Here is a 57,671-nt window from a genome sequence, read left to right on the forward strand (position 1 = left end):
GACAACTGTAAAGATGAATCGGCATTACCGTCTTCGGATCCGCATGCTGTTAATGCAGAAAAAGCAAGGACACATGCCATGACAATAGCCGTTCTCTTTCCCTTTTTTCTTAAAAGCATTTTTAATCTAGTCTCCTTTATTTTTTCAATTAATTTTTCAATTAATTGTATCTATTCTACCAAATATGCCCTATTTTTTCCACATTGAAATTGTGTTATGCTTAAAAGAGTCTAAGAAAACTAATGGGGTGATTACATGAAACTGACTTTTATTGGTGCAGACCACGAGGTTACAGGCAGTTGTCATTTTATATCTGCCTGCGGTAAAAACATTCTTATCGACTACGGAATGGAACAGGGAAAAGACTATTTTGAAAATGTTCCTCTTCCCGTTTCGGCTCCCGAGATCGATTATGTTTTTCTGACACATGCCCACGTCGATCATTCGGGCAACCTTCCTCTTCTTTATGCAAAAGGATTCAGAGGAAAGATATTCACTACAGATGCAACGGCAGACCTGTGCAACATAATGCTCAGAGACTGCGCGCACATTCAGATGCAGGAAGCGGAATGGCGCAACAGAAAAGCTAAACGAAGCAAGGACATTCAGCAGATGGAACCTTCCTATACAATGGAAGATGCAGAGAAGACCATCAAGATGATCGTCCCTTGCAAATACGGTGATGAGATTGATGTTTGCGAAGGCGTTAAGATCAGATTTACCGATATAGGCCATCTCCTCGGTTCAGCCAGCATAGAAGTATGGCTCACCGAAAAAAACGTGACCAAAAAGATTGTTTTCTCCGGCGATATCGGAAACAAGGAGCAGCCTCTTATAAGAGATCCTCAGTTTACCGAAGAAGCCGATTACGTAGTCATGGAGTCCACCTACGGCGACAGGCTTCACACAGAAGAAAAGCCGGATTACATACACGATCTTGCCGAGATCCTCGACCGCACTTTTGCAAGAGGCGGAAATGTTGTCATTCCCTCTTTTGCCGTCGGTCGTACACAGGAAATGCTCTACTTTATACGTAAGATAAAAAAAGAAGGACTTGTAAAAACAAATCCCAATTTCCCCGTATACGTAGACAGTCCGCTTGCCGTTGAGGCAACCGAGATCTTCTCTCAGAATCAGCTTGAATGCTATGATGAAGAAGCAATGGATCTGGTAAAAAGACATATTAATCCGATCACTTTCAGAGAACTCATTCTTTCCATTACTACAGATGAGTCTCGTGCGATCAATGAAGATCCCGAACCCAAGGTTATCATCTCTGCTTCCGGCATGTGCGAAGCGGGAAGAATAAGACATCACTTAAAGCACAACTTGTGGCGTGAAGAGAGCACTATCCTCTTTGTCGGATACCAGTCAGTAGGAACCACGGGCAGAACAATAATTGACGGCGCGGATGAGATAAAACTCTTTGGCGAAACGATTGCAGTTAAGGCCGAGATCTGCAGACTTGAAGGATTATCGGGTCACGCGGACAAAGACGGACTTATAGAATGGATACAGGGCTTTAAGAAACAGCGCCCCAAGAAAGTTTTTATCGTTCACGGCGAAGACAGCGTATGTACTTCTTTTGCCAATTGCCTTAGAGACGAGTACGGATTTGATACCTACGCTCCCTACAGCGGCACGGAATACGATCTTATCTCGGGAACCTTCATAAAAGAAGGTGTTCCGATTCCTATCAAGAAAAAAGAGTCTACTCTTGTTTCGGATGTATACTCAAGGCTCAAGGCTGCAGGCGCAAGACTTATGGGTATCATCGCAAAGAGCGATGGCTTAACCAACAAAGACAAAGCCAAATTCGCAGATCAGATAAATTCACTCTGCGACAAGTGGAGCAAATAACAAATTTCTTTTTACGAGGAGGAGCTATAATGGGAAAAGCTGATGAAATCTTCATCTCCATGTGCAAAGACATCTTGGAGAACGGAACATCAACCGAGGGAGAAAAAGTAAGACCTCACTGGCCCGATGGTGCAAGCGCTTATACCATCAAGAAATTCGGTGTGGTAAACAGATATGATCTTTCAAAAGAATTCCCCATCATGACTCTCAGAAAGACAGCACTTAAGAGTGCAACGGATGAGATTCTTTGGATCTATCAGCAAAAGAGCAACAACATTCACGATCTTCATTCTCATATTTGGGATGAGTGGGCTGATGAAACAGGTTCTATCGGAAAAGCCTACGGCTATCAGATAGGTCAAAAAAGCATCTACAAGGAAGGTGAGTTCGATCAGATGGACAGAGTCATCTATGATCTTAAGAACAATCCTTTCAGCAGACGTATCATGACCAACACTTACGTATTCTCAGACCTTCATGAGATGAATCTTTATCCTTGCGCATACAGCGTAACTTATAACGTAACTCAGAAAAAAGGTGAGGATAAGCTTACTCTCAACGCTGTTCTTAATCAGCGTTCACAGGACGTTCTTGCGGCAAATAACTGGAACGTGGTTCAGTATGCGGTTCTTGTTCATATGCTTGCGCAGGTTTGCGATATGAACGTCGGAGAGCTTGTACACGTCATCGCAGATGCTCACATCTATGACAGACATGTTCCGCTTATAAAAGAGCTTATTCAAAGGAAACCTCTTCCGGCACCTAAGTTCCACTTAAATCCCGATGTTAAGGACTTCTATAAGTTCACAAGGGATGATGTTTCTCTTGAAGGTTATGAGGTTGCGGGAGAACAGCTTAAAGATATTCCGATCGCGATCTAAACAGGAGTTAAAAGATACATGAATTTAAAGGCAGAATTACCCGGGCTAAACGGCAACACACTTAAGATAATAGCGTGCATCTCTATGGTGATCGATCACATAGGTGCCATGCTTATTTATCCGCTCACAGCCGAGGGAATTCTGCCTGTTTCTATGTCATTTGAAAAACTTCAGCTCATTTATAAAATAACTCGCGCCGTGGGAAGAAGTGCTTTCCCCATATTCTGCTTTCTTTTGATAGAAGGCTTTTTGCACACTCACAGCAAGTTAAAATATGCCATAAGTCTTCTCGTATTCGGAATAATATCCGAGCTTCCTTATGACTACGCCAAGTCGGATGCCTTAGATTTTTCGGATAACAATGTCTTTTTCACTCTCTTCTTGGGTCTTCTTGTCATATGGGGAATTGAACAGGTTAATTCTTTTGCAGATAAAAAGAAGCTCCACTATCTTATACCGCCCATCCTTAGCGGATGCGTATTTGGAGCGGGAGCTCTTTTGGCACATTTTCTTCATACCGATTACAGCTACAGAGGAATTGTGCTTATAACAGTTCTTTATATTTTAAGATTCTTTATCCCGTTAAACCTGTTTGCGGGATATCTTACCATCTTTTACCGTAATAATGAGGTTTATTCCATCGTAGGATTTTTACTTCTGTATTTATACAACAGAAAGCGAGGTAAAAACCTAGGCAGATTAAAATATCTGTTCTACGCCTTTTACCCCGCGCATCTTCTTATCTTGTACTTTATCAAATTGTATCTGCGTCAAACTCTTGGTTAAACGCATGGCACGTAAGCTTATCCGAATTATGATTCTCCGATCATACCCGACATTGCCTTCTGAGCAGCGGGGATATCTGTAGTAGATATCGTATAGGTCTGAAGCTTGTCCGTGTTGAACTTCACAATATTACCCGAACCAACCGTTGCAACAGCATACTCGGTATATCCGGAATCCTGATTACCTGTAAGGATATAAACTTCCTCACCCTCGCTTATCTCCATCTGAACTTCGACAGAAGCTTCCTCAGGCAATAAAGCAGGTGTACTGAACTCTATCTCATATGTTCCGGGATAAAATGCATCCTGAAGTTTGGTCACAGTTCCGCTGTAAGGAAGAACCCCTTCCTTTGTCATAACTGTTACTCTCTGAGTCAGTCTACTGTTAGCAGTTGATTGCGAATTCTTGCCGCTTCCGGTGTCATCACCCATAAAACTAAGAAGCGCTTCCTCCGCAGAATGGTAGATTTCCTTTTTACCGTATGAATTGCTGTCATCAATTCTGCCGACGTACAAAAGGGATCCGATAAAACTTCCTATGGCTATCAGTGCTACGACCAGAACAGTAACAACTATTCCCTTCATTTTCATCATAGTCACCTCATATTCAATTTCAATTACAATCCAAGTTTATACTTTTTTTATAAATACTTCACAATTCAAACTGAAGTTTATCACACTTTGGACACATTTAACAATACATTTTTTTTACAAAAGATGTACTTTTTTTAGATTGTAATTTTTTTATCTCTTCCAGGTTTTAAGCTTAATTACTATGAAAATAGGCAAAAGCTCAAGTCTACCCGCCAACATATCAAACATTAGCACAAATTTTGACAAGACGGAAAACTGTGAATAATTTCCCATCGGTCCGACCATACCAAGTCCCGGTCCTATGTTGTTGAGAGTGGCCGCAACTGAAGTAACGGTCGTCTGAAAGTCAAAATTATCAAGTGAAACTACTATTGTTGAAAAAATAAATGTAAGTACATAGAGTCCGAGATACGCAGATACCGATTTAACCGTGGTACCTTCTACGGTGTGTCCGTCCATGTACACTCTCTTTATAGCCTTGGGATGAACAAGGAAATTCAGCTCATTCCTAACGTTTCTGACCGTAATGAGTGCTCGTGAAAACTTAAATCCACCTCCGGTAGAACCCGCGCAGGCTCCGACCAGCGACAAGATACAAAGTATCATCTTGGAGAACATCGGCCATTTATCAAAGTCCAGTGTTCCGAATCCGGTAGTCGTCATAACAGACGTAACCGCAAACAGCGCATGATGGAAAGACATGCGTCCGCTGTCCAAAACTCCTGCTCTGTAGATGTTGATCGAGATAAGTCCCGCTGCAACAAACATAACGATAAAGTAATACTTAACCTCTTCTATCGCAAAAGCTTCCTTGGGCTTCTTGTGAAGAAGGAAATAGTAAACCGTGAAGTTAACTCCGCAAAGCGCCATGAATAGAATAATAACGGATTGGCTGGCGGTAGAATAATCATTTATTCCGTTTGGAGTAACCGCAAAACCTCCGGTTCCTACAGTTGAAAAAGAAATCGTGATCGCATCATAAACAGGCATTCCCGTGAGAATAAGGAAAAGAATCTCGGATAGTGTGATTCCGAGATAGATAAGGTAAAGGATCTTCGCTGTATCTTTTACCTTGGGAACAATCTTACCGACAACGGGCCCCGGGCTCTCCGCACGCATAAGATGCATACTGTATCCGTCTGCAAGAGGTACGACAGCAAGAAGGAACACAAGCACTCCCATTCCGCCGATCCAGTGTGTAAATGTTCTCCAGAACTGCACACTGTATTCAATTCCGTCGAGCGAAGTAAGGATACTTCCTCCTGTTGTTGTAAGTCCCGAAACCGTCTCAAAAAGAGCGTCTACGTAGCTTGGAATTGTTCCCGTTATAACGAACGGAAGCGCGCCCATAAGGCTCATTACAAACCAAGCAACCGCTGTAATGGCAAAGCCTTCTTTTGCATAAATAACTCTGCTCTTAGGTTTTTTGTAAGATCCGATATATCCGAACAAAAGTGATACGGCGGAGAGAACCAAAAATACTCCCGCACTGTCATATTCCTTGTAAATAAGAGCTACCAAGAGAGGAAGCAAGAAAAGAAGTCCCACTATTCTAAGCAGTCTGAAAAGGATATATCTTATCATTGAATAGTTCATTATTATTTCTCCAATATATCGCTTATATCTTTAAGGCCTGTAAGTGTGGTAACAACAATTACGGAATCTCTGTCTCTTATAACGCTGTCACCCGTAGGGGATATGATCTCGCCGTAATGATTGATACATGCGATCAGAATTCCCTTCTTGAGATTGAGCTGCGCAAGAGGAACGCCGATAACCGGGCTTCCGCTTCTAACGATAAACTCAAGTGCCTCAACTCTCTCGTCGTTGAGCTTGTACAAAGTCTCGATGTTGCTGTCCTTGGATGCGTTCATTCCTCGAACGAACTGAACGATCCTATCCGCAGTGATGTTCTTGGGATAGATGATACTTCCTATTCCGAGCGAACCGATAATATCGCCGTAGTTAACTCTGTGAACCTTAGTGATAAGCTTGGCCTTGGGATTGATGCTCTTAACGTACATCGAGAGCATGATGTTCTCTTCGTCGAGATTGGTGAGCGCAACAAAAGAACCTACGCTCGTAACGCCCTCTTCCATAAGCATATCCTTATCGGTTCCGTCGCCGTTAATGATAAGTGCCTGCGGTAAAAGATCCGACAACTCCTTGCATCTTACGGCATCTCTTTCAAATATGGTAACCTTGACGCCAAAGCCTATAAGCTGCTTAGCAAGGTAATATCCAGTCTCACCGCCTCCGACAATAATTGATGAAGGAACCTTGGCGGTAGGAAGTCCTAATTTTTTAAAGAACGAAAGTGTATTTCTGCTTGACCCGAAAATAGTGATCTCATCACCTGCACGAAGAATAAAATTACCGTCGGGAATATAAACCTCTGTTCCTCTTGAAACAACGGATACGATAACGTGCTTCTTAAGATCCGAAGGTATATCCTTGAGCGCCTTGTCACATAGTCTGGAATTATCATCGACGATGAACTTAACAAGCTCCGCTCTTCCTCTTGCAAAAGTTTCTATCTTGGTAGCGGAAGGGAATTTCAAAAGTCGCTCCGCCTCGAAAGCCGCTGCCTCCTCAGGATTGATTACCATCGAAAGGCCAAGCTCCTCTTTGATGAAGTTGATCTCTTTCTTATATACAGGATTACGCACTCTGGCTATTGTATGACAGTTACCTGCCTTCTTCGCGATAAGACAGCACAACAGATTGAGCTCGTCGGAATCTGTGACCGCGATCATAAGATCGGCTGTCTCAATTCCCGCATCCTTCATTATGGAATAGCTGGCTCCGTTGCCTACTATGCCCATGACATCGTAGTTATTAACAACGTTCTGAACCACACTGCTCTTTTCTTCTATAACTGTTATATTGTGTCCTTCCTTGCTAAGCTGCTGTGTAAGTGTCTGTCCGACATTACCGCAACCAACAACGATAATATGCATAAGGACCTCCCCGGTGTTATCTCAAAAATATTTATTTCTTTGCATTAATCCGAATCAAAAAATCAAAGAAACGGCTTATATCATTATATTTATTTCAGCACTAATAATCAACCGACAAGAACTTTGCAATAATTGCTCATATTAAAAACGACCGTTTTTGCAACATAAGTGTTTATGCTATTTTACAGTTTTTTAATACTAATTTCCCCTTATATTCATTGTATTTTGGCTTCTGCCAGCATAAAATCATTGTAACGGTGGAAGTTGGGCACCGTTTTTTCATTATATAGGCTGACTTCCACATAAAAAAATATAAAAGGAGACCAGGAAATGAGAAACTTTTTCTCTCGCTTTTTCCAAGGCCGCTACGGTTCATACGGAACGGATAAGCTCACTCGGTTTCTTTTGATATTGGCAGTTGTAAATCTTATTGTATCGATATGTACGCCGTTTGGATTTCTGTATTACATCGCGGTAGCCCTTCTGGCGTACAGCTGTTACAGACTCTTATCACACAATATCTCAGCTAGGTACAGAGAGAATGAACGCTTTGAAAGAGTATTAAAAAAGATAACGGGACTATTTAAGCGCACCGGTTCGGATTTCTTAATGCGCAGTAAATACCATATATACACATGTCCTAACTGCAGTCAGAAGATACGTATACCCCGAGGAAAAGGACAGATAATAATAAGATGCCCTAAATGTTTGACAGAATTTAAGAAGAAGTCGTGACTATGGAAAAATACTTGATCGTTTATGCCAGCGAAACGGGTAACACCAAACTACTGGCAGAAGAACTTTATAATGCACTACCGGTTTCCGGCTGTAAGAAAAAGATCGTTAACGTTCGCAGCTGGAACGGAAGACTTGATGCCGAAAATGTGTTTATCGGATTTTGGGCCAACAGAGGCTCATGCAGTCTTGAGATAATAGATATCATCTCATCGCTTCACAACAAAAACGTAGCCATCTTTGGAACGTGTGGTCTCGGAAACACAGACAGCTATTACAAGAATCTTGAACAGAACGCCCTGGTTTGGCTCCCAAGTGACAACAACTATATGGGATCGTTTTTCTGCCAGGGAAAAATGCCATATCAGATCAGAAACAAATATGAATCCTGCCGCGGAAAATGTGAGGACAGCATGATCGACTACATGCTAAGTCAATTCGATGATGCCGCATCACATCCCGACAGACAAGATCTGTTAAAGGCCCGCATCTTTGCGGAAGAAGTTCAAAAGAAAATAAAAGAACTGGAAGCAGCATACGCGTAATGCATAAGCTGCTTCTTTTTTTATGTCAGGATTTCCAAAAAAGTCCGCAATCTTTAACCATCAAATCGCACTTTATGACTGGATAAAAAAGTTTGTTGCAATATAAAATATATTCATGGTTACGACTAAAATTAAACGCAGCTAAGGAGAAGGTTATGCTTAGAAATACAACGGTAAAAAATGGGGAAATACAGGGTCTTCCGGGCACAGACCCAAGGATCACGGTTTACAAAGGAATCCCTTATGCTCTGCCCCCTGTAGGCGAGAACAGATTCAGAGCACCGCAGCCCGCCAAGAACTGGGACGGCGTGTTTAAAGCCTTTGAGTTCGCTCCCATTTCATATCAGGATCAGCCCGGAGTCGGTGATGACATAACATCACGCGAGTGGTTCGTCGATCCCGATGTTCCCATGAGCGAAGACAGCTTATATCTCAATATCTGGACACCTGCCAAAAGAGCCGGCGAAAAGCTTCCCGTACTTGTATGGATTCACGGCGGAGCATTCCAGTGGGGCTATTCATCAGAAATGGAATTTGACGGCGAGCAGCTTGCAAGCAGAGGTATTGTCGTTGTTTCTCTTAATTACAGACTCGCTGTTTTTGGTTTCCTTTCTCATCCCGAGATAACAGCGGATTCACCTGATGCTCCAAGTAACTTCGGTCTCCTCGATCAGAGACTTGCGATTAACTGGGTTCATGATAATATCGCAGCATTCGGAGGAGACCCCGACATGATCACGATCGCAGGCCAGTCCGCAGGTGGCGGAAGCGTGCTCAATCAGCTTGCCTGCACAGGAGATAATTCTTTTATAAAAAGAGCAGCGATCTTCAGCGGTGTTATCGAGCTTCCCGACAAAGACGCAGATATCTTCTCTCCTCTTTCTCTTTCGGAAGCGGAAAAGAAGGGTGAAGCATTCTTTAAATTCGCAGGTATCGCGGGGCTTGAAGAAGCAAAGAAGCTTTCCGCAAAAGATCTTTTGTCTAAATATAATGAATATGTCACATCCGAAAACGGAGATAATCTACTGGGAATCGGAAGATGCTTCCCCGTAAAAGACGACAAGTTCGTTAAGGGCAATCCCACTCAGGCTCTTAAAGAAGGAAAGAGCCTTAACGTTCCCATTCTTCTCGGAAACACTTCGGATGAATTTATCATAGGCGGCGTCAACACGGTTGAGCATTCGATAAAGAATGTGATCGCCGGCGCTCAGAAGCAAGGCAGCAAGCAGGATTTCTACTACTATCGCTTCGATCCCGATATTCCTTCGGACGGAGATAAAAAAGAGCCCTATCCCGGAACATTCCATTCATGCGACCTGTGGTTCTTCTTTAATTCGATCACAAAGTGCCGCCGCTTCTACAAAGGAAGACACTACGATCTTGCAAAGCAGATGTGCGACTATTTCGCAAACTTTGTAAAGACAGGAAATCCCAACGGCAAGGGCTGCGACAACGAACTCCTTCCCACTTGGGAACCTTATACACTTGAAAATAAAGCAGAAATGGAGTTCCTCGGTTGCGGTGCAACTCCTTGCATAGAAGGCGGTATCAGACAAAACTCAAGAAAGCAGGCGGTCAATCCGTACCTTCCTTCTTGGGAATATATTCCCGACGGAGAGCCTTACGTATTCGGTGATAGGATCTACATCTACGGTTCACATGATCTCTACGGCGGAGAGACTTTCTGCCTCGGCGATTACGTGTGCTGGTCCGCTCCCGTTAACGATCTCGGCAATTGGAAATACGAGGGCGTCATATACGAAAAGACAAGCGACCCTCTTAATAAAGACGGACACATGTGCCTATATGCTCCCGATGTAACGGTTGGTCCCGACGGAAGATATTATCTTTATTATGTGCTTGATAAAGTATCCGTTGTCTCCGTTGCAGTCAGTGACACTCCTGCAGGCCACTATGAGTTTTACGGCTACGTACACTACGAAGACGGAACCAAACTCGGCGACAAAGAAACAGATGAGCCTCAGTTCGATCCCGGCGTAATGACAGAGGGTGACCTGACTTATCTTTTCACAGGTTTCTGCGGACAGGGAGATAGATCAAGACACGGCGCCATGCTCACCGTTCTTGGAAGAGACATGCTCACGATAATTAAGCCTCCCGTATTTGTAGCCCCCGGTAACTGCTACAGCGAGGGAACTCCCTATGAAGGCCACGCTTTCTTCGAAGCACCTTCTATCAGGAAAATAAAAGATACTTATTACTTCATCTACTCTTCCGAAGTGATGCACGAGCTTTGCTATGCTACTTCCAAATCTCCCGAAGGACCTTTCTCCTACGGCGGAGTTATTGTAAGTAACTGCGACATGCATATCGGAACATATAAAGAGGCCGAGCTTCCAAGCGCATACGGTGCCAACAATCACGGAAGCATTGAAAAGATCGGCGATGACTGGTACATCTTCTATCACAGACATACGAACGGAACATGGTACAGCAGACAGGGCTGCGCCGAGAAGCTAACAGTACAAGAAGACGGTTCAATTCCACAGGTCGAGATAACATCCTGCGGACTTAACGGCGGACCGCTCTCCGATATCGGCGAATATCCCGCTTACCTTGCCTGCAACATCTTTACGGATGAACACAAGATGTACGTCGAGGCATCCTGTACCAGAGTTATCCAGGAAGGCGGCGATGACTACTGCGCTCCCGGACACATCAAAGCTATTGTTGATACAACAACGATCGGCTTTAAATATTTCGACCTTAAAGATGTAACGGGACTTCGTATTAAGACAAGAGGCTACTTTAAAGGTGATTTCGAAGTAAGAACAGCTCTGACAGGCGAACCTCTCGGTAAAATCCCGGTAGACTTCACCAACATCTGGGCATCCGGCGAGTGCCGCTTCTCCGGTAAACTAAGCGGAACCCACGCCCTCTACCTCATATTTAAAGGTACCGGCGAAGGCAGTCTTAAATCAATTGAATTTTCACACTGATTTACTTAGGAATTTTCCCAAAAACGGTGTCTATATAAGTAGAGGTATTAATATACCTCTACTTATTTACATTAATCGGGTTATAGCGGGGTAAAAATGATGAAAAGAAAAATGGGAAAAATTGCACTAAGTACAACTTTGTCAACACTTATGATGCTGACCATGCCCATCACTGCACTCGCAGGTGAATGGGATATAGCCGTTGGTGATATCGCTGTTAACAGAACAAGCGAAACAGAACAGAATGTATCGCAGGGTGACCGAAGTGAGAATGATACCAATCCTACGATCACCGGTTCATCTACGGAGCATACAGTCACAATCACTGCAGCCACCGGCACAACTGCGACCGTTACACTTGAAGATGTGCATATAGAATCAAGCTCAGATAACGCTCCGGTAAGCACACACGGAGGCGGTAATGTGACAATAGAACTTGACGGAAACAGCACAATTACTTCATACAGTAACAATTACGCCGGTATTCAAAAAGAAAATTCCGAAAACCTTACGATAACAGACTCGGATGGAACTCCTTCCGGAAGTATCGCTGCCACCGGTGGACGAAAAGCTGCAGGCATTGGCAGTGGAAACGAAGAAGATGCGTCTAGTATTACTATAACCGGAAATGCAAATGTCACTGCTTCTAGTTTTATTGGCGCCGGCATTGGTGGTGGATATAAGGGAAGTGGGTCTTATATCACAATATCCGAAAATGCCACGGTTACTGCCTCAAGCGATAGTGGTGCTGGCATAGGTGGCGGTTATGCTGGCAATGGATCTAATATTACCATAACCGGAGACGCCAATGTAACTGCCTCAAGCGTTATTTACGGCGCTGGCATTGGCGGCGGCGATTCCGGCAATGGGTCTAATATTACTATAAGCGGAAATGCCACTATAATTGCCTCAAGCATTGAAGGCGGTGCAGGCATTGGCAGCGGAGAGTCAGGAGCATGGTCTAACATTACGATATCCGAAAATGCAACCGTTCATGTGGCAGGAGGGTTAAGTAGTGATGAGTATTTTTTCAACGGAGCAGCTATTGGAAACGGTGCATACGGTAGGTCTAACGGATCGGAAGTAGTTGACACATCAAATCTCACCACAGGAAGCATAACAATATATGATCCCGGAACCACGGTAGATGAGATTATAGCCTATATTGAACAGTCACAAAGTCAATACGATGGTCAGCAAGATCCGGACAGCGGACAGCAGCCCCCGGATGATTCTCAGCAGAGCCAAGCCGGCAGTCAACAGAATCCTCCAATTGTTCCTCCTGTCGTAAATATTACTGAGGACAACGAAAACGCTGCTCCCGAAGCAATTCCTACTCGTACTCGCAGCGGAGGCTCGCATTCATCAAATAATAATGGTGCAACGGTAAATACACCGGCTCCTAATATCGACTACGCACTTTTCGTTGCTGCGCTGAACACACAGATCGAGGATTATATAAAACAGCTCTATGAAGCCATTAATTCAGGCGACTCCGATAAAGCAAACGCTATGATCAAGGAAGGTCTACAGCTTAACCTCGGTAACTTTGTGGGACTTAACAGTAAGACAATAGCACTGCTTGAAGAGGTATCAAAAGCAGGCATAGCTACAACAATTGATTTTACATACAAGAACATAGACTACAGAACTTTAATTCCTGCCAATGCGGAAATTGCTCCAACTTCTCTTTTAAACAAAGACGGTTACTGCGGAGCATTGAAACTTATGAAAGAATATGGCAGAATTGAAGAAAATAATTCCCCATCTGACATCGGATGATCACTAACCCCCACCCCCCCCCCACTGTGATCATTCGACATATAAAAAGCCCACGCTTTGTTAATCCATAGCGTGGGCTTTACATTTTTTCTATTACATAACATGAATCGTCTCAGCGCTCTTTTCAAAGCTTTCCGAGCACTCATCGTCCTCGGCGCGCTGATAAATTATGGTAAAGGTTCTGAATTTGGAACGTATCATGTAAACAGTCTGATATATCGGTTCCTCATCACCGACCTTGTAACTGGCTTCTATCTTGTAACCGGGGAAACCGTCGATCTCTATGGTGTCAAATGCAGAAACCTTGTATCCGACATCCGTTCCGTACTCTTTGTTGTAATTCGCGGAAAGAAGCTCCTCATATTCCTTCTTGGTCAGCTCTCCGGAACTGTCTATCACCTTTTCTTCGGCCTTCTTCTCAGCCTCTTCTCTCTCCCTGTTGGTCATTACGATGTCCATGCCGTTATAATAAACGCTGTACTTGATCGAACCCGACTCCATGGGATAGCTATTATCGATAAAAAGATTCTTCTCACTGCTCGGCTTAAAACGCGACGGAATCACAAATGTGCACTGCTTGGCAGGCTTAAGCTCCTCCTCGGCATGCACCGAAACAGCGCTCGCATCACTTAAGAACACCGTCATAAATGTCATTGTCAAAATCGATACCAATAATCTTTTCTTTATTCTGAGCATATTTTTCTCCGAATCATCATTGTATTGCCAGTTCGAATACATCGAACCAATAGCGTTCCATCAGGTAACTTCCCTTGTTCTCGTAGGTTATACCGTAGTCGTTTTCCCACTCTTCAAGCAGCACTTCCCTGCTGTTAAAGCTTCCGAGGAAAAGGACTTTTTTACCCGCTTCCAGATAATTGTAGATGTCCGCGGAATCCTCGATAGAATAAAGGCCCGGAACATTCTCTTTTATCAGCGGTTCAGCTTCCGCCTTGTAAAGATAGATTGAATAAGGCGCGGGCGTATCACCCTTGTATGCACCGGCAATTCCGTTCTCATTAAGATAATAGGACAAAAGAGCCTGCACATGATCAAAGTTACTGATTATGATCGTATCCTCATCAAGTCCTTCAAAAAGTTCTGCGGTCTTGACCATATTTACTATACGATATTTTTCGTTACCAATGAAAGCCCTAAAATCAACAATTCCGACCACAAACATGGCTAATGCGAGTAATATCGCCGTAATTGCCGTTATTTTCTCTTTTACGCCCTTAAAAGAAATGGAGGCAAATATATATCCGATCGCTATCGAAACAGCGAGCCAAAAGGCTCCAAACGCAGGAACCATATATCTGTTTACGAACACGGGTCTGATGATAACTGAAGCAAGTAATCCAACAAATACCAGCATCGGAAGCACCCAGAAAGCAACATATGAATAAGCTGTGGGTCCCTTCTTAACCTTAAGAAGCTCAAGTACCACTGTCATAAATATGATCGCGATAAGTACCACAAGTATCACCGCACTTGCAGCAGCAATCTTGGGATTTACAAAATATCCGCTGAACATGTACTTGGCGCAGCTTCCGAGTGTATGTAGTCCGACGGGCTGAATCCAGTAGTTGTTGCTCACCGCATTAACCTGGGACAAAAGAGCCGACGCCCACGGAATATATGCCGCTATAACCAGATTCGCGGCGATCACAACGACCGCTAGCGGACGGAAGTTATATACGCCTCGCTTAGCACTGCTTGTGTCATCGGGCTTTGAATCCTCTTTAGAAGCTTTCCTACGCGCCTTCATATTCATCACAAACGCCTTCAGCATCCACACAAAGATCATGAAGTATATCGCGCCGATAGCTACCGCGGCATAGTAATGTGTGTATGAAGCACATACCGCGTAGAAAAACATTGCGGCGCCGTTTACAACATCCCACAATCTGCCACCGTTTCCGGCCTTGCCATCCTCTTCCGCAGAGGCAATCCCGCGCGCCATACTCCTTACCAGATTAAAGCCGTGAAGGAGCGTCGCCGTAACGAAGAATATCGCCCAGCTGTACATTCTGATCTCAGTCGTGTACTCGGGAAGCCCCGGCATAGTTACAATTGCAAAAGAAAACAATCCTGCCGTTATCCATCCGAAATTTTTTCTGATATTGGTAAGCGCATAAATAATGATCAGGATAAACGGTATGATCGAAACGATCTTGGCAACCGTTTCAACAGGCACGATACCGCCGCCTCCGAAGTTTGTAAGACCTAAGCCCTTAAATAACAAAGTCACGAATCTTACGATCATATAATAAAGCGGAGGGTGCACATCGCGCGCGGTGTAAGCCACAAGCTCTTTTACCGAACAAGAAGAAAACTCCATGGAAAAAAGCTCGTCGTACCATATATCAATGGACCACGACAAGATAAATGACCTGACCAAAAAATATATGGTCAGGCCAAAAAAAGCTATGCCTATAAATTTATCACGCTTCGTAGCTGTCGATAAGTTCAAGTGTATGCTCCTCATTCATCTTTTTGCACATCTCAACAAGCGCATCAAGAGGTACGTTCTGAACCTGCTTGTTGGATCCGCGAACGTTGATGGATACTGTGTTCTCCTGTGCTTCCTTGTCACCGACAACAATAATGTAGGGATCTTTGTAGTTCTTAAACTTCTTGATCTTCTCTTTCATGTTGTTGTCTGAGTAATCAGCCTCAACACGGATTCCGGCATTCATAAGAGCTTCTTCTACCTTCTTGGCATACTCATTGTGCTCCACACGGATAGGTACGATACCTACCTGATAAGGGCTGAGCCAGAAGGGGAATACACCCTTGAAGTTCTCGATAATGATACCGATGAATCTCTCAAGTGATCCGTAGATAGCTCTGTGGATTACGACGGGCATCTGCATTGTTCCGTCCTGAGCCTGGTATGTAAGTCCGAAGTTATGAGGAAGCTGGAAGTCGAGCTGTACGGTTCCGCACTGCCACTCTCTTCCGAGCGCATCCTTGATCTGAAGGTCGATCTTGGGTCCGTAGAAAGCGCCGTCACCTTCGTTGATCTCGTATCCGCCCTCGCCGTACTTCTCATCAAGGATTTCCTTAAGAGCAGCCTCGGCTCTGTTCCAAACTTCGATGTCACCCATGAAGTCCTCGGGTCTTGTTGAGAACTCTGCTCTGTATGTAACACCGAATGTGGAGTAGATTTCATCTGCAATAGCGATTACGTCTGCAATCTCCTCTTTTATCTGAGACTCCATTACGAATGTATGGTCATCATCCTGACGGAACTCCTGTACACGGAAAAGACCGTTCATCTGTCCGGACTTCTCCTTACGGTGAAGTACATCGTACTCACTGTAACGGATAGGAAGCTCCTTGTAGGAGTGATTGGTTCTCTTATATGTCATCATGGCATTGGGGCAGTTCATGGGCTTAGCAGCCATGGTGTCATCCTGTTCACGATTATAAAGAACAGAACCTGCCTGAATCTTGACGTTCTTGGGCTCTTCTGCGGGCTCGTTGATGTTCTCGAGGATTCCGGGAACTTCAGCGTCAGCCTTGAGCCATCCTGATACACCGGGTACCATGAACATGTTGTTTACATAGTGTGCCCAGTGACCGCTGATAAGCCAAAGCTTCTTGTTGTTTACAAGAGGAGCGGCGATCTCTGTGTAGCCGTGTCTCTCCTGCACTTCTCTGGAGTACTTAAGAAGCGCCTGATACATCTTCCATCCTCTGGGAAGCCAGTAAGGCATTCCGGGAGCTGTCTCATCAAACATGAAGAGATCAAGCTGTGCACCGATCTTTTTGTGGTCTCTCTCCATAGCTTCCTGGATCATCTTGATGTGCTTCTTGAGCTCATCCTTACTTGGGAAAGCATAGAGATATATTCTTGAGAGTTGGTCTCTCTTTTCATCACCTCTCCAGTATGCTCCGGATACAGCCTTGATCTGATAAGCTGCATTCATAAGCTCCTGAGAGTTACCTACGTGAGGTCCGCGGCAAAGATCTACATAATCATCGCCTGTATAATATACTGTCAAAGTTTCATCTTCGGGAAGATCCTGAATAAGCTCTGTCTTGAACTTCTGATCCTTGAACATTTCAAGTGCCTCGGCTCTTGAAACCTCTTTACGTGTGAAATCTTCTCTTCTCTTGATGATCTCGCGCATCTTATCTTCGATGGTCTTGAAATCATCCTGTGTTACTGCCTTGGGAAGTACAAAATCGTAATAGCAACCGTCGTCGATCTGAGGTCCTATAGCGTACTGTACTTCTTTTCCGTAAAGCTCGATAACAGCCTTAGCGAGAATGTGTGCCAGTGAGTGACGATAAACTTCCAAATACTCTTCTTTGTTCATAACGCTCCTTCTGCTATACCAACCGGGTACAGCCTGTTATTTTATAATGATGTTCCGCTAATTAAGCGTTCTTACCGCAGCACTTCTTATACTTCTTGCCGCTTCCGCAAGGGCAGGGATCGTTGGGATAAACCTTCTGCTCTTTTACTACTGTATGAGAAGCCTTCTCCTCTTTGTAAAGAGCTTTTCTCTTATCCTCATCAAAAATAGCCTCCCACTCGGGAAGATTGTAAAGCCAGTCTGCTCCGGCATTTACCATGTTCTTGTAAAGAAGCTCTTTCTCGAATCCGAGATTAACTTCTGTGTCTTCTTCCATGTCATCTATAGGATTCTGCTTCTTGAGGGAATCGTTGATACCGTCAAGGAATCCTGTCATAGTCATGATATCTACACCGAACTTGTCAGCGAGCTCTTTAACTGTTCCCTTTACAACGTCGTCGGGATTCTTAAGAAGCTCTGCGTAGATGTCACGTTCCTTCTGAAAATACTCAGTCCATAATTTCTGAAGGCTACCCTTGTCAGTAGTCTCAGAGTAGGCCATATCACGCCATTTTTTTAATAATGCCATATCTGTTACTCCTATTTTCTAATAAGTCTCTTCGTCAGGGCATAGTACGCCCTATACTCTTGATATACGTAAATTACATTCTAATACATTATGATATGAGTGTCAAAAGTAAGATACTACATGAACAAGTACATAAAAAAGTCGCCCAGATCTCTCAAGGCGACTTTTGCTTTATAAATTATTCCGATAATATCAGAGCTTCTTGATTCTCTCAAGAGCTTCTACGCTGTTCTCGTAGCTTCCGAAAGCAGTAAGTCTGAAGTAGTGCTCTCCGCTGGGACCAAAGCCCGATCCGGGAGTTCCGACAACATTGGCGTTCTCAAGAAGATAATCAAAGAATTCCCAGCTTGTCATGTTATTGGGAGTGCGAAGCCATACGTAAGGCGAGTTGACACCGCCTGATACGTCATAGCCTGCGTCCTTAAGCCCGTTAAGGATATATGTTGCGTTCTTCATGTAGCGAGCGACCATATCTTTGATCTGAGCCTTACCTGCATCAGAGTAGCAAGCCTCGCCGGCTCTCTGTACGATGTAAGGAGCTCCGTTGTACTTGGTTCCGTGTCTTCTTGCCCAGAGGCTGTGCATCTGAACCTTTTTGCCCTCAAAATCAACTGTAAGATCATGAGGAATAATTGTTGCTCCGAGACGAAGTCCCGTGAATCCTGCATTCTTGGAAAAAGATCTGAGCTCGATAGCGCAGGTCTTGGCGCCCTCGCACTCATAGATCGAATGAGGAACGTTGTCCTCTGAAATATATGCTTCATAAGCTGCGTCGTAAATGATAACCGCGCCGACTTTGTTTGCATAGTCAACCCAAACCTGAAGCTGATCCTTGGTGATCGCACTTCCTGTAGGATTGTTGGGGAAGCAAAGATAAATGAGATCGGGTGTCTCTGTAGGAAGCTCGGGTGCAAAGCCGTTCTCAGCCGTGCAAGGCATGTAGATAACGTTGCTCCAGATTCCTGTGCTCTCATCGTAATCGCCTGTTCTTCCGGCCATTACATTAGAATCAACATAAACGGGATATACGGGATCGCATACGGCTATCTTAGCGTCTTTTGAAAAGATCTCCTGAATGTTTCCGGAATCACTCTTGGCACCGTCTGAAATAAAGATCTCATCATCTGCGATATCGCAGCCTCTGCTTCTGAAATCATTCTCAGCCATCGCATGACGAAGGAAATCATATCCGAGATCGGGCGCATAGCCTCTGAAAGTCTCGGCAACCGCCTGCTCGTCAACAGCCTTGTGAAGTGCCTCGATAACTGCGGGGCAAAGGGGCTGTGTAACATCTCCGATTCCGAGTCTTATTATCTTTTTATCCGGATTGGCTGCCTGATAAGCGTTAACCTTCTTGGCAATAGTGCTGAAAAGGTAGCTTCCGGGAAGTTTCAAGTAATCACTGTTGGGTCTAAACATTGAATCGTCCTCACTTTCATGCCATTTTTAAAAAAATTCTACTACTTTTTTGTATAATTGTATACATTTTTCTTCAAGCAAGCTATTATAAAAAATAACAAAATTAACTCAAGCTATAGCACCATAATCCAACAACTTTCGTATATAATAGTATCAAATAATAATCACGAGGTAGTAGTTGTATGAAATTCACGAAAATGCAGGGCTGCGGCAATGATTACGTCTATGTCGACGGCTCAAAGGAGGTTGTTCCTCAGAACAAGAAGCCATCAATCGTTCGCTTCCTTTCCGACAGACATTTCGGAATAGGTTCTGACGGGGTTATTTTCATTAACCCGGTAGATGACGAAGAGATCGACTTTGAGATGGAAATGTTCAACGCGGACGGTACCCGCTCAGAGATGTGCGGCAACGGTATCAGATGCGTAGCCAAGTATGTCTATGACAAACAGCTCACGGACAAACAGCAGCTTACTATCGTAAGCGCAGGCAAAAACAAGTACATCGATCTTAAGATCGGTGAAGATGAGCTTGTTGAATCGGTAAAGGTCAATATGGGGGCTCCGATTCTCGATGCAGCAAGCGTTCCCGTAACATTAACAGATGAGCAGCTCAGCAAGAACAACGTGAGATACGAAAGCCTTTCCGGAACATACGGAAGACTCGCTGTAAACGTTCCTGTTGAGGTCGCCGGAAAGACATGGAATGTAACCTGTGTATCAATGGGAAATCCGCACTGCGTAGTGTTCCTTCCCGAGGATGCCGATCTTTCAACATTCGATATCAATACGATTGGTCCTTTGTTTGAAAATCATCCTATGTTCCCCAACCGCACAAACACCGAATTCGTATCAATTGATGATATGAACAACGTTCGTATGCGTGTATGGGAAAGAGGAACAGGCGAAACTCTTGCTTGCGGAACAGGATGCTGCGCAACAACAGTTGCATGTATCTTAAATCTTTATACCGCAACAACTGTAAACGTCCATGTTCTCGGAGGCGTGATCAAATGCTCTTGGGATAAACGTCCTGATTCACCCGTTATTATGGAAGGTCCCGCAACAACAGTATTTGACGGTGAGATTGATATCAGTAAGTTTTAATTATAAAATAATTAAGTAAGCTAAAGGGCTTTAAAGCGAATCACTTCGCTTTAAAGCCCTCTTCTATTGTTTCTCCTATGAGCTCTGTTCTGTTTATCATATCCATGTAGCATGAACTCGGACAATGGTAGTAGCTGTTTACTCCGTCATCTTCATGCGCGGAATTATATACTATCACTCCGTTCATCTCAACTTCATCTGTATCATCGTCTTCAAAAGGTATCGGCACTACGTAGTAATTATCTTTCAAATGATCCGTAAATCGAGCGGCGTCAACTTTAAGATAGTGCACCGTCCAATTTCCGAAACAAATGATCGCTATCAAAGCAAAACCAAATCTAAGAAAGGCTTTTCCCCTGAAAATATTCTCGGCCAGATTCATGCATGCGCACAGCGGAAGCAGCATGAGAAACGCAAGTCCGTATCTGATAAACGGCGCGGTAAAAAACCACATCGCTATATTTATAAGCACGGTAATATAAAATATCGAAACGTCGGCGCGAAACTTTTTCTTTTTTAATAAAACAACGATCAGATTGATAAATACAGCGCCCGCTCCCACGACCTGAAAGAGAATAAGAAGCTTTTCAAAAAACTGCTGCCTATCCCACCATATGGGTACCCATGTTGAAAGACCGTAGCTCAGCTTCTCAAACATATCTCCGGGCTCATCCTGAAGACACCTTCCCCAAACCTTGATCTGCGCGGAATCATGTCTCATATACTCAGCCGGAATTTTCCAAATAACCTTAAAGAAATCGATAGCTTCAACAGGGTAAAAGAGCCATCCCGAGATTATCACGTTTCTGATCAGATACGGGAGGAATGCAAAAAAACCTATCGTTATATAAGACCATATTTCTTTTGTCGCTTTCTTTTTTACCAAAAGAATAAACGGAACGACCGCAAGCACCACAATAGCTGCCGCCGAAAGCTTCATGCTGACGGTAAAGATTGAAAGAACCGAAAGGTATCCGTATACGGAAATATCATCGGAATCGTCCGCCTTCTCGACCGAATGAGTTATCCAAGCACACATGATATAGAGCACCATGTACATCGTTCCGTAATCCGTCGCGGGCGATTGTAAATATTCAAGCGAGGTTATGCTGTAAATAATAATAGAAAGTCTTGCCATGTCACCGATGTGACTGTCTTTCGATGTTTTTTTCATAAGCCCGCATCCGGCATAGCAAGTGAAAAGAGTCATAAAAAAGCCCGTCATCGTATGAAGCGCAAACGGCAAAACAAAGCTCAGCGTAAACAGTGCGCAGAGCGGAAGATATGAACTGTTGTATGCAAAATGTAACTGGAAATTGCCAAGGCCTTTCAAGACTCCGTACTCTTCAAGTATACGGATAGCCTGGGCGTGATAGATCTGTGTGTCCTTATGGAACTGTCCGCGCGACGCAAAGTATGCGGATAAAAGCACAATAATGAGGCACACGAAGCCTTCTTTTGAATAGAATCTCTTTCTGATCGATATAAGAATCTTGCCGATCTGTCTGCGGTACTTGTACGCACCGAGTGACAATATCATGAGCATGATGATGTGGCAGATTGCTCCGATCTTATAAAAGATACTGAAAAACTCAGCATACACGGTGAGAGCGACAAGTCCCGAAACTATAATACCGGTGATGCCGATCTTCTCCGTCTTAGGAACGGGAATAAATTTCGAAAGAGCTTCTCTTACCGTTACTCCCGCAAAAAGACATATCATAAAAATGTATATGTAGCTGAGTATCACAATTACCATGTATTGTCCCTCATATATTTATGTTTAAAGCTGTTTGCCACACTCTCCGGCAACAATGTATATTCTCTCGCTCTCATCCGTCGGAGCTTCATGCGTGTCCGCGTCGATAGCTGTAATAAACATAAGCCCCGCTCTTTCAACAAAAGAGATCATCTCATCGAGCGTGTATCCCCTTTGATAATGCGTTTCAACGGATCGTTTGAACACATCTCCCTCGCCGCACTTTGCAAATATCGTAAGATCATATTCGTTGATATGCGCTTTATCGTGATAATAATTATCCCAGATAAAGCTGCAATCCTCGCGGTTCTCCGCTATCGTCACATCTCCGATAACATCTCTGTATTTGTGGAGCGTGTTGAAATCAAAGATAAAAACTCCTTTAGGAAAAAGAAAATTATTAACGAGTTTAAATGTCTCTATAACATCATCATCCGCAAGAAGATAATTGATGCTGTCGCACACACTTAAGATCGTGCCCGCGGTGCAGTAAAGATCAAGCTCTCTCATGTCCTGTTCAAGGTACATGATATCAAGCCCTTCCGCCTGAGTTTTCTTCCTTGCAATATCAAGCATATCGGAAGACATATCTATACCGATTATATCATAGCCGCGCTTCGCCATATTAATGGTAAAAGAGCCTGTTCCGCAGCCGAGTTCCGCAATGAGATTCTTCTCTTCTTCGAGCGCCTCTTCGGTGTTCTCCTCAGTGTTGTATGCTTCGTCGCCGGCACCGGATCCTGTGTCTTTGCCCGCATTTTTCGTAGGCTTTGTCACACCGTACTTATTCATCAATTCCACGACAAAATCACCCCATACTTCGTATGGGGTTTCATCCATGAATGTGTCGTATACATCGGCGAAATCGCTATATGCATCCATATCTCTTGCCTTTCAATAACTGCTCAGAACAAATTGCTCATAAGCATTACGATAATACATGATCATCAGGTTAAAATGCTTACTCCCAAAAGACTTGCCACAGTCACTATTATTCCTGCAAGCGCTACTCCAAGGATAACAGCAAATACACTTGACTTAAAATCCATATCAAGAATACTGGCTGCAAGAGTACCTGTCCATGCACCTGTTCCGGGAAGAGGGATTCCTACAAAGAGAAGAAGTGCAAGGAATAATCCTCTTCCTGCCTTTGCAGTAAGCTTCTGTCCACCCTTCTCTCCTTTTTCAAGGCAGAATCTAAAGAATCCTCCTATGATGGGCTTGTCTTTTCCCCATTCAAGAACCTTTCTTGCAAAGAAAAAGATAAAAGGAACAGGGATCATATTACCGATAGCAATAATAAGATATGCAAGATAAATATTGAATGACGGGTCATCCAAACTTATTTTGTGCGCAATCGGAATCGCACCTCTAAGCTCTACAAGAGGAACCATTGAACATAAAAAAACAATTAGATAATTCAACATAACCTATATAACTCCTTAAATCACTTATTCAAAAACTCTTTTAACTTGGATATAAGAATATCCATCTCCTCGTCCGTACCGATCGAAATTCTAAGATGATCATTGATCCTGGGCGCATCCCATCTTCTTACAAGAATATTGTTCTCCCTGAGGAAATCAAAGATCTCTTTGCCTGACTTCTCTTTGTGCTTTGCAAAGATGAAGTTGGTCTTGGAATCCGCAAACTCAAATCCAAGCTCACGAAGCTGTACCTTAATTCTTTCTCTCGTGTCAATAATCATGTTGACAGTCTTTTCAAAATAAGCCTTATCCTTGACCGCAAGAGCGCCGAGCTCAAGAGCGGGCATATTCATTGTGTATGAGTTAAAAGAGAACTTGGCATCCAAAAGGTACTTGATAATCTTCTTGCAACCAAAGGCATAGCCTATTCTCATACCTGCCATGGAACGTGACTTGGAGAAAGTCTGAACAACGAGCAGGTTATCATATTTATCAATAAGAGGAAGCACTGACTGTCCGCCGAAATCGGTGTAAGCTTCATCTACGATAACAACAACATCGGGATTCTTCTTAATAACCTCTTCCACTGCGTCAAGAGGAAGCTGAGCTCCCGTAGGCGCATTGGGATTGGCAAGAATTATTCCGCCGTTTGGAACGAAGTAATCCGAAGTCCTTACAGAGAAGTCATCCATAAGCGGAATCTGCTTGTAAGGTATCCTGTAAAGGTCCGCCCACACATCATAAAATGAATAGGTGATGTCAGGGAAAAGAATCGGCTTATCCGAATTGAAGAATGTAAGGACAGCCATTGATAATACATCGTCGGAACCTACTCCCACGAAAATCTTCTCTTTATCAACTTTGTAGAAATCCGCAAGTGCCTCAACCAACACGTCACATGTTGGATCCGGATACTTTCTGAACTGATCCACATCCATGTTCTTAAGCGCTTCCTGCACTGCAGGAGCAGGCGGATAGGGATTCTCGTTGGTATTGATCTTGATTATATTCTTAACTTTGGGCTGCTCACCCGGTGTATACGGAACAACCTTCCTGACGTTATCTTCCCAGCTCATTGTATTCTCCTCGCTGCCTCGTACACTTCATTCATGTACACAGCAACGCTATTATAACATAAAACCACAGAACTGTGCGTATACATTGAAAAAGCCACGCCTTTTGGCGTGGCTTTCAATTATTAATCTCAATGTGTTGCAGTTGCAACCGCTGCAACTCTTACGAAAGCGAGAGGTCCGTGCTGAGTAAGGTTTACGGTTACGTGGTTATCTGTAATGGATGTAACCATTACCTGAACCCAATTCTTGCCCTGAAGCTGGTATACTGCAATTGAGTCGTTTGCACTTACGCCGGTAACAGTGAAATTTACTACCGCTGTCTTAAACGAAACTCCGGGTGAGCTTGTTGTTACACAGTGAAGAAGTGTTCCGCCAATACTGTTTGCATACTTGTTTGCAGAACTCAGAACACCTGCTGTGGGAGCTGAAAGTGTAAATGTAACATTGCTCTTTCCGCCGTTGATCTGAACATGTCCGCCCTGAGCGATGTATCCGCCGTTTCCGTCACCGACTGCGTTATTTTTGCTAAGCACCTGCTCTCTTGAAGGAGTCTCTCTTCTCTTGGGAGCGGCTGTCGCATTATTATATTTTTCTTCGTATTTATTCTTTGCTTTAACAGCAGCGTCGAGACTCTTATTTGTTGATTCAAGCTGCTTTGTCAGTTGTGCTTTCTTCTGTTCGAGTTCTTTATTATCATTTGCGAGAGTGGTAAGTTTCTTACTAAGTTCCTCTTGCACTGATTTAAGCTCACCTATCTTCTGATTTAGTTCGGCTTTGTCCTTTTCAGCCTTTTCCCTATCAGCCTGAGCCTGTTCTTCTTGCTTTTTGAGCTTTTCTTCTAACCCCTTTATATCCGGGCTGGGATCCACGTCAGAATTAGCCTCCGTAACTGTATTCTCACCGGTAGTATCCTCTGCAGCAAAAACACATACGGAACTCGTCACCATAAGTGTACCTGCAACTGTTAGCGCCAGAATCTTTTTCATAATTTTTTGCCTCCGTTCTTTTATCTAAACAACATTATCCTTGTGTTACTATTCAGCCTGAATATTAATGTCGTCTTCATCTCCGTAATCAACTTCTCTGTCAATTTTCCCGGCTACGTCCCCCATCAGACATCCGATAACCACCATCTGCTTTCCCGGTTCATCGGTGCTGTCCGTAGTAAGCGTAATAAGGAAATGTTCGGGTTTAAGCCCCGTCTCGCAGCCATCCCTGATAATCTTAGAGTCATCTCCTTTTCTGTAGATCTCATTGATAAACTCCATACATCCGGAAGCATATGTGAAATCATACTGTGCAAGAAGCTTTGTATCATCACGGGTATAAGCGGCAATTATATAATATATAAGGGAGTTATCCTCCATATATACATGTACATACTCGTGCTCATCAAAATATTCTTTATCCAAAAAATTATTGAGCTGCGCAAATCCGGTTCCATCCTTAGGCGATGATCCGTAAATGACTTCATTAAAATCACACATGTCATTAAGATTTGCAGCCTCGATATGAATCGCCCCGTTTTCATCAGGCTCTTTGTACTCGTTATGACTTTTGTAAAAAGAATCATCACCTTCAGAATCCTGAAGAATGGGACAATTTATATCCGTCCCCGGAATGTACAGCCATGCAAAAGCATCCTCATTTAAGCTCTTGATGTCTTCAAATCCGGTTTTCTGCTCCGTCGGAAGAGTACTTTTTTCATAAGCGGTGTTACGTCCGGCATCTGTATCCTTCCGTGAACATCCGATAAGAAAAACTATCATCAGCGGTAAAAAGAATCCTTTTACGGCTATCATCTCTATTATTCTATATCGTCTTTTCGTATACATTTCATTAGCCTGCTTGATCAATTTTTTCATAAAAAACATCTATTATAGTCTCATAGAGGCTGGCATCATCAACTCTAAACTCCTCATACTTGCCATCCCTGGAAGTTTCACCGTCAATTGATATGATGTCATCCGCATTAAACGTATACGATACGAGATACGGAGCAAGATATGAAATCTCATCAGCGGATATATTCGTTACCATCTTACTTCCGATCGCCGTAAAAAGTTCCACTGCAGCATTATTATTTTCACTGCACTTAATTCTGGCAGCATTTATAAAAGCATTTATATACTGTTTCTGCCTTTCAAGCCTTGAGCTGTTTGAGCCCGATATGTGTATATCTCTGCTCTTTATGTAATGATATGCCGTCTTTCCCTCAAGATGAACTTCAGCGCCCTTTTTCAGTGTCTTATCAAACTTTGTGAGGTCCTCGAGAACAACAACATCAACTCCGCCAACCTGATCGTTTATCGTAGGAATCGCGCTCATATTTATAGCAGCATAGCCGTGAATCGGGAGCTGGTAAAAAAGACTGGACACCGCCTTCACCTGATATTCACAGGATTCTTCCATTCCGTCACCGAAACCGTGTTGCAGACAAACCTGTGCTTCTACCGTAGTCTGATATCTTCCGTATTCATCATAAACATCCACATCGGTCATTGTATTTCTGTTGATGCCTATAATGCTTATCTTCTGAGTGTGCGGGTTGAGAACAAGAAGAAACAGCGCATCTGCCTGTCCTCCTTCGCCTCCCTCAGATACCTTCGAGACAACTTCATCATCTTTGTCTATTCCCATTATTAAAAAAGTAATTATATCTTCATTGTAATCATATACATCACCGTTATATGTGATCCAGTCATCCTGCCATTCCGCGTTTGCGTTCGAAACAACATAGGGATCCTGCTGTCCCATCATCGGTGCCGATGTGGCCGATTTGGAACCCAGATTTGCTTTTCCCATTACTCTCATTATCTCAAATCCGACAAGTCCACCCGCAACAAACGTCATGAACACTGCCCAGATAATGAGAAAGACTTTTCCTTTTCCCCTCATTTACTGCTCCTGATCACCTGTAGAGGCGCCCTCTGCACTCGCGCCTTCAACAGCTCCTTCTCCTTTTGTTCCGTCCGGGACCATATTGGGAAAAAGAGGATCCTCCATAGTCTCAGATGAATCTCCGTTAAAATCTATATCTCTGATATCTGCGGGAAAAACACGTGACTGTTTGGCAACATTGCCGCTAAAGTCCGCTACCGCATAGTAAACAACCGCTGTCTCCGCGTCTCTGTTAAGAACAACCTTTTCAACAACGATCCTGTTAGTCATATCTCCGTCCTTGGAATCATAGGCGTTGACACCCTGTATCAGATCCTTGTCTGTTGTCTTGGAATCATAAACAAAACCAACCGCGGAAAATCTAAACTCAGGCGCAATTCTGTCGCTTCTTCCGTAAGCGATAACGATAAGCGCCGCAAGAACCCCGCTTAATATTGTAAAAAATATTCCGAGAATATTTCCTCTCACTTGTCTCCTCCAAATCAGTCTTTCCTCGTAACTCCTGCGAGGTAATTAAGCTCATCAAGATCATCATCGTCAAGTCCGATATCGGGTTCCGATGCCTTGGGTCTTGTCATTGAACTACTGTCACTGTCACCGCCGTTGCCATAATACTTGCCGTAATATTTACCATAGTACTTGCCGTAATAATGTCCGTAGTGACCGTAATAACCTTTACCGTTAAGATCGACCTTATTAAGCACAACGCCCAGCATCTTGGCTCCCGCTTTATCAAGCTGATCCTTGACTCTCTGAGCGAATCTGTAGCTGATAGCATTGTTCTCAACGACCATGATCGTGCCGTCGCACTGCTTGGCAACAACGGCCGCGTCAATAACGCTTCCGAGAGGAGGCGTATCTATGATCACATAATCAAATACCTGCTTCATATTCTCAAGGACCTTACTGAAGATCCTGCCACCCAAAAGCTCACTGGGGTTGGGAGGAACAGGTCCGCTGAATATTACATAAAGATTGGGTGTGTCGGTCTCGCAGATAACGCTGGAGAGTCTCTCTCTTCCCACAAGGCAATGTGTAAGTCCAAGCCTTACGGAGCCTGTCTTGTAACGTCCGACAAGAACTGACTTACGCATATCGGCGTCGACAAGTATCGTCTTTTTGCCAGCCTCTGCAAAAGCTCTCGCAAGAGCCATGGCAACCGTAGTCTTTCCTTCACCCGGAGTACAGCTCGTGACCGAGATAACCCGTACGTTCTGTCCGCTGAACTCAACGTTACTGCGAAGGGTCTTATATGCTTCTTTTACCTGATAATTATTTTCCGCCTGACTGAAATGAAGCTTCGCGCTCTGCATAGAATCTCCGTTTCTGTTTACCCAACAAATTTACTTTTTCTTAGATTTCTTTTTTCCCTGCTCTTCAAGAGAAAGCGGGATAAGGCCTATAGTGCTGAGTCCCAAGTATCTCTCGACATCATCGGAACTCTTGATCGTATCGTCGAGAAGGTATCCGAGCACAACAAAGAACGCAACAATGACCGCGCCCAAAAATCCCGAGATAACAGTCCATCTTCCGACTCTGGGACTTGCCTTCTTGGTCGGAACGTTAGCAGTCTCCGCAACATTGATGGCATCGATATCCATAACGTTGGTGATGTGCTCACTCGCAACTTCTCTGATACAGTTCGCGATCTTCATCGCCATCAAAGGATCCTCGTCCCTTGCGGTGATCGAAACGATACGCGTATCCGAAGGTGTATCGACTTTAAGAACGTCCGCGAGATCTTCATAGGTTATGTCCACGAGATTGAGTCTCTGCGCAACCTCTTCAAGCACGTATCTGCTCTTTATAAGCTCTGCGTAGTCCTGTGTGAGCTGCGTGGAAATCTGCACGTCCGAATAAGTAACGGTCTGATTTTCCTCTTTATTCAATATGTAAATCTTGGTGGTCGATTCATATGTGGGGTGAAGAACAAACTTACTGACAAAAAGACCTGCCAGCGCAAAAAACAGTCCGGCGCTGATGATCAAAAAAGCTCTTCCCAATATGACAGACAAAAGCTCGCCAAGATTAATTTCAATTATGTCTTCTTTTCTGTCCATGCTCCTCCATGCTTGCCGCGCATCAGGCCTACGCAGTGCCGCTCTAAGCTATATTATCCGGCCTCGGATGACACTCATAGGGTTCTCATAAAAAATCCTGTCCGCATAATCCTTGCCGTATTTTCTCTGAATATATGATCTGCAATCGGCCATGTACGGTGCTCTTCTCTTGGTATCATGAGCATCCGTAGCGACAAAATGCACCAGCCTGTTCTTGAGAAGTTTTTTTACAAAAAGCTTTATTCCAAAACCGTACTTACCCATAACGGATAAGGCGTTCACCTGAATATAACAGCCTTTGTTTATAAGCTCTTCCACATAAGCAGGGTGTGACACTATATCGCTGTATCTCTCAACATGCGCTATTATCGGAATAAAACCGGCGCCCTGAATCTGATAGACCGCATTGCTTATAGCTCTGTATGGATTGGTGGGATGAAACTCTACAAGAACATACTCTGAATCTGCGAGTGTACATATCATTCCTTCTTCGAGTTGTCTCTGTGTCTCATCGCTGTAATATATTTCATTTCCGGAATACAATCTGATGTCGATGCCGGCGCTCCTTACCGCTTCATTAAGCCTCTTGGTATAGATCTTGTTGCGCTCGACACTCACGTTGTGATGCAGTGGCTTATGGTGAGGCGTAAGAATAACGTCCGTGATGCCTTCCCTTGCTGCTATCTCCAGCATCTTTAAACTTGTATCCATATCCCGAGAGCCATCGTCAACTCCCGGCATTATGTGACAGTGTATATCTACAGATGCTTGCATTTCATTCTCTCTTTGCTATTTTTAGGCAATAACTCACATTTATTATACACCTTAAAAATGAGCCGTTTCAATATGATGTGGTAATAAAAAAACATTCCCAACATCTTGGGTTTTGGGGTATAATGATTTTATGATTTAAAAAAAGAGGCGGAGAGGTTCGCTTATCACACTCCCGGAGGTGGAAAGATGCCGGAAGATCCGATCATGTTATTCAGTTTTCTGAACATGAAGCTAAGAGACATGTATAGCAGCCTGGATGCGCTTGCCGACGATATGGACATAAGCGCACAGGAGCTTGAGAATATTATAAAAAAGTTGTCAGACGCAGGTTTTACGTATGACGAGAAAAGAAATCAATTCGTTTGAGAATTCTTTTCACCTAAACACGAAGCACTTTAAACCAACATAAACCCAAAAACGGGAAATCCCAAGAGCATTTAAGCTTACCCTCTATAAGCTGCCCTTGGGATTTTTCGTTTTTCCGGTATTTCGCGAGCGTTTTTTTATGCTCTGCTGCTCTTTGCTACGAGTTCTCCGTTCTCCACGCCGAACTCTATCGTATCGTGCGGCTGAACCTTATCTTCAAGAATAAGTCTCGCCGACAATGTCTCTACATACTTCTGAATATATCTCTTAAGCGGTCTAGCGCCGTAGATCGGATCGTACGCGTTGTCTATAACGTAGTCCTTTACTTCCTGTGAAAGCTTTATCGAGATCTCTCTGTCCGCAAGTCTCTTGTTAAGGTCATCTATGATAAGCTCGATGATTCCGCCGATGTTATCTTTTGTAAGAGGCTTGAACATGATGATCTCATCAAGTCTGTTGAGGAACTCGGGTCTAAAGTGTGCTCTAAGATCCTCCATTGTCTCTTTCTCGGCTTCCTCGCTGATACTTCCGTCACTACTTATTCCGTCGAGCAGGTACTGCGCACCGATATTGGAAGTCATGATAAGGATCGTGTTCTTAAAGTCTACGGTTCTTCCCTGAGAATCCGTGATACGTCCGTCGTCAAGCACCTGTAACAGGATGTTGAAGACATCGGGATGTGCCTTTTCAATCTCATCAAAAAGAACTACCGCATAAGGTTTTCTTCTTACGGCTTCCGTAAGCTGTCCGCCCTCCTCATAGCCCACGTATCCGGGAGGTGCTCCGATAAGGCGGGATACGCTGTACTTCTCCATGTACTCACTCATATCGATACGGACAATATTGTTCTCATCGTCAAAAAGAGACTGTGCAAGGCTCTTTGCAAGCTCTGTCTTTCCGACACCTGTGGGTCCGAGGAACAGGAATGAACCTATAGGTTTTCTCGGATCCTTGATTCCCGCTTTCGATCTCATGATCGCTTCGGATACTTTTGTAACCGCATCGTCCTGACCCACAACTCTTCCGTGGAGCTCGTCTGCAAGGTGAAGCGTCTTGTTTCTCTCGCTCTCAGTAAGCTTATTTACGGGAATTCCGGTCCATCTGCTGATGATACCCGCGATCTCTTCATCTGAAACTCGCTCATGAACAAGAGTTGTGTCGGCTTCTTTCTTGTGAGCAGCTTCCTCGGCTTCCTCAAGCTCTTTTTTAAGAGCAGGAAGTTTGCCGTACTGAAGCTCTCCGGCTTTCTCATAATCACCGTTTCTCTGCGCGATGGCGATCTCCGAATTTATGGTATCTATCTGCTCACGCATTGCCGCAAGCTTATCAACCGCCTGCTTCTCGTTCTCCCACTGAGCTTTTCTGGTATCAAAGTCTTCCTTGAGATTGGCAAGCTCTTTTTGCAGGTTGGATAATCTCTCTTTACTGAGGCTGTCGTCCTCTTTCTTAAGAGCTGCCTCCTCGATCTGCATCTGCATAATCTTACGATTGAGCTCATCGAGCTCCGCCGGCATCGAATCCATCTCGGTCTTTATAAGCGCGCACGCCTCATCAACAAGGTCAATCGCCTTATCGGGAAGGAAACGATCGGAAATATATCTGTTTGACAAAACCGCTGCACTTACAAGCGCACTGTCCATGATCTTAACGCCGTGGAAAACTTCGTATCTTTCTTTTAAACCTCTAAGGATACTGATGGTATCTTCAACCGTAGGTTCATCAACCATTACAGGCTGGAAACGTCTCTCAAGCGCTGCGTCTTTTTCTATGTACTGTCTGTACTCGTTGAGCGTTGTTGCACCGATGCAGTGGAGCTCTCCTCTTGCGAGCATGGGCTTAAGCATGTTGCCCGCATCCATTGCGCCGTCTGTCTTTCCGGCACCGACTATCAGATGAAGCTCATCGATGAAAAGAATTATCTCACCGTCCGAACCTTTTACGTCTTCAAGAACGGCTTTTAGTCTTTCTTCAAACTCGCCTCTGTACTTGGCTCCCGCTACGAGAGCGCCCATGTCGAGTGAAAATATCTTTTTATCCTTAAGAGCAGAAGGCACGTCTCCACTTGCAATTCTCTGCGCAAGTGCCTCAACAACCGCGGTCTTACCGACACCGGGCTCACCGATGAGCACAGGATTGTTCTTGCTCTTTCTGGAAAGAATCCTTATAACGTTTCTGATCTCGGTATCACGTCCGATAACGGGATCAAGCTTCTGGTTCTTGGCCTTCTCGACAAGCTCTGTTCCGTATTTGGAAAGCGTATCGTAAGTAGCCTCGGGGTTATCCGTCGTCACGTTCCTGTTACCTCTGACCTCGGAAAGCACCTGAAGGAATCTGTTCCTGTCGATACCGAACTGAGCAAAGATCTCTTTTACCTCTTTATTGGCATGCTTAATAAGCGCAAGGAAGAGGTGCTCCACGGAAACGTACGCATCGCCGAGTGCCTTGGCCTCATCCTCCGCAGACAAAAGAGCTTTATTAAGCTGCGCTCCGATGTAAGGCTGGCCGCCCTGAACCTTGGTTCTCTTGCCGATTCCTTGCTCGATTCTTGTTAAAAAAGAACCTGTATCAACGCCCATTTTCTCTACAAGCTTAGAGATAAGGCTATCTTCTATTGTCATAAGAGCGTAGAGCAGGTGCTCTTGTTCAATCTCCTGATTGCCGTATTCAACGGCGATCTTCTCGCATCCGCTCACAGCCTCTATGGACTTTTGTGTGAACTTCTGTATATTCATAATTTCCTCCTCAAAAGATGAATATGCGCTTGTTCCGCCTTTTTTGCACACAGACGAAACTTAATTCTATTTGTTCTACTACAACTATAACACGATTATTTTAAATGTCAACACATAAAAAAGCAGACCGAATTGCCGTTATACAGCAATCGGTCCGCCAAAGCATCATCAATATTCAATTCCGTGCCTTGCATCAATTCCCTTATCGTACGGATGACGGATTTTTTCCATGTAGGTAATGTAGTCCGCCTTTTCTGAAAGGAGCTCGTCGGCGTTTCTGCCGGTCATGACAATTTCCATGTCATCCGGCTTGTTGTCGATCAATTCTTCAAGCTTCTTTTTATCTATAACACCGTAGTTAAACGGATATGTGATCTCATCCATGATGAGCACATCGCACTCGCCGTTTTGGATTAGCTCCGCGATCTTATCAAGTATCTCGTTATGAACCACGCGGAACATCTCGCACTGCGCTTCATCGTCTCGCTTGAGCCAGCCGAGCTCCTTCTCGCTTCTTACAACAGTAATTCCCGGTATAAGTTCAAGCGAAACAAGCTCGGAAGTTTTTCTGCCCTTCATAAACTGAGAAAAGACAACCTTCTTTCCAGCGCCTGCTGCCCTAACGGCAAGTCCTATCGCCGCCGTGGTCTTTCCTTTTCCTTCTCCCGTATACAAGTGAATAAGGCCTTTTCCGCTCTTGTCATCATCCTTGGAAACCGCTCTTTTCGCAGCGGGTTCCTTTCTCATGGGGCAGCTGACCGCGCTGCAATTCTCGCAGTCTGAATGCTTCCTGCTTCTCTTTTTATGAAGCTTTGCGGAAAAGACAACGCTCTTTTTCGGAACCAGTACAAAAGATTCGTTACACTTTACGATCTTTTGCCCAAGCTTTTTCATTACAGCGGCAAGCTCTTCAAGAGGCATCTTATCGCTGCCCGCAAAGACATAGCTTCCCACGTAAAGTCCGGTCTTTTCAAATATCTTTTTATCAACCTCTTCATAAGCAAGCGAGAGCATCTCCGTTCCGAGGCAATCGACGATAAACGCCTTCTGTATCTCGCCTTTTTGCAAAAGAGAATCCTGAAAGCTGTCGAAGGCATCTCCGAGCGTAACGACAACATAGACAGTCTCGCCCTCGATCACATGATGGAAACTCGCATGCACTCTCGGGTGAAGCTGTCTATATAGCATCACAATATCTTTTTTCTCACTTGTCTTAAAATGGTAACGCTTGATAAAACCTGAGATTCCGTTCTCATCAAGCTCAACCGCCAGAGGTTCAAAGGTCATAACCGTTCAATCTCCATTACTACTTTTTACCGGCTTGGCCCGCGCATAGATCACTCTTTACCGCTGCCATGAAAGCATGCAACAAACAGAGCCACTCCTATAGCAATCCAAACTGCAATATCCATTTTGTTACCTCTTTCCTTTTATTACTCTTTTCATTATAAACATATTCCTATTTTCACCTCAAGTTTTCAGTTTATTTCATTTAATATATGCTTCCAGATCCCATGGTCATCGCACCTCTTAGTATAATCCGTAAGGGAGTCGACGCTCTTTGAATTCACTTTCCAATTGTACGCCGTCACAGACAGCTTGCATCTCTTGTTCTGCACGGATACAATCTCGCAATTACTCAGGAAAAGATTGCAGGAGCGGACACAATCATCAAAATCTCCTCCCACACACTTCCTAAGATCCAATATCAGATAACCGTAGTCCGTATCTTTAACTGCTTTATATCAGCAGATCCGTGAATTTTTCGTATCTTGGCAAAATTACTGTAGGGATAAGGTTAAAGCTTATGCGATCATGATACGCTTCTATTTCCGCCTCACCCGGCTTTTCTTCTACTGCCGAAGTTAATGCCTCCCTTACTTCATCGTACAAAAAAGGCTTTGTAATAAATCGCAGTGCATCTATATAAAAAGCCTCTTTGTATCTTTCTGTCCGAGATGTCGCGAACCAACCCGTCGAGCTTATTAACAATTTCAAACTGATCATCGCAAATACCTATGCATATTTTCCCCATTTTTTGCCTCCTTTATACAAGCGTTTAATTTGCTACAGTCTAGTTAACAAGCATATTATACAATAAATCTGCTCCTTCTTGCATTTTTTTGTCAATTTTGTTAATGTTTCTTTTCGCTAGTGTGATAATATTTGTGCTATTTTTCGATATACAGATTTAAATTCTAATATTTCGAGCACCTATAACCGATATATAATAGAGGTATCCACTGATTAAATTTGAGGGTTATGTATGATAATACAGCACAACATGGCGTCGATGTTTGCGCATCGCCAGCTGGGAATTACAACAAATACAAAAGCAAAATCCGCCGAGAAGCTATCGTCGGGTTATCGTATAAACCGTGCAGCGGATGATGCGGCAGGGCTTGCTATCAGTGAGAAAATGAGAAGGCAGATTCGCGGACTGGGTCAGAACATGCTGAACATCCAGGATGGAATCAGCTTTATTCAGGTTGCGGACGGATATCTCAATGAAGTTCATGACATGCTTCAGAGAATCAATGAGCTATCGGTAAAAGGCGCCAACGGTACTCTTACCGACAAGGACAGAGAATTTGTCAACGAAGAAGTTCAGCAGATAAAGAATGAGATTGAAAGAGTCTTTGGTTCCGCCTCTTTTAATGAAATGAAGATCTTTAAGGTGCCCTATGCACCTTCTGTTACTCCCAACGAAGAGCCATATGATATCCAGGTCTTTTACAGTGCACCGGGCACTATCGGAGGTCTGGACTTTAATAATGTCAGATACAATCTTGATGAGCTAGCCGCAAAAGGTCTCGAGCTTGACGGAAACGGCAACTCGACCAAGGATCAGACTGTGGAATTCGATCTTTGGGACGGTGAAAAGGTTCATATAAGCCTTAAAGAGGGAGAATCTCTGGATAAAGTCGTAAGAAAATACGAGTGGAAAGCCGATGAGACAGGCATAAAAGTCAACAATGTAGACGTTGCCACATGGGCAGGCCTCGGAATAAGCGGAAACGGTACAGATGCAGGCACCTACTCTTTTGACTATCACGGAACCACAGTAAGCTTTGACGTTGAAGAAGGCGACGATCTTTCTTCAATAATTGAAGGCATCAACGGTAACAGCATCACCGAGCCTTCATACTGGAACATATCAGCTTCTTCCGCGACATCAAAAAGAATCTTTACACTTCCGAATGGTGTTAATAGCGTTACTGTTACCAACGCCAACAAAAATGTTGCGGATGACAAATATGAGATACTTGCCACTACCGAAGGCCTTTCTGTCAGAAGGACCGATAGGAATGATTCAACCGAAACATCAACAACAGGAGTTACCTCATGGGGCAGCTTTAAAAACATTTCAAGCAACCCTGTTCCGAGAACTCCTGCAGAGAGTACAGATTATCCGATTTCCAACTGGGGTCTTGAAAATGATTCCAACGACTCAAGCAGCATAACTTTTGATTCCGATGCAAAATACAACTATAACAAGACACTCGATAACGTGAGTATCAACTATAACTTTAAGCTTACCGATGTTTCGAGTAGAGATGAAGTTATAAGCGCCATAAACGAGACCAATCTTGGCGGAAGTGTTACTCCGGGAAATTCATCTCTTACAAACGAAAACAAATTGGGATTCAGCATCAGTAACAATAATAAAAACATCTCGGCAAACAACTACAACGCTTTTGTTTTGCAAAGAGCATACGGTCGTAACTTCGATCAAAACGGTTCGAGTATTACCGGTGAGATCAGTTGGGCCAGCACCAAGACTAATGAAACCGAACATGAACTGCGTACGGGAACTCCAAGACCCATAAGCAGTAACACAACTTATTCGGATCCAACAAGCTATTATTACCAAACAGATGACGGAAAAGTTTATCTTAGATCAAATGAAATGACTGTAACCAGAACCGACAATATGCAAAGGGTTGATACTTATACCTGGCGTGAAGATTATAATGTTGCTTTCAGCGGTTCTCTGGGAGACAGCACAATGGATGGCGAAACTCGTAATATCAGCTCTAACTATACTCAGACCAAAACATATAACTACACTGTAAAAAGCTATACATTTTCATATTCAAGTGACCGCTTGATCACAGGTGCCGAGCTAGACGAACTTAGGCAACGAGTTGACGAGGGTAACGCCATAATTGAAAACGGTGCTCACCAGATCCCTGCAGGAGAATCTACCACTCCAACCCTTGCAAGTGACACCACTTCTCATACAAGCGGCACATTGAGTTTAAGCTCAAGCTATGTTGACAACAGCAAGTCCAATCTCAGTGCTTTTGATTACAGATATGATGTATCTTACAACGATATAATAAATAAAGCCGGTGCGGCTAAAGGCGACAGCGTAAGCCTTAACCTTACATTTAACCAAAACGCCACAAGAAGTTTCAATCCTTCGCTTAGAGGAAATAGTGTCAATGAATACGACTTCATGAACATTGTGATCGTTCCTCCGAGAAAAGAAATGATCATACAGGCAACCCCCGACGGTGTATTGGGAGAGCAGATTCCTATAAATTGGAGTGCACTCAGTCTTTCCATTATCGGTATGACCGGCGCAAATACTCTTACACAGGAAGCTTCGCAGGGTTCGATCGATCTCACCAAGGCGGCGCTTGATAAAATCTCACTTGAAAGATCCGGCTTTGGTGCGGCGCAGAACAGACTTGAGCATGCGTACAATTACACCGCAAATGCTCAGGAAAACACTCAGCATTCGGAATCTATAATCCGCGACACGGATATGAACGCCGAGATAACAAGACTGCGTAATCATGAAGTCCTTCAGCAGGCAGGCGAAGCAATGCTTGCTCAGGCCAACCAATCCAAGCAGGGTGTCTTATCATTATTACAATAAAAAGGAAGTTCAATGTATGAATTACATTGAACTTCTTTTTTATTTCCTTTTATAGCACTTTTTCTTAGATATTACTTTCCGCTTTCCTTGTAAGCCGTAGATATGTAATTAACATTGCTGACCTTATCGTTTTCGTTTATTACGAAGCCAAGCTCAAAACCATCATATTCATATGTGAGGATCGGTTTGCCACTTTCCTTTGGTTCACCGTATGCAGCAATGACATCGTCCTTACTGTCTCCAACACTAATTCCCTTTGCTGTTTCCGGGCCCTGAATATTGAAGTCAATCTGTGCGGCAGACTCTTTTCCATTGTCCGTATATGTAACAAAAAGGATGCCTTCGTCCACCGTATCTGTGTGGGTACCGTAATCATAATAATTCATATCACCGGCACCTGAATTCTTTTGCTCAGGTTCTCCTAGTGCAGCAAGGGTTGTAGCTACATCATCAAGAATTGATATCTTCTTGCCGTTATATGCAAAAGCATCATCGGTCATAGAAGATAAATCCACGGATGTCTCTGTAGCTGCTCCCTCCGTAACTTCAGAGTCTGCGGAATCCGCCGCATCGGTCTTGTCTGCATTGTCGGCATTATCTGCATCACTTTCCGAAGCATCGATAACAGCTTCAACAGAAAGCTCTGTCGCAGAAGTATCCGATGTTCCGGAACCACACCCCCATAGCCCGCACATCATTACAGATGCCGTCATGATCGCCAATACATTCTTTGTTTTCATTGTGCCTCTCTCCTTTTAAATGTTTTCATTTCTGATAGTTTCAATTGTATTTTGCTTACTTATTTTCGCGATCGAATAATTCATGATCAGCGAGATAAGTAGAAATACCGCCAATATAGCTATTACCACGGGAATGATGGGGAAGCTGTACGAAGCTCCCGAGCTTTTGACTCCCGCATAATAGAGCAGATAAGAAGCTGCCACTCCTAATATTGTTCCAAAGAACAGTGATCTGGTACCCATAAATACAGTTTCCAATCGGATCATCCTATTAAACTCTTTTGATGTCATCCCAACAGATCTGAGCATGGCGAATTCAGGTTTCCTGAGCTCCATGTTGGTAGTTATGGTATTAAATATGTTGGTAACACCGATCAGAGAAAGTACTATTATGAACCCATAAAGGAAGACACCCATTAACGTAACCAAATTTCTGTGTTGTCTTGCACTTTCCTCCAGATTCCTCATAAAATAATGCGTTTCGGTTATTAAGATCTGATCTATTTCATCCTGCAACTTATCTGCATCGGTAGCGTGATAATAGATCGTAAGCGATTTTTCCGCTTCATCACTAATCAAGCTGTCAAACAATTCATCGCTGATAACATGGTATTCTGCATCGGGATAATCCAGTCCAAAAGGCCTTTCATCTGTGACATATCCGATCTCCAATGTTCCATCGAAGTTCTCGCTTTTTACAACGTCTCCTACCTGTCCGCAATTTACCGCAATTATCTTATCTTTAATGTCTTCATAGTTTAGCCCGAGTTTTTTTATGTACTTCCGATATTGTTCATCTCCGATCGCACAAACATTGTCATAGTAACCCATTTTCCTGTATATCGTATAATCATCCACTCCGTCCAACTTAGTAGTTTTGAGGAACTTGTTGTATCTGTTCGCATCACCGTAAACAGAAGACGATAAATACACATTGTAATCAGATCCCTTAAGTTCATCGCCGGCGGATGCCAACATACTACCCATAAAACTTGACAATGCTATGAAAATGAACACCGACATAACGATTGAAATTACCGTAGTTCTGTATTTCTTTTTATTTCTCTTTAAATTCTTATAAGATATTTCTCCGCCGATACCAAATAGCTTTTTAATGATCTTCGGAGATCTGACCTTCTTGGATTTGATCTTAATCTCAGCACTGTTTCTTATGGAATCGATGGGCGATACCTTAGATGCTTTTACTGCCGACCGAAGCGCCGATAAATAAATAGTTACAATACCAAATATGATAGCTATCAGGATAGCGACCGGTGAGACTGAAAACATCAGTTTTACCGACCCTAAGGCATCTCCATCTTTGTTCATAAAATAATTTATTCCGACAACCAAGATGACTGTAGCCAACCATCCGGATAATACTCCCAAAGGAATACCGATCGCTCCCAATACAGTAGCTTCATAGAATACATTTCTCCTGATCTGTTTCTTGGTAGCTCCGATACTTCTTATCATTCCGTACTGCTTAATTCTCTCTGTGATTGAAATATCAAAACTGTTCTTTATACAAAATACGGAAGTTATCACTATGATCCCCATGATCAGAAGTATTACTACCGCATAATCTCCAAATTCCTGAAACGGATTCGCTTCCAACATCATGAGATATTCATTGAAGCCATATTCATACTTGGAGTTCTCTACCTGCGCGGCCAATCCTTTGGCTGCTTTCTTGTTATATCTAAGATACACATCAACATTGCCCGCCAGCTTATTTTCATCGACGTAAGTTACAAATGTATATCCGGGAGCATCAAAAGGCTCAATATTCGTTGAAGGTCTTTCAACAACACCTACAACCGTATAAGTCTTGCCTGTTGTGCCTGTTATTTTTTCCGAGTTATTTGCATCGTACGGATCACTCTGGGTAAAAACCTCACCGGCGTCATTGACTCTTTCACCCACATTTAAAGTGACAGTATCTCCGACTTTTAAGAGATTTCTACCATTAGTCTTAAGATGGGTGGGAATGACGATCTCATTCTCGTTCTCCGGAAGTCTCCCTTCCACCAATCTGCTTGTTATATTATTCAGTGCATCCGGAGTATATGCCTTCACAAACGCATAAGGCTTGTACTCATTTTTGGTTTCTATTTCCGCATATCCCAAGTCCTGAGTCAGGCTCATTTCGGTAATATCACCATCGCTTCTGAATGTATCCAGTTCGCTTATGGGGACATCATAATACCCAACATGATAATTTCCTCTTAATTCAATCTCGTAATTGATCGTAGATTGCAGGATGCTTGAAAACATCGAAGCCACTGCTGTCAAAAGAGCTACCGACAGGATAATTCCTATGATGGTAACTACGGTTCTTTTCTTATTCAGCTTGAGATTCTTGGTGGTCAATCTGTTAAGTAAGTTCATGTTCATACCTCCTCAACAATTTTTCCATCTTCGATCTTGATTATCCTGTCCGCAGCCTTGGCAATCTCCATGTTGTGTGTGATCATGATGATCGTCTGATTCAATTCTTTATTGGATTTCTTCAAAAGAGCTACGATCTCATCGCTTGACTTGGAATCCAAGTTTCCTGTAGGCTCGTCCGCAAGAACAATTGTAGGTTCGGTGATCAGCGCTCTGCCTATACTTGTTCTCTGCTGCTGGCCTCCGGATAATTCGTTGGGAAGATGATTCCTTCTGTGCTCGATTCCCAGAAGTTCAAGCATATTATTCAAAGAATCTTTATCTACTTCCCGATCGTCCAATGACAAGGGAAGTGATATATTCTCTTCTACATTCAAGATCGGGATCAGGTTGTAAAACTGATAGACCAGACCGATCTGCTGTCTTCTGAACACAGCAAGTTCATCATCGCTTAATTCAAAAATATCTTTGCCGTCGATAAAGACTTTACCTGATGTCGGTCTGTCAACACCTCCAAGCATATGCAAAAGTGTTGACTTACCGGATCCTGAAGCTCCGACTATTGCTACAAATTCTCCTTTCCCAACAGAGAATGATGCATTGTCCAGAGCAACAACTTCAGTTGTGTCCTTACCATACACTTTGGTTAAGTTTTCCACCTTTAAAATTTCCATAAAGCCCTATTTCTCTCCTTTTATTTACGTGTATTAGTTGTACTAGTACAGTTGTATCATATGAATTTACTCCTGTCAACCCGCGTTTTTGCCTCAAAGGCTTTAATAGTGTAGAATAAACGGGAACCGATAATTAAATTGTAATGGAGAAAAAAATGGTAATTAAGAATGTAAACCTTGAAACGGTTTGTGGAATAACAAGTACTCTTCCCGATAACATACATCCCGAGTTTGCTTTTGCGGGAAAAAGTAATGTCGGCAAGAGCTCACTTATAAACGGTCTTATGAATCGTAAGAACTATGCGAGAACTTCACAGGAGCCGGGCAAAACTCAGACAATCAACTATTACAACATCAATGATGAGTTTTATCTTGTGGATCTTCCGGGATACGGCTTTGCAAGAGTTCCGGAGAAGGTTAAGCAGCAGTGGGGAAAAATGATCGAGAATTACCTCCACACATCACGGCAGCTTGTAAGAGTCTTTCTGCTTATAGATATAAGACATGAGCCTTCCGCCAATGATGTACAGATGTATAAATGGGTTGTTCATCAGGGCTTTCAGCCTGTCATCATAGCGACCAAGGCTGATAAGATCAAGAATTCACAGAGAGAAAAGCATCTCAACATGCTAAGAAACGGTCTGGGACTTCCAGAAGATGTAAGAATCTTCCCTTATTCAGCCCTAAGTAAAGAAGGCAGACAGGAAATCTATGATTTCATGGATGAGCTTCTTGCTGAAGTTAACGGAGCAGGCGAAGAAAACTAAACAAATATAATAAGCATAAAAAAGCCGCGGAAACTTTAGGTGTTTAAACACCTAAACCTCCGCGGTTTTCTTTATCTCTTTTTATCTATCAGACAAATATCAATATTCTTTTTCTACAAACACAGCGTCATACACTCCGCCGTCCATCACTACAACTCTTATATAATTGGCATCCTTAAGTTCAGGAGCAAAGTCTTTATCTCTTTCCGCTATAACTCCCTTGGGATAAATCTCATAATAGCACTGTGATATTTCATCAACGTAATATAACTGGACATGGTATGAACCATCGGCATTTTTAGTTATCTTTTCCGGAATTCCATAAGGAATAAGGTTATTATCAGGTGATGTGTACTGTGGCATTCCGCCTTCTATCATTCCTGCAGCGTCAAGCTCAAGATCACCGACTATTTCACCGCCGCCATAGTTACTGTTTGTATTATCTGTGGCTCTGTATACTCCTGCATAATCCCAGAAATCACCGTTAAGCACAAAATCATCACCGGGCAGTCTGTCAAATTCTCCGCCACCGTATGGAAGCTCTATTCTTAAATGATCTCCGGTAAGAGTATAACCATAAGTATCGCCTTTGAAGGTAGTCATTGTCTTATCGTTGAAATTAAATCCGCCAACTTCTCCATCAAAATATGCTCCGGTTCCGTCTTTATGGAAAGCATAATAATATGTGTATTGAATTTCTTTTCCTTTATAAAGTTCAGTAATGGTTCTTGCATATACTCCGCAAGGTGTTGAAGCATTGCTCTGTACACCGGCTTCCGCAGAAGTGTTCGCTGTATTCTGCATAACACCGTTATCATTTACTTTTTCTTCACTGTAATCATCTGATTTCGCTGCATCGGCTTCAATTTGATCCGCAACCGCTTCTGAAGCTGATTTAGATTCCGAAGCCTCTGATGTTACGGAAGCTTCTGTTGTCGAAGCCTCTGATGTTACAAAATTTTCATCTGTATCCGATATTTCTTTACTGCATCCGCATAAAACAAGTGTTAATGCTACCGCCCCTACTATAAGTCTTTTCATATTTATCTCTTCCTTTCGTTGCATTTCAATTGTTATCTTAGCACGAAAAGAATTGTAACATATGTTTTATTATTTGTAAAGTTTCGTAACAAATATTTTTACAAATAAAAAAGCTGCCTCTCATAAGAAAGGCAGCCTAATATATATCTGATGAAGTTCCGCTCCCGCAGGGTGATTACTTTTATTTAGCCTGTTTAAGTCTCTTGGAATCATTGTGTACGATAAGCGGCTGACTATCGCCATCCACACACGCCTCGGTAATAACGCACTCGGTGATAGTATCATCTGAAGGAATCTGATACATAACATCCATCATAGATTTTTCCATAATGGATCTGAGTCCTCTCGCTCCTGTCTCTCTTTCGTAGGCCATCTTGGCAATCTTGTGAACCGCCTCATCCTCGAATGAAAGCTTAACATTATCAAAATCAAAGAGCTTCTGATACTGCTTAACAAGAGCATTCTTGGGCTCTGTCAGAATTCTTACAAGAGCTTCCTCTGAAAGTCCCTCGAGAGTTACAGTGATAGGCACACGTCCTACGAACTCAGGGATAAGTCCGAACTTAACAAGATCCTGAGGAGTGACCTCTTTGAGAACTTCTCCGATCTCTCTTTCCGACTTATCTGCGATCTCTGCGTTAAATCCGATGGAATTGCGGTCGAGTCTTGCTTCTACGATCTTCTCAAGTCCGTCAAACGCACCGCCGCAGATAAACAGAATGTTGCTTGTATCGATCTGAATAAGTTCCTGATGAGGATGCTTTCTACCGCCCTGAGGGGGAACGCTGGCAATAGTTCCTTCCACTATCTTAAGAAGTGCCTGCTGAACACCTTCACCTGAAACGTCTCTTGTTATAGATACGTTCTCGCTCTTCTTGGTGATCTTATCGATTTCATCGATATAAACGATACCGTACTGAGCTCTCTCAATGTCATAATCTGCATTCTGAATAAGCTTAAGCAGAATGTTCTCAACGTCCTCACCTACGTAGCCTGCCTCTGTAAGAGTTGTTGCATCCGCGATCGCAAAAGGAACATTGATGATCTTGGCAAGTGTCTGCGCAAGATATGTCTTACCTGAACCGGTAGGTCCTACCATGATGATATTACTCTTCTGGAGTTCCACTTCATTCTTGTCCTCGGTCTTGGGAGCCATAACACGCTTATAGTGATTATAAACGGATACAGCCAAAACCTTTTTGGCTTCGTCCTGACCGATTACATATTCATCAAGGAAGTTTCTGATCTCCGCGGGCTTAAGCAGATTGATCTGCTGGTTGCCGGTAGGGACGGGTTCATCCTCAAACTCTTCATCAATAATATCAGAGCAGATTTCAACGCATTCATCACAGATGTAAACACCCGCGGGTCCTGCTATCAATTTTCTTACCTGATCCTGTGTCTTATTACAAAAAGAGCACCTGATCTCTGCCGGATTTTTTGCCATTATTTCTTATCCTCTTTCTTAGGGCGATTCTCAACGATAGAATCAATAAGTCCGTAATCAAGAGCTTCCTGAGCCGACATCCAATTATCTCTCTCTGTATCGGCGCAAACCTGCTCATACGGCTTACCCGTGTTCTCTGCGAGCATTCTGTTAAGTTTTTCCTTAGTCTTAAGGATGTGCTTAGCAGCGATCTCAATTTCTGTTGCCTGTCCCTGTGTTCCGCCAAGGGGCTGATGAATCATGATCTCAGCATTGGGAAGAGCCATACGCTTGCCCTTTGCTCCGCCTGCAAGAAGGAATGCTCCCATGCTTGCAGCCATACCGATGCAGATCGTGCTGACATCACATTTAATATAGTGCATTGTATCGTAGATTGCCATTCCGGATGTTATCTCTCCTCCGGGGCTGTTGATGTACATATGTATATCCTTATTGGGATCCTCAGCCTCAAGGAATAAAAGCTGAGCCACAACTATACTTGCACTCTGCGCATTGACCTCCTCGCCTAAAAATACGATTCTCTCTTTTAAAAGTCTGGAGTAGATATCATATGATCTCTCTCCGCGGCTTGTCTGTTCAATGACGTAAGGTATTAAACTCATAATTTCTCCTTCTCTAGCCTTGATAATAATAATCCAATATCCATTATATCAGCTATTTTAAAAAAAGAACATCCCGCAAACGTCATGTCTACGAGATGTTCTCTTAATTTTTTATAAAGAATCAAGCCTCTTCGGTCTTTTTCTTTCTTGTTGTTGTCTTCTTAGGCTTCTCTTCCTTAGCTGCCTTAGCCTCTGTTGTCTTAGCTGTCTTAGTAGTCTTTGTTGTCTTTGTTGCTGTAGTCTTCTTAGCAGCTGTCTTCTTAGCGGGCTTCTCTTCCTTAGCTGCGTCGTCCTTCTTAGCAGCAGCCTTCTTAGTAGCCTTCTTAGCGCTCTCCTTGACGTTCTCTACAAGGAAATCAGCAGCCTTCTGAACAGCAAGGTCGCTCTTCATCATCTTCTTCTCAGCGTCAGACATGAGCTCTTTAAGCTTATCAAGCTCCATTCTGTACTGAGTAGCCATCTTCTCAAGCTCTTTCTCGAAGTCTTCTTCTGTAACTTCGATCTTCTCCTTAGCTGCAACAGCCTCGAGAACAAGTCTTGACTTGATTCTCTCGATAGCCTGAGGCTTAACCTGCTCAAGCATCTTGTCTACAGTGTTACCTGTGTACTGAAGATACTGGTCCATGTTCATGCCCTGCATCTGAAGTCTCTGAGCGAAGTCATTAACGATCTGTCTTGACTGTGTCTCAACCATAGCCTCGGGAAGCTCCATCTCGGAATCCTCAACAACGGCTCTTACAACAGCATCTTCTCTCTTAGCCTTCTCCTCGCCTGTCTTCTTCTTAACGAGCTTGTTCTTAACGTCCTCTTTGTACTCAGCAAGTGTATCGAAATCAGAAACATCGCTTGCGAACTCATCGTTAAGCTCAGGAAGCTCCTTAGCCTTGATAGCCTTGATAGTGCACTTGAAAGTAGCATCCTTACCTGCAAGCTCTTCTGCCTGATAATCCTTAGGGAATGTAACGTTTACATCGCCCTCTTTACCGATCTCAAATCCGATGAGCTGATCCTCAAATCCGGGAATGAATGAACCTGAACCGATTGTAAGAGGATAATCTGTTCCCTTTCCACCCTGGAAAGCAACACCGTCAACGAATCCCTCGAAATCAAGAGTTACGATATCATCCTTCTGTACTGCTCTGTCTGTAACTTCAACAGTTCTGGCGTTGGTGTTTCTCTGCTTGTCGATCTCGGCATCAACGTCAGCGTCTGTAACGTCGATATCCATCTTCTCAACTTCAACGCCCTTATATTTTCCAAGCTTAACCGGAGGCTTAAGAGCAACTTCTGCTGTAAAGATGAAGTCCTTGCCAGCCTCGAGCTGTTCAACATCGATCTTGGGTGAAGATACAACATCCTCTCCGCACTCCTCTACAGCCTTGGGATATTCTGTCTCGATAAGCTCATTGGCTGCATCCTCATAGAATACTCCCTTACCGTACATCTGCTCGATCATCTTACGGGGTGCCTTACCCTTACGGAATCCGGGAAGCTGAATCTTGTTCTTATTCTTCTCATAGGCTTTCTGGATGGCCTTCTCAAGCTGGTCTGCAGATACTTCGATCTTGAGCTTAGCCATGCTCTTCTCAAGCTTCTCAACTGTTACGCTCATTTTTGTCTGTTTCCTCCTAAAAAATATTTATGTAAAGAGGCGGCTTCATGGTATCCGCGCTCTTTTTGCCTGTTTATAGGCACAATCGCTTTCAGATTATAACACACCTTAATACTAATTTCCATATTTTTTTCATTCTTGGACCTGTATAAAAAACAAACAGCCGAATGTTGTGATTTTACACAGTTTCGGAGCTGTTTATATGTCTAAAATGACGATTTTTCATTTTTTTCAAAAATTTATTTCACTTTTTAAAAAAATGGACGAAATAAAAATATATTCAATTCGGCAAAACATAAAATATTTATTAAAAATCCCTATTTCACGCCTAAAAACGCATGAAAAGAGTATAATTTTTATATCAGGTTAAACGTTAAATGCGTTAAGTTAACACATTTTATTTTACTTATGATGGAGGCATTAAAATGGCAAAGGATTCCAAACCCAAAAAGAAAAGCAACATTAAATTTGCAAACAGCATCAAGACCAGACTGATAGCCGTCATGCTATTGGTTGCAGCTGTCCCGCTTATCACATCCGTGCTGGTAAGCTACTTATCATCCGCCAAAAAGGCTGTATCCGACGCAGAACAAGGATTGGTATGGCAATCATCATACCTTCAGTCTGAATTCGAAGGTGTCATAAACCAAAACTTTATGAGTATTCAGGCTGTTGCCAAATCACCGGCAACAACAAGATTCATGGAGAACCAAGGAAACCTTGCTTATATGGAAGACGCAGCTAAATACCTGGCTGAGATCGATACTATGCTTGACGACGGCAACATCACCGTTCTGACAGGCGGAGACGGAATGCAGGTACTTCGTAACTCCGGCAAGCTGGTTGATGTAGGTAAAAGAGAATATTTCCTAGAAGCTATGAAGGGACAGACCTACGCTTCCGACGTTATAGTATCTGCATCTACCGGAGTTCGTCAGATGACAATGGCAACTCCGATATACGGATCAACAGGAAATGTCATCGGTGTCGTACAGCGTAACTACGATATGAATGATTTCCACAAGCTCCTTGAAGCTGAAGCAGAAGATGCTTTTATATGTGACAGAACAGGTCTTGTTGCTGCACATTCTCAATATGAAATAACAGCAGATAACGAAGACGACAGAAGCAAATCCACTTTTATGACTTCAGGTCTCGAAAACGGAGTATATCAGGTAGATACGAAAAAAGGATATAACGCGATCGTAGCGTATGTAAAATCCCCTCTTACCGGATATACGATCTGTGCCGCATCCGACACAAAGAACGTAACATCAAATGCCAGATCCGCAGCAGGTGCGGTAGTAATTGTAGGATTTATCCTTCTTATCATCGCTGCGATCATCTCCGTAAGGATGGCTATTTCTTTCACCGCTCCTGTCAATGAAGTTAACGACTCACTTGCAAAGCTTGCGAACGGAAGATTTGCCAAAGTGGATAAATTCACTAAGAGAAAAGACGAGTTCGGAGCCATCATAAACAATACAAACAGTGTTATCGAAACTCTCAATGATATAGTTGATAATATTAAAAATTCGGCCTCAAAGCTCGGCGACTCCTCTGAGGAGCTCTCTGATATGGCCAATCAGATCTCGAACACAGCCGATGATGTATCAAATGCAGTTCAGGAAATCGCATCCGGTGCCACACAGCAGGCTGACGAGATTCAGAAGGCATCAGCGAACGTTGTTCAGATCGGAGAAGCAGTTTCAGACGTTCAGGATTCAACGGGAACACTTGAATCTCTTGCTTCAAGAATGAAGGATGCTTCCGAGGCTTCTTCACAGTCACTTGCAGCTCTTCAGGATTCAAGCAACAGCATGACCGAAAAGATTGACGACATTTCAAGAACCATTTCCGCTACTCAGGAAGCGGTATCAAATATCAACGAAAAGGTTGAAGGCATTTCTTCAATTGCAACACAGACCAACCTCCTTTCACTCAACGCTTCAATCGAGGCTGCAAGAGCAGGCGAAGCAGGAAAAGGATTTGCGGTTGTTGCGGAAGAGATCGGAAAGCTTGCTGATGATTCCAAGCAGATGGCTGATGAGATCCGTCAGCAGATGGATGTCCTCCTCGATCAGAGTAAGGCAGCCGTTGAGGCTTCCGAAGAAGTAAGAAAAGGAAATCTCGACCAGCAGAGTGCTCTTGGTGAAACTCTTGTATCAGTCAAAGGAATGCTCGCAGATATCAGTGAAACGGTTACCGGAGTTCAGACAATCTCCTCAGGTGCCGAGAGCTGCGTATCCTCCAAGAACGTTGTATCGGATTCGATGTCTTCGCTTTCAGCTATCTCCCAGCAGAACGCTGCATCATCGGAGCAGACCGGTGCTTCCATGGAAGAGCTGTCAGCTACGGTTACAACCCTTGCAAGCTCTGCAGGAAACTTAAAAGAAATTGCAGAAAAGCTCAACGAAGATATGAAATTCTTCAAGTAAAAATAACGTGTTAAACATACAAAAAAACACCGAGGCGGTTTTTCCGCTTCGGTGTTTCTGTTTGCTCCTATTTATATCAGCTGTTAAACACAATTCCCTTCGCCATTTGATCAGCCGCCTCTTTTCCCTTGAAATGCTCAAGGATGGCAAGTGCAAAAGGTATCGCTGTTCCCATTCCTCTTGATGTTATGAAGTTTCCGTCTTTGATAACGGCATCGGTTGTCGTTGTTGCACCCAAAAGCTCCCCTTCACATCCGGGATAGCAGCAAGCTCTTTTGCCGTTTAAAAGTCCCATCTTACCGTAAACGGTAGGTGCTGCGCATATTGCCGCAAGCATCTTGCCGGCATCGTTAAACTCTTTTATCTTAGCCTTAAGAGGTTCGCACGCATCAAGATTCTTGGTTCCGGGCATTCCGCCGGGAAGAATGATCATATCAACATCGCCAAAGTCAAAGCTTTCGATCGTAGCATCCGCTTCAAGCTTAATTCCGTGTGATCCCTCAACCGCCTTGGTTCCCGTGATTGAAACCATTGTAATGTCTATCTGCGCTCTTCTGAGAATATCAACTACTGTAAGTCCCTCTATTTCTTCAAAACCGTTTGCAAGAAAAATCGCTGTCTTTGCCATTTCTTTCCTCCATAATTTTTACTTCGAATAAATTGTCATAACTGATTATAACAGATTTACCGAAGTTCTTCTGAATGATATGATTATAAAAAAACCGAAAGGCGTTCACTATGGGAATTGAAATAGAAAAGAAATTTACGGTAAAAGAGCTTCCTAAGGATCTGGATAAATATCCTTATCACATAATCGAGCAGGGCTATATGTGCGTTAATCCCGCGGTCCGCGTAAGACGTGAAGACAATAAATACTATATGACCTACAAGTGCTCTTTACCTGAAGATGAAGGCGGCATCGGAAAAACAGAATATAATATGCCTCTTACTGCAGAGAGCTACGCTCATCTGGTAGAAAAATGCGATGGCAACATAATAAGAAAAACCCGCTATCTGCTGCCCCTTAACGAGGATGCTTTTGATACCGGGTATTTAACAGAAAATCCTATGATAAAAAACGACATGGAATCAGGCAACATCAAGATTGAACTCGATGTATTCAAAGCTCCGTTCGACGGTCGCCTCCTTGCGGAGGTCGAATTCCCCACTGAAGAAGCCGCAAGTGCCTACCGGCCGGCGTCATGGTTTCTTGATGATGTCACAGGCGACTACAGATACAGCAATTCCTCAATGAGCGAAGAAAAGATTTAAACAACAAACGGCGATGAATCCACAGATTCACCGCCGTATTATTATCTCTTTTTTCCGAGTTTGCTCGTCGACTCCCCTTCAACAAGCTTTCCCGGAAGAACAATATGTTTATGCGCGCTCTCTTTATCGATGATGTTAAACAATAGCTTCATCGTCTCTTTTGAGATCTTATCAAGCGGCTGTTTGATCGTCGTAAGCCTCGGAACACAGTACTGCGAAAGTTCCTGGCCGTCAAAGCCCGCAACACTGACATCCTCGGGAACTTGAAGTCCCGCATCTTTAAGCGCCCTGAGCGCACCGAACGCAAGTACATCCGAAATACAATAAATTGCAGTGAACTTTGCTCCGGATTCTATCAAAGCCTTTGTTGTATCGTATCCGTTGTGTATCGCATAAATCTGTCTGTCGACATATCTGATAAGTTTCTTATCCTCTTTTATCCCATGCTCTTTAAGCGCAGCTTTGTAGCCTTCAAGTCTTAAACTTACAACGGAAGGCTCATCATTACCTTCGGTAAGAATAGCGATTTTCTTATGTCCGAGTCCGATCAGATACTCCGTCATCTTCTTACTCTCAAGCGCATCGTCAACGGAAACCGTTGAATACGAACTCTTACTAAGCTCATCCGAAATATCGGAACCGACCGTCGAAAAGATAACCGGTACGTTCAGCTGCTTCATCTTTTCAGCGGGATGTTTGTTGCTTCCGCCCATAAAAATGATCCCGCGAAGTCTCTTTTCTTTTTCCAGCTCAAGTGCAACGTCAACCTCGTTCTCATAAGCCTCGACGTGCCTAAGCACAAGTGCATATCCGCGCTTTTTCACCTCGTTCTCAACCACCTCGATCACAGGTGTAAAAAAGGGATTGGTGATACCCTTAACAAGAACGGCAATGCACTTGGCATCCGTCCTTTTAAGGTTACGCGCGCTGTTGTTGGGAATATATCCCGTCTCTTTTATAACATCAAGAATCTTCTGCTTGGTCGCAGGATTAATATCGGAGTGATCGTTAAGCGCTCTCGAAACCGTGCTGACTCCCACTCCGCATCTTTTTGCAATTTCTTTTATAGTGATATCCGACATATCTCTCCGCCCATCATCTTAATCTTCCATAGATCTCGGCATAATCATACATTTTCTTGCAAAGCTCGTCTGTAAGTGCATCCTTCTTCATGCGCCACTCCCAGTTCCCCCCAAGAGTCGACGGAATGTTGATCCTCGCTGTCTTATCGAGTTCAAGATAATCCTGCATCGGAATTATTACCGTGTCGGATACACTGGCATGCGCCGTACGTATCATTGCCGGAACTATGTCCTTAACATATCTTACACCGAGATATCGCTTTGCAAAAGATTTATCTGTTCTGCTGATGGCTTCGTACCAGCCTCTGGTCGTATCGTTGTCGTGCGTTCCGGTGTAAACAACGCAGTTGCTGTCATAATTGTGAGGAAGATAATCACTCTCTTCCCTTGCGTCAAAAGCAAACTGCAATATCTTCATGCCGGGATAACCTGTCTTTTTAACAAGCTTCCTGACCGAATCCGTGAGATATCCAAGATCCTCGGCAATGACTCTCTTGGAACCCAGTTTCTTTTTCATCGTATCGAAAAGATCGTATCCGGGCCCCTTTCTCCACTCTCCGAACTCAGCAGTGGGATCTCCGTACGGGATCGCATAATACTCGTCAAAACCGCGAAAATGATCGATCCTTACAACATCGTACAGTTCATAGCAATGCGCTATTCTCTTCATCCACCACTCGTAGCCTGTCTTCTTGTGATAATCCCATCTGTACAAGGGATTGCCCCAAAGCTGGCCTGTAGCGCTGAACGCATCGGGCGGACATCCCGCAACATCGATAGGCATGTTCTCCTTATCAAGTAAAAAGAGCTCCGGGCTTGCCCAAGTGTCTGCGCTGTCAAAAGCAACATAGATCGGAATATCTCCGACTATCAGGATGCCCTTTTCATTCGCATATTTTTTAAGTTTCTTCCACTGCTCGCTGAAAAGAAACTGCAAAAAGCAGTAGAAATCGACTTCCTTTTTATATTTGATAAGCGCGTTGTTGATCGCAACGGGCTTTCTGAATCTAATATCATCTTCCCAAGTACTCCAGGCTCTTCCGCCGTTTTCATCTTTGAGCACCATAAAAAGAGCGTAATCGATAAGCCAGTCGTTCTCAGATGCCTTTTTAAAAGCTTCAAACGCCTGTCTGATATCTTTTGTCTTGGGAGAATTATCGATTCCCTCATATGCCTTCATAAGAAGCGCAAATCTCTCTCTGTATAGTCTCTCGTAATCGACTTTTTCTTCATTTTCTCCGAAGTTGCACTTATCTGCATCCTCAGCCGTAAGCAGTCCGTCGGCAATAAGTACCTCGATATCTATAAAATACGGGTTGCCCGCAAACGTCGAAAAAGACTGATACGGAGAATCCCCGTAACTTGTAGGCCCAAGCGGAAGTATCTGCCAGTATGTCTGTCCCGCCTTTTCCAAGAAGTCTACAAATTTATAAGCTTCTTTTGAAAAAGTTCCTATTCCGTATTTTGATGGAAGTGAAAAAACAGGAAGCAGAACGCCACATGTTCTCTTTGAATTCTTCTTGGAGCCTCTTTTTATCTCAGCCATATACCCTCCTATCACCGGCTTTAAGCCGTCACCCCTTAACTTCTCACTTACATTAAAAAGAAAAGTTACGGAAATGCTCCCTGTTTCCGGTAACGTTTCCGTAACTTCATTTTAGTCGTTTTTTTATACCATTTCAAGTTAAAAAATACTTGTTATTTTATCTATTTGTTCACTTAATTCCCCATATCAGATTTCTCCACTGAGCCAGCTGATCGGTCGTCATGAAGCCATTTGAAGTTCCCATGTATCCGATCTTGTAGGAAGCAAACAAAAGCGCATTCTTGATAGCATTGACACTGTCGCCGTTTTCCATATAGTAGTGAAGGAAACATGCAAAGAGCGCATTTCCTGCTCCGATCGTATTAACAACCTCATTGGTCTTAACGGTCTTATAGTGTACGCGGAGGTTTTTGCTTCTGTCAAACAGTATCAGGCCTTCACTTCCCTGACCCAGAATAATGATCTCTGTTCCGTAAGTCTCAGCCATTCTGTCGATAAATGCATATGGATCTTCTGTAAGGGTATCGTCACTAAAGTAAAGAACACGAGCGGGCTTAAGGAAGTCCTCGTTATAAACTTCCTTTTCCGGATCGTAATTCCTTATATTGACGGCAACGGGCTTTCCGTGCTCAAGTGCAACCTTGGAAAAAGGTCTGCAGAAATTCGCATTGGCAAGCACCATCATGTCACATGAACTCACGATGGGCGTTACCATAGACATATCGTAAACAACATCTCGAAGATCCTTAATATCTTCAAAGATCTGCTGCTTTCTGTCTTTATCATACAAAACAACCTCAGTCGGTGTTTCATTCATCTGAGGAATAATGTATTCCGTAGAAAGAGTTATCTTCCTATCGGGCGGATTGATGATACTTAGGTCCTGATTCCTTCCCACAACGGACATGAACGTAACTTCATCTCCAAGCCACTCAAGCGCGAGAGATTCGTTGTACGCATCTCCTCCGACCTCGGTAAAAATGGAATCGTTCACGCTCGTTATCGGCGCATACTGAACGGGAATCTTATCAACTCGGACAATAGTTTCAATCTGTGTTACACCAGCCACTAAAAATTTACTCATTTTTTAGCCTCCTTGTTATGTAATCACTGCTTGCTGTATCATCTCTATATATTCCAAAGCTTCTTCCAAAAAAAGTTCCGCTCTGAAAGTATCGTTTTTGATATTCCTTTCAAGTATTCCTTCCACGGTAAAATCAAGTATATCCCACACCTTGTTGTAGTCCGTTCCGGGCTTAAACACGGTGACATCGGCTCTTGCTCTGAGTGCCTCCATTATCCTTCTGTATTTGTCTCTTCTGTCAAAGATCTCGCCGACAGCCTCAACATTGGTCTCTTCATCGGCGTTTTTAAGGAACTTAAATATATAAGGATACTGCGACAGGGAATCGGCCTTGGCCGCCAGTATATTTTTGTACAGTTCAAAAAAACCGTTCTCATCCTTTGAAACGTTTTGCGTAAGCTCAAGAGTTACAAATCTGGTAGCGTAATCATATAAAAAAGAATACAAACCAAGCTTACTTATGAAGTAGTGAAACAGCAGGCCTTTACTGATCTGCGCTGTCTTTACTATCTCGTCCGTGCTGGAATGATAATAGCCGTGCTTGGAAAAAACCTCAAGTGCAGCATTGATCATCCTGTCTTGTTTTTCCTTTTTCAGTTCAAAAAATCTCTCGTTCATCGTATCTTCTCCGGCCGGTAATTGACTGTGTTGGTCTGTTTTTAATATATCATTTCCGATAATCTCATTCAAACGTTTTTACGTTACTTTATCAAATTTTAATACAACGCACTTTCAATTATGCACAATTTGTATTAGAATTAATCTAGTGTTTGGATAGGAGGGAGTAATATTATGTCCAAAGGAAGTGGATTTGGTAAATTCATATTATTCTGCGCCACAGTCGGTGCAGCCGCAGCAGGAGTCTACTACTATCTCACAAAAAGAGAAGCTGAAATAGCTGACAGCTTTGATGATGACGACTTTGAGGAGTTTGATGATTTTGATGATGACGAGCTTACAGATTCATCCGAAACAAGATTCGGCTCCAGAAAATATGTTGATATCAGTTCGAAAGAGGCAGATGAGCCTTTAGACAGCGGCGAGCCTTCAAGTGACGATAAGACTTCATCTGAGGAATTCTTCGACGACGAAGATGAACAGTAATAATGAATAAAGAATTCGCCCTAAGCATTAAGCTTAGGGCGTTTTTTTACGTTTTATGAATCTTACTGCTGACCTTTTTTCTCGGCCATAAGTTCTTTTAACATACGAGCCTTATCTTTGATACGGCTGTTAGCTGTTCTCGAAGTAAGAAGCTCTGAGATCATCTTACTTGCGATGTCAAACTGATTGGTCTCATAAGCAAGTGCGGCGATAAGATAATCAAGAGTTGTGGAATCCATGCCTGCGATAGGGAAATCTTCCGACTGTCTTGCCATAACAAAACCGTTAAGTGCATTTGTAAGAAGCTCTTTTTCCTGAGCATCGTTCTCTTTTTTCTTGTTCTCATAATCTGCTGCCGAAGGATCGAGACGCTGCGTCTCTCCTCTTACGACCCAAGCAGTCTTAAGGCAGATATAAGCCTTCTCGCTGTTCTTGGCCTTCTTAACAACCGCGTTCGCAAGTGCAAGCTGATAAAGCTTCTTGGCGTGATCGTAGCTGTAGATAGGCTCCTCATATTTCTGTTTCTTATAATTCATGCAGATCTTGGATCTGATATCCTCAATCTGATACTTGGTAAGTGTTGTAAAATATCTTCCAAGCGCTGCGTATCCACACTCGGGACAAGCGATTATGTCGTACTTGTTCTGATCGACCTCCGAATAATCGGGACGAAGATCCACGTCAACAGCCTTCATTCTTACTTTACCTGTACGAACCGTCTTAACCTGGAAATCAGAATCACATATAGGGCACTTGTAACTTTTATCAAAAAGATAGTCTTCCTCGTTAACGAGAACCAGCTTCTTCTGCGGCTCGTTAGACTTTACATTGACAGTCTTTTTGCTGGGATCCTCAAAAAGATCTCCGCCACTAATATTTCCAAGTCCCATTTTTTCAAGTCCTGAAAAAATATCAGCCATTCTTTTACCTCTTTCATCAATCAGTTTTTAGGTACAACAAAAGAGCTCTTAAGTGAAACAATTCTGTTGAACACAGGTGCACCTGGCTTTGAATCCTTGCTGTCTACGCTAAAGAATCCGTTTCTTACGAACTGGAACTTATCGTAAGGCTGTGCATCTGCAAGCTCCGGCTCAAGCTTAGCATCTTTTACAACGGTGAGAGAATTGGGATTGAGGTTAAGTGATCCGTCCTCGTTATATACACCCTTTTCCTCATCAATGATGTTCTCATAAAGTCTGACTTCGGCGTTAACTGCCTTCTCTGCAGAAACCCAATGTATTGTTCCTTTGACTTTTCTTGCATTAAAGCCGCTTCCCGACTTGGTCTCGGGATCGTATGTGCAGTGGATGGCGGTAATGTTACCGTCCTCATCCTTGTCACAACCTGTGCAAGTTACGAAGTATGCGT

The 57,671-nt window shown here is 43.3% G+C and carries 50 protein-coding genes and 1 pseudogene (1 of these 51 running past the window's edge); 14 read left to right on the plus strand and 37 right to left on the minus strand.

Translation table 11 applies throughout. The features are described 5' to 3' along the window. The first annotated feature begins 255 nt into the window (after window positions 1–255). From D6856_RS08020 to D6856_RS08030, 3 genes are read left to right on the plus strand one after another with little or no spacing between them, the layout of a single operon-like run. On the plus strand, window positions 256–1,860 hold the full coding sequence (locus D6856_RS08020) for an MBL fold metallo-hydrolase RNA specificity domain-containing protein (RefSeq protein WP_120686475.1): 1,605 nt from the start codon (window positions 256–258) through the stop codon (window positions 1,858–1,860). A gap of 29 nt (window positions 1,861–1,889) precedes the next feature. Next, complete coding sequence (gene thyA / locus D6856_RS08025; protein WP_092248682.1) at window positions 1,890–2,741, plus strand: thymidylate synthase; 852 nt, start codon at window positions 1,890–1,892, stop codon at window positions 2,739–2,741. An 18-nt stretch (window positions 2,742–2,759) separates the two neighbouring features. Further along, window positions 2,760–3,527 (plus strand): TraX family protein, encoded by a 768-nt coding sequence (locus D6856_RS08030; protein ID WP_120686476.1) that lies wholly within the window; start codon window positions 2,760–2,762, stop codon window positions 3,525–3,527. Window positions 3,528–3,553: 26 nt separating this feature from the next. Here D6856_RS08030 and D6856_RS08035 read toward each other — a convergent pair whose 3' ends face one another. From D6856_RS08035 to trkA, 3 genes are all read right to left on the minus strand, one after another. Beyond that, the gene (locus tag D6856_RS08035) at window positions 3,554–4,120 is read right to left on the minus strand and encodes a hypothetical protein (protein ID WP_147367820.1); all 567 of its coding nucleotides are present in this window, start codon (window positions 4,118–4,120) and stop codon (window positions 3,554–3,556) included. Between the two features lie 150 nt (window positions 4,121–4,270). Then, a complete protein-coding gene (locus D6856_RS08040; RefSeq protein WP_120686478.1) occupies window positions 4,271–5,716 on the minus strand; it encodes a TrkH family potassium uptake protein in 1,446 nt (481 codons plus the stop codon). A gap of 2 nt (window positions 5,717–5,718) precedes the next feature. After that, window positions 5,719–7,080 (minus strand): Trk system potassium transporter TrkA, encoded by a 1,362-nt coding sequence (trkA, locus tag D6856_RS08045; protein WP_120686479.1) that lies wholly within the window; start codon window positions 7,078–7,080, stop codon window positions 5,719–5,721. 330 nt (window positions 7,081–7,410) lie between these two features. Between trkA and D6856_RS08050 the strand changes: the two genes are divergently transcribed. The 4 genes from D6856_RS08050 (at window position 7,411) to D6856_RS08065 (ending at window position 13,102) form a co-directional block, all read left to right on the plus strand. Continuing rightward, window positions 7,411–7,815, plus strand: a complete 405-nt coding sequence (locus D6856_RS08050) for a hypothetical protein (protein WP_092248666.1) — start codon at window positions 7,411–7,413, stop codon at window positions 7,813–7,815. 2 nt (window positions 7,816–7,817) lie between these two features. Next, on the plus strand, window positions 7,818–8,360 hold the full coding sequence (gene bilS, locus D6856_RS08055; protein ID WP_092248662.1) for a flavodoxin family protein BilS: 543 nt from the start codon (window positions 7,818–7,820) through the stop codon (window positions 8,358–8,360). A gap of 155 nt (window positions 8,361–8,515) precedes the next feature. After that, window positions 8,516–11,320 (plus strand): carboxylesterase family protein, encoded by a 2,805-nt coding sequence (locus tag D6856_RS15460; protein WP_120686480.1) that lies wholly within the window; start codon window positions 8,516–8,518, stop codon window positions 11,318–11,320. A 96-nt stretch (window positions 11,321–11,416) separates the two neighbouring features. Further along, the gene (locus D6856_RS08065) at window positions 11,417–13,102 is read left to right on the plus strand and encodes a hypothetical protein (RefSeq protein WP_120686481.1); all 1,686 of its coding nucleotides are present in this window, start codon (window positions 11,417–11,419) and stop codon (window positions 13,100–13,102) included. Between the two features lie 93 nt (window positions 13,103–13,195). Here the strand turns inward: D6856_RS08065 and D6856_RS08070 are convergent, their stop codons facing one another. From D6856_RS08070 to D6856_RS08090, 5 genes are all read right to left on the minus strand, one after another. Further along, window positions 13,196–13,798: a hypothetical protein gene (locus D6856_RS08070; RefSeq protein WP_120686482.1), complete on the minus strand. Its 603-nt coding sequence runs from the start codon at window positions 13,796–13,798 to the stop codon at window positions 13,196–13,198. 16 nt (window positions 13,799–13,814) lie between these two features. Next, window positions 13,815–15,572 carry a hypothetical protein gene (locus D6856_RS08075; protein ID WP_120686483.1) on the minus strand — a complete coding sequence of 586 codons (1,758 nt, stop codon included), beginning with the start codon at window positions 15,570–15,572 and terminating at the stop codon, window positions 13,815–13,817. Further along, window positions 15,544–17,427: a threonine--tRNA ligase gene (locus D6856_RS08080; RefSeq protein WP_120686484.1), complete on the minus strand. Its 1,884-nt coding sequence runs from the start codon at window positions 17,425–17,427 to the stop codon at window positions 15,544–15,546. The genes D6856_RS08075 and D6856_RS08080 overlap by 29 nt, the downstream gene beginning before the upstream one ends. Window positions 17,428–17,488: 61 nt before the next feature. Beyond that, on the minus strand, window positions 17,489–17,995 hold the full coding sequence (locus D6856_RS08085) for an SEC-C metal-binding domain-containing protein (RefSeq protein ID WP_092248647.1): 507 nt from the start codon (window positions 17,993–17,995) through the stop codon (window positions 17,489–17,491). A gap of 192 nt (window positions 17,996–18,187) precedes the next feature. Then, on the minus strand, window positions 18,188–19,414 hold the full coding sequence (locus D6856_RS08090) for an LL-diaminopimelate aminotransferase (protein WP_120656010.1): 1,227 nt from the start codon (window positions 19,412–19,414) through the stop codon (window positions 18,188–18,190). Between the two features lie 182 nt (window positions 19,415–19,596). Here D6856_RS08090 and dapF point away from each other — a divergent pair, with 182 nt between their 5' ends. Continuing rightward, complete coding sequence (gene dapF, locus D6856_RS08095) at window positions 19,597–20,520, plus strand: diaminopimelate epimerase (protein WP_120656011.1); 924 nt, start codon at window positions 19,597–19,599, stop codon at window positions 20,518–20,520. Between the two features lie 40 nt (window positions 20,521–20,560). On the opposite strand, the gene D6856_RS08100 is transcribed toward dapF, so the two are convergent. The 11 genes from D6856_RS08100 to D6856_RS08150 form a co-directional block, all read right to left on the minus strand. Beyond that, on the minus strand, window positions 20,561–22,279 hold the full coding sequence (locus D6856_RS08100) for an LIC_10190 family membrane protein (protein WP_120686485.1): 1,719 nt from the start codon (window positions 22,277–22,279) through the stop codon (window positions 20,561–20,563). Window positions 22,280–22,303: 24 nt separating this feature from the next. Further along, the gene (locus tag D6856_RS08105; RefSeq protein ID WP_120686486.1) at window positions 22,304–23,161 is read right to left on the minus strand and encodes a class I SAM-dependent DNA methyltransferase; all 858 of its coding nucleotides are present in this window, start codon (window positions 23,159–23,161) and stop codon (window positions 22,304–22,306) included. Window positions 23,162–23,226: 65 nt separating this feature from the next. Then, the gene (locus tag D6856_RS08110; RefSeq protein ID WP_120686487.1) at window positions 23,227–23,706 is read right to left on the minus strand and encodes a COG2426 family protein; all 480 of its coding nucleotides are present in this window, start codon (window positions 23,704–23,706) and stop codon (window positions 23,227–23,229) included. A 20-nt stretch (window positions 23,707–23,726) separates the two neighbouring features. After that, window positions 23,727–24,782: a histidinol-phosphate transaminase gene (gene hisC, locus D6856_RS08115; protein WP_120686488.1), complete on the minus strand. Its 1,056-nt coding sequence runs from the start codon at window positions 24,780–24,782 to the stop codon at window positions 23,727–23,729. A gap of 128 nt (window positions 24,783–24,910) precedes the next feature. Further along, on the minus strand, window positions 24,911–25,768 hold the full coding sequence (locus D6856_RS08120) for a coiled-coil domain-containing protein (RefSeq protein ID WP_120686489.1): 858 nt from the start codon (window positions 25,766–25,768) through the stop codon (window positions 24,911–24,913). Window positions 25,769–25,816: 48 nt separating this feature from the next. Beyond that, window positions 25,817–26,647 (minus strand): class B sortase, encoded by an 831-nt coding sequence (locus tag D6856_RS08125; protein WP_158588874.1) that lies wholly within the window; start codon window positions 26,645–26,647, stop codon window positions 25,817–25,819. Beyond that, on the minus strand, window positions 26,622–27,680 hold the full coding sequence (locus D6856_RS08130; protein WP_120686491.1) for an LCP family protein: 1,059 nt from the start codon (window positions 27,678–27,680) through the stop codon (window positions 26,622–26,624). Before D6856_RS08130 ends, D6856_RS08125 begins: the two co-directional genes overlap by 26 nt. Continuing rightward, the gene (locus D6856_RS08135; RefSeq protein WP_120686492.1) at window positions 27,681–28,151 is read right to left on the minus strand and encodes a hypothetical protein; all 471 of its coding nucleotides are present in this window, start codon (window positions 28,149–28,151) and stop codon (window positions 27,681–27,683) included. A 14-nt stretch (window positions 28,152–28,165) separates the two neighbouring features. Continuing rightward, window positions 28,166–28,996 (minus strand): polysaccharide biosynthesis tyrosine autokinase, encoded by an 831-nt coding sequence (locus D6856_RS08140; RefSeq protein WP_120686493.1) that lies wholly within the window; start codon window positions 28,994–28,996, stop codon window positions 28,166–28,168. Window positions 28,997–29,026: 30 nt separating this feature from the next. Beyond that, window positions 29,027–29,743 (minus strand): YveK family protein, encoded by a 717-nt coding sequence (locus tag D6856_RS08145; protein ID WP_092243890.1) that lies wholly within the window; start codon window positions 29,741–29,743, stop codon window positions 29,027–29,029. A 48-nt stretch (window positions 29,744–29,791) separates the two neighbouring features. After that, window positions 29,792–30,517, minus strand: a complete 726-nt coding sequence (locus D6856_RS08150) for a CpsB/CapC family capsule biosynthesis tyrosine phosphatase (protein ID WP_092243893.1) — start codon at window positions 30,515–30,517, stop codon at window positions 29,792–29,794. A gap of 186 nt (window positions 30,518–30,703) precedes the next feature. On the opposite strand from D6856_RS08150, the gene D6856_RS08155 reads away from it, so the two are divergent. Continuing rightward, window positions 30,704–30,883 carry a DUF4250 domain-containing protein gene (locus tag D6856_RS08155; RefSeq protein WP_092243896.1) on the plus strand — a complete coding sequence of 60 codons (180 nt, stop codon included), beginning with the start codon at window positions 30,704–30,706 and terminating at the stop codon, window positions 30,881–30,883. Between the two features lie 137 nt (window positions 30,884–31,020). Here D6856_RS08155 and clpB read toward each other — a convergent pair whose 3' ends face one another. From clpB to D6856_RS15175, 4 genes and pseudogenes are all read right to left on the minus strand, one after another. Then, complete coding sequence (gene clpB, locus D6856_RS08160; protein WP_120686494.1) at window positions 31,021–33,615, minus strand: ATP-dependent chaperone ClpB; 2,595 nt, start codon at window positions 33,613–33,615, stop codon at window positions 31,021–31,023. A 168-nt stretch (window positions 33,616–33,783) separates the two neighbouring features. Then, window positions 33,784–34,902, minus strand: coding sequence for a cob(I)yrinic acid a,c-diamide adenosyltransferase (locus D6856_RS15375; RefSeq protein WP_243114057.1), 1,119 nt, complete (start codon window positions 34,900–34,902; stop codon window positions 33,784–33,786). A 191-nt stretch (window positions 34,903–35,093) separates the two neighbouring features. Beyond that, window positions 35,094–35,345: pseudogene (locus D6856_RS15550) on the minus strand (S41 family peptidase); the annotation flags it as partial. A gap of 152 nt (window positions 35,346–35,497) precedes the next feature. Next, window positions 35,498–35,650: a hypothetical protein gene (locus tag D6856_RS15175; RefSeq protein WP_158588877.1), complete on the minus strand. Its 153-nt coding sequence runs from the start codon at window positions 35,648–35,650 to the stop codon at window positions 35,498–35,500. Between the two features lie 231 nt (window positions 35,651–35,881). Between D6856_RS15175 and D6856_RS08180 the strand changes: the two genes are divergently transcribed. After that, window positions 35,882–38,503, plus strand: a complete 2,622-nt coding sequence (locus tag D6856_RS08180) for a flagellin N-terminal helical domain-containing protein (RefSeq protein WP_120686497.1) — start codon at window positions 35,882–35,884, stop codon at window positions 38,501–38,503. A 71-nt stretch (window positions 38,504–38,574) separates the two neighbouring features. Here D6856_RS08180 and D6856_RS08185 read toward each other — a convergent pair whose 3' ends face one another. From D6856_RS08185 to D6856_RS08195, 3 genes are read right to left on the minus strand one after another with little or no spacing between them, the layout of a single operon-like run. Continuing rightward, window positions 38,575–39,243, minus strand: coding sequence for a hypothetical protein (locus tag D6856_RS08185; protein WP_120686498.1), 669 nt, complete (start codon window positions 39,241–39,243; stop codon window positions 38,575–38,577). Between the two features lie 15 nt (window positions 39,244–39,258). Then, complete coding sequence (locus D6856_RS08190; protein WP_158588878.1) at window positions 39,259–41,634, minus strand: ABC transporter permease; 2,376 nt, start codon at window positions 41,632–41,634, stop codon at window positions 39,259–39,261. A gap of 2 nt (window positions 41,635–41,636) precedes the next feature. Next, complete coding sequence (locus tag D6856_RS08195; RefSeq protein WP_120686500.1) at window positions 41,637–42,308, minus strand: ABC transporter ATP-binding protein; 672 nt, start codon at window positions 42,306–42,308, stop codon at window positions 41,637–41,639. 155 nt (window positions 42,309–42,463) lie between these two features. On the opposite strand from D6856_RS08195, the gene yihA reads away from it, so the two are divergent. Beyond that, a complete protein-coding gene (yihA, locus tag D6856_RS08200; protein WP_092243913.1) occupies window positions 42,464–43,075 on the plus strand; it encodes a ribosome biogenesis GTP-binding protein YihA/YsxC in 612 nt (203 codons plus the stop codon). A 99-nt stretch (window positions 43,076–43,174) separates the two neighbouring features. Here the strand turns inward: yihA and D6856_RS08205 are convergent, their stop codons facing one another. The 4 genes from D6856_RS08205 to tig form a co-directional block, all read right to left on the minus strand. Continuing rightward, on the minus strand, window positions 43,175–44,116 hold the full coding sequence (locus tag D6856_RS08205) for a hypothetical protein (RefSeq protein WP_120686501.1): 942 nt from the start codon (window positions 44,114–44,116) through the stop codon (window positions 43,175–43,177). Window positions 44,117–44,297: 181 nt separating this feature from the next. Further along, window positions 44,298–45,563 carry an ATP-dependent Clp protease ATP-binding subunit ClpX gene (gene clpX / locus D6856_RS08210; RefSeq protein WP_120686502.1) on the minus strand — a complete coding sequence of 422 codons (1,266 nt, stop codon included), beginning with the start codon at window positions 45,561–45,563 and terminating at the stop codon, window positions 44,298–44,300. After that, window positions 45,563–46,165: an ATP-dependent Clp endopeptidase proteolytic subunit ClpP gene (gene clpP, locus D6856_RS08215; protein ID WP_092243922.1), complete on the minus strand. Its 603-nt coding sequence runs from the start codon at window positions 46,163–46,165 to the stop codon at window positions 45,563–45,565. The genes clpX and clpP overlap by 1 nt, the downstream gene beginning before the upstream one ends. A 121-nt stretch (window positions 46,166–46,286) precedes the next feature. Further along, window positions 46,287–47,777 (minus strand): trigger factor, encoded by a 1,491-nt coding sequence (gene tig / locus D6856_RS08220; RefSeq protein WP_120686503.1) that lies wholly within the window; start codon window positions 47,775–47,777, stop codon window positions 46,287–46,289. Window positions 47,778–48,202: 425 nt separating this feature from the next. On the opposite strand from tig, the gene D6856_RS08225 reads away from it, so the two are divergent. Further along, complete coding sequence (locus D6856_RS08225; protein ID WP_120686504.1) at window positions 48,203–50,215, plus strand: methyl-accepting chemotaxis protein; 2,013 nt, start codon at window positions 48,203–48,205, stop codon at window positions 50,213–50,215. Window positions 50,216–50,291: 76 nt separating this feature from the next. On the opposite strand, the gene D6856_RS08230 is transcribed toward D6856_RS08225, so the two are convergent. Then, window positions 50,292–50,843 (minus strand): DJ-1 family glyoxalase III, encoded by a 552-nt coding sequence (locus tag D6856_RS08230; RefSeq protein ID WP_120686505.1) that lies wholly within the window; start codon window positions 50,841–50,843, stop codon window positions 50,292–50,294. A 110-nt stretch (window positions 50,844–50,953) separates the two neighbouring features. Between D6856_RS08230 and D6856_RS08235 the strand changes: the two genes are divergently transcribed. Continuing rightward, entirely contained in the window at window positions 50,954–51,487 is a 534-nt protein-coding gene (locus D6856_RS08235; protein ID WP_330544197.1) for a CYTH domain-containing protein, read from the plus strand. A gap of 41 nt (window positions 51,488–51,528) precedes the next feature. Here D6856_RS08235 and D6856_RS08240 read toward each other — a convergent pair whose 3' ends face one another. The 4 genes from D6856_RS08240 to D6856_RS08255 all read right to left on the minus strand — a co-directional run bounded on the left by D6856_RS08240 (window position 51,529) and on the right by D6856_RS08255 (window position 55,817). Next, window positions 51,529–52,569, minus strand: a complete 1,041-nt coding sequence (locus tag D6856_RS08240) for a LacI family DNA-binding transcriptional regulator (protein WP_120686506.1) — start codon at window positions 52,567–52,569, stop codon at window positions 51,529–51,531. 13 nt (window positions 52,570–52,582) lie between these two features. Then, on the minus strand, window positions 52,583–54,115 hold the full coding sequence (gene malQ, locus D6856_RS08245) for a 4-alpha-glucanotransferase (protein ID WP_120686507.1): 1,533 nt from the start codon (window positions 54,113–54,115) through the stop codon (window positions 52,583–52,585). Between the two features lie 169 nt (window positions 54,116–54,284). Continuing rightward, entirely contained in the window at window positions 54,285–55,199 is a 915-nt protein-coding gene (locus tag D6856_RS08250; protein ID WP_092243969.1) for a carbohydrate kinase family protein, read from the minus strand. Between the two features lie 15 nt (window positions 55,200–55,214). Beyond that, complete coding sequence (locus tag D6856_RS08255) at window positions 55,215–55,817, minus strand: TetR/AcrR family transcriptional regulator (RefSeq protein WP_092243972.1); 603 nt, start codon at window positions 55,815–55,817, stop codon at window positions 55,215–55,217. A gap of 174 nt (window positions 55,818–55,991) precedes the next feature. On the opposite strand from D6856_RS08255, the gene D6856_RS08260 reads away from it, so the two are divergent. Then, window positions 55,992–56,303, plus strand: coding sequence for a hypothetical protein (locus D6856_RS08260; protein WP_120686508.1), 312 nt, complete (start codon window positions 55,992–55,994; stop codon window positions 56,301–56,303). A 62-nt stretch (window positions 56,304–56,365) separates the two neighbouring features. On the opposite strand, the gene D6856_RS08265 is transcribed toward D6856_RS08260, so the two are convergent. Together D6856_RS08265 and D6856_RS08270 are read right to left on the minus strand one after the other, a co-directional pair. Next, window positions 56,366–57,223 carry a DUF2225 domain-containing protein gene (locus D6856_RS08265; RefSeq protein ID WP_120686509.1) on the minus strand — a complete coding sequence of 286 codons (858 nt, stop codon included), beginning with the start codon at window positions 57,221–57,223 and terminating at the stop codon, window positions 56,366–56,368. 20 nt (window positions 57,224–57,243) lie between these two features. Continuing rightward, window positions 57,244–57,671: the 3' portion of a glutamine--tRNA ligase/YqeY domain fusion protein gene (locus D6856_RS08270; RefSeq protein WP_120686510.1), read on the minus strand. 1,279 nt of this gene lie beyond the right edge of the window; only the last 428 of its 1,707 coding nucleotides appear in the window; the start codon falls outside the window, past its right edge; its stop codon occupies window positions 57,244–57,246.

This window comes from Butyrivibrio sp. XB500-5 (genome assembly GCF_003625505.1).
Taxonomy (GTDB): Bacteria; Bacillota; Clostridia; order Lachnospirales; family Lachnospiraceae; genus Butyrivibrio.

Coding starts and splice junctions, on each gene's coding strand:
- D6856_RS08195 (WP_120686500.1), bottom strand. CDS start 42,308: ATGGAAATTTTAAAGGTGGAAAACTTAACCAAAGTGTATGGTAAGGAC.
- tig (WP_120686503.1), bottom strand. CDS start 47,777: ATGAGCGTAACAGTTGAGAAGCTTGAGAAGAGCATGGCTAAGCTCAAG.
- D6856_RS08050 (WP_092248666.1), top strand. CDS start 7,411: ATGAGAAACTTTTTCTCTCGCTTTTTCCAAGGCCGCTACGGTTCATAC.
- D6856_RS08080 (WP_120686484.1), bottom strand. CDS start 17,427: ATGAACAAAGAAGAGTATTTGGAAGTTTATCGTCACTCACTGGCACAC.
- clpX (WP_120686502.1), bottom strand. CDS start 45,563: ATGGCAAAAAATCCGGCAGAGATCAGGTGCTCTTTTTGTAATAAGACA.
- D6856_RS08150 (WP_092243893.1), bottom strand. CDS start 30,517: ATGCAAGCATCTGTAGATATACACTGTCACATAATGCCGGGAGTTGAC.
- D6856_RS08225 (WP_120686504.1), top strand. CDS start 48,203: ATGGCAAAGGATTCCAAACCCAAAAAGAAAAGCAACATTAAATTTGCA.
- D6856_RS08145 (WP_092243890.1), bottom strand. CDS start 29,743: ATGGACAGAAAAGAAGACATAATTGAAATTAATCTTGGCGAGCTTTTG.
- thyA (WP_092248682.1), top strand. CDS start 1,890: ATGGGAAAAGCTGATGAAATCTTCATCTCCATGTGCAAAGACATCTTG.
- D6856_RS08105 (WP_120686486.1), bottom strand. CDS start 23,161: ATGGATGCATATAGCGATTTCGCCGATGTATACGACACATTCATGGAT.
- D6856_RS08085 (WP_092248647.1), bottom strand. CDS start 17,995: ATGGCATTATTAAAAAAATGGCGTGATATGGCCTACTCTGAGACTACT.
- D6856_RS08250 (WP_092243969.1), bottom strand. CDS start 55,199: ATGAGTAAATTTTTAGTGGCTGGTGTAACACAGATTGAAACTATTGTC.
- D6856_RS08255 (WP_092243972.1), bottom strand. CDS start 55,817: ATGAACGAGAGATTTTTTGAACTGAAAAAGGAAAAACAAGACAGGATG.
- D6856_RS08180 (WP_120686497.1), top strand. CDS start 35,882: ATGATAATACAGCACAACATGGCGTCGATGTTTGCGCATCGCCAGCTG.
- D6856_RS08065 (WP_120686481.1), top strand. CDS start 11,417: ATGATGAAAAGAAAAATGGGAAAAATTGCACTAAGTACAACTTTGTCA.
- D6856_RS08125 (WP_158588874.1), bottom strand. CDS start 26,647: ATGAAAAAATTGATCAAGCAGGCTAATGAAATGTATACGAAAAGACGA.
- D6856_RS08190 (WP_158588878.1), bottom strand. CDS start 41,634: ATGAACTTACTTAACAGATTGACCACCAAGAATCTCAAGCTGAATAAG.
- clpP (WP_092243922.1), bottom strand. CDS start 46,165: ATGAGTTTAATACCTTACGTCATTGAACAGACAAGCCGCGGAGAGAGA.
- D6856_RS08265 (WP_120686509.1), bottom strand. CDS start 57,223: ATGGCTGATATTTTTTCAGGACTTGAAAAAATGGGACTTGGAAATATT.
- hisC (WP_120686488.1), bottom strand. CDS start 24,782: ATGAGCTGGGAAGATAACGTCAGGAAGGTTGTTCCGTATACACCGGGT.
- D6856_RS08100 (WP_120686485.1), bottom strand. CDS start 22,279: ATGGTAATTGTGATACTCAGCTACATATACATTTTTATGATATGTCTT.
- D6856_RS08035 (WP_147367820.1), bottom strand. CDS start 4,120: ATGATGAAAATGAAGGGAATAGTTGTTACTGTTCTGGTCGTAGCACTG.
- D6856_RS08230 (WP_120686505.1), bottom strand. CDS start 50,843: ATGGCAAAGACAGCGATTTTTCTTGCAAACGGTTTTGAAGAAATAGAG.
- D6856_RS08260 (WP_120686508.1), top strand. CDS start 55,992: ATGTCCAAAGGAAGTGGATTTGGTAAATTCATATTATTCTGCGCCACA.
- dapF (WP_120656011.1), top strand. CDS start 19,597: ATGAAATTCACGAAAATGCAGGGCTGCGGCAATGATTACGTCTATGTC.
- bilS (WP_092248662.1), top strand. CDS start 7,818: ATGGAAAAATACTTGATCGTTTATGCCAGCGAAACGGGTAACACCAAA.
- trkA (WP_120686479.1), bottom strand. CDS start 7,080: ATGCATATTATCGTTGTTGGTTGCGGTAATGTCGGACAGACACTTACA.
- D6856_RS08070 (WP_120686482.1), bottom strand. CDS start 13,798: ATGCTCAGAATAAAGAAAAGATTATTGGTATCGATTTTGACAATGACA.
- D6856_RS08020 (WP_120686475.1), top strand. CDS start 256: ATGAAACTGACTTTTATTGGTGCAGACCACGAGGTTACAGGCAGTTGT.
- clpB (WP_120686494.1), bottom strand. CDS start 33,615: ATGAATATACAGAAGTTCACACAAAAGTCCATAGAGGCTGTGAGCGGA.
- D6856_RS08040 (WP_120686478.1), bottom strand. CDS start 5,716: ATGAACTATTCAATGATAAGATATATCCTTTTCAGACTGCTTAGAATA.
- yihA (WP_092243913.1), top strand. CDS start 42,464: ATGGTAATTAAGAATGTAAACCTTGAAACGGTTTGTGGAATAACAAGT.
- D6856_RS08130 (WP_120686491.1), bottom strand. CDS start 27,680: ATGAGGGGAAAAGGAAAAGTCTTTCTCATTATCTGGGCAGTGTTCATG.
- D6856_RS08120 (WP_120686489.1), bottom strand. CDS start 25,768: ATGAAAAAGATTCTGGCGCTAACAGTTGCAGGTACACTTATGGTGACG.
- D6856_RS08155 (WP_092243896.1), top strand. CDS start 30,704: ATGCCGGAAGATCCGATCATGTTATTCAGTTTTCTGAACATGAAGCTA.
- D6856_RS15375 (WP_243114057.1), bottom strand. CDS start 34,902: ATGACCTTTGAACCTCTGGCGGTTGAGCTTGATGAGAACGGAATCTCA.
- D6856_RS08110 (WP_120686487.1), bottom strand. CDS start 23,706: ATGTTGAATTATCTAATTGTTTTTTTATGTTCAATGGTTCCTCTTGTA.
- D6856_RS08240 (WP_120686506.1), bottom strand. CDS start 52,569: ATGTCGGATATCACTATAAAAGAAATTGCAAAAAGATGCGGAGTGGGA.
- D6856_RS08235 (WP_330544197.1), top strand. CDS start 50,954: ATGGGAATTGAAATAGAAAAGAAATTTACGGTAAAAGAGCTTCCTAAG.
- D6856_RS08090 (WP_120656010.1), bottom strand. CDS start 19,414: ATGTTTAGACCCAACAGTGATTACTTGAAACTTCCCGGAAGCTACCTT.
- D6856_RS15175 (WP_158588877.1), bottom strand. CDS start 35,650: ATGGGGAAAATATGCATAGGTATTTGCGATGATCAGTTTGAAATTGTT.
- D6856_RS08030 (WP_120686476.1), top strand. CDS start 2,760: ATGAATTTAAAGGCAGAATTACCCGGGCTAAACGGCAACACACTTAAG.
- D6856_RS08205 (WP_120686501.1), bottom strand. CDS start 44,116: ATGAAAAGACTTATAGTAGGGGCGGTAGCATTAACACTTGTTTTATGC.
- D6856_RS08185 (WP_120686498.1), bottom strand. CDS start 39,243: ATGAAAACAAAGAATGTATTGGCGATCATGACGGCATCTGTAATGATG.
- D6856_RS08140 (WP_120686493.1), bottom strand. CDS start 28,996: ATGCAGAGCGCGAAGCTTCATTTCAGTCAGGCGGAAAATAATTATCAG.
- D6856_RS15460 (WP_120686480.1), top strand. CDS start 8,516: ATGCTTAGAAATACAACGGTAAAAAATGGGGAAATACAGGGTCTTCCG.
- malQ (WP_120686507.1), bottom strand. CDS start 54,115: ATGGCTGAGATAAAAAGAGGCTCCAAGAAGAATTCAAAGAGAACATGT.